Annotated in this window: 53 protein-coding genes; 36 read left to right on the top strand and 17 right to left on the bottom strand. The window is 33.3% G+C overall.

Annotation, left to right across the window (positions count from 1 at the left end; all coding sequences use genetic code 11):
- Positions 1-926: hypothetical protein (locus AC1RRU_RS04210; RefSeq protein ID WP_493196451.1), on the bottom strand; the 926-nt coding region annotated here is incomplete at its 3' end.
- 28 nt (positions 927-954) lie between these two features.
- Between AC1RRU_RS04210 and AC1RRU_RS04215 the strand changes: the two genes are divergently transcribed.
- The 8 genes from AC1RRU_RS04215 (at position 955) to gtfB (ending at position 11,578) form a co-directional block, all read left to right on the top strand.
- Positions 955-1,290 carry an LPXTG cell wall anchor domain-containing protein gene (locus AC1RRU_RS04215; RefSeq protein WP_080366123.1) on the top strand — a complete coding sequence of 112 codons (336 nt, stop codon included), beginning with the start codon at positions 955-957 and terminating at the stop codon, positions 1,288-1,290.
- 188 nt (positions 1,291-1,478) lie between these two features.
- A complete protein-coding gene (gene secY2 / locus AC1RRU_RS04220; protein WP_011274655.1) occupies positions 1,479-2,678 on the top strand; it encodes an accessory Sec system protein translocase subunit SecY2 in 1,200 nt (399 codons plus the stop codon).
- 9 nt (positions 2,679-2,687) lie between these two features.
- Positions 2,688-4,262, top strand: a complete 1,575-nt coding sequence (gene asp1, locus AC1RRU_RS04225; protein ID WP_011274656.1) for an accessory Sec system protein Asp1 — start codon at positions 2,688-2,690, stop codon at positions 4,260-4,262.
- Positions 4,252-5,814, top strand: coding sequence for an accessory Sec system protein Asp2 (gene asp2, locus AC1RRU_RS04230; protein WP_493196452.1), 1,563 nt, complete (start codon positions 4,252-4,254; stop codon positions 5,812-5,814). The genes asp1 and asp2 overlap by 11 nt, the downstream gene beginning before the upstream one ends.
- Entirely contained in the window at positions 5,798-6,340 is a 543-nt protein-coding gene (asp3, locus tag AC1RRU_RS04235; RefSeq protein WP_070601157.1) for an accessory Sec system protein Asp3, read from the top strand. The genes asp2 and asp3 overlap by 17 nt, the downstream gene beginning before the upstream one ends.
- Positions 6,333-8,723: an accessory Sec system translocase SecA2 gene (secA2, locus tag AC1RRU_RS04240; RefSeq protein WP_011274659.1), complete on the top strand. Its 2,391-nt coding sequence runs from the start codon at positions 6,333-6,335 to the stop codon at positions 8,721-8,723. Before asp3 ends, secA2 begins: the two co-directional genes overlap by 8 nt.
- A gap of 16 nt (positions 8,724-8,739) precedes the next feature.
- Positions 8,740-10,248: an accessory Sec system glycosyltransferase GtfA gene (gtfA, locus tag AC1RRU_RS04245; RefSeq protein WP_011274660.1), complete on the top strand. Its 1,509-nt coding sequence runs from the start codon at positions 8,740-8,742 to the stop codon at positions 10,246-10,248.
- Positions 10,241-11,578 (top strand): accessory Sec system glycosylation chaperone GtfB, encoded by a 1,338-nt coding sequence (gtfB, locus tag AC1RRU_RS04250; protein WP_046464699.1) that lies wholly within the window; start codon positions 10,241-10,243, stop codon positions 11,576-11,578. The genes gtfA and gtfB overlap by 8 nt, the downstream gene beginning before the upstream one ends.
- A gap of 329 nt (positions 11,579-11,907) precedes the next feature.
- On the opposite strand, the gene AC1RRU_RS04255 is transcribed toward gtfB, so the two are convergent.
- The 4 genes from AC1RRU_RS04255 to AC1RRU_RS04270 are packed head-to-tail and all read right to left on the bottom strand — an operon-like array spanning position 11,908 to position 13,775.
- Entirely contained in the window at positions 11,908-12,906 is a 999-nt protein-coding gene (locus AC1RRU_RS04255; protein ID WP_011274663.1) for a sensor histidine kinase, read from the bottom strand.
- 3 nt (positions 12,907-12,909) lie between these two features.
- Positions 12,910-13,296 (bottom strand): response regulator transcription factor, encoded by a 387-nt coding sequence (locus AC1RRU_RS04260; protein ID WP_011274664.1) that lies wholly within the window; start codon positions 13,294-13,296, stop codon positions 12,910-12,912.
- On the bottom strand, positions 13,293-13,562 hold the full coding sequence (locus AC1RRU_RS04265) for a response regulator (RefSeq protein WP_011274665.1): 270 nt from the start codon (positions 13,560-13,562) through the stop codon (positions 13,293-13,295). The genes AC1RRU_RS04260 and AC1RRU_RS04265 overlap by 4 nt, the downstream gene beginning before the upstream one ends.
- 21 nt (positions 13,563-13,583) lie before the next feature.
- Positions 13,584-13,775, bottom strand: a complete 192-nt coding sequence (locus AC1RRU_RS04270; RefSeq protein WP_011274666.1) for a hypothetical protein — start codon at positions 13,773-13,775, stop codon at positions 13,584-13,586.
- Between the two features lie 217 nt (positions 13,776-13,992).
- On the opposite strand from AC1RRU_RS04270, the gene AC1RRU_RS04275 reads away from it, so the two are divergent.
- From AC1RRU_RS04275 to AC1RRU_RS04295, 5 genes are all read left to right on the top strand, one after another.
- Positions 13,993-14,121, top strand: a complete 129-nt coding sequence (locus AC1RRU_RS04275; RefSeq protein ID WP_011274667.1) for a hypothetical protein — start codon at positions 13,993-13,995, stop codon at positions 14,119-14,121.
- Positions 14,122-14,142: 21 nt separating this feature from the next.
- Positions 14,143-14,934 carry a DUF4352 domain-containing protein gene (locus tag AC1RRU_RS04280; protein WP_011274668.1) on the top strand — a complete coding sequence of 264 codons (792 nt, stop codon included), beginning with the start codon at positions 14,143-14,145 and terminating at the stop codon, positions 14,932-14,934.
- Between the two features lie 67 nt (positions 14,935-15,001).
- Positions 15,002-15,358 carry a membrane protein gene (locus tag AC1RRU_RS04285; protein ID WP_011274669.1) on the top strand — a complete coding sequence of 119 codons (357 nt, stop codon included), beginning with the start codon at positions 15,002-15,004 and terminating at the stop codon, positions 15,356-15,358.
- Positions 15,359-15,432: 74 nt separating this feature from the next.
- Complete coding sequence (locus AC1RRU_RS04290) at positions 15,433-15,909, top strand: peptide-methionine (S)-S-oxide reductase (protein WP_011274670.1); 477 nt, start codon at positions 15,433-15,435, stop codon at positions 15,907-15,909.
- Positions 15,910-16,045: 136 nt separating this feature from the next.
- Complete coding sequence (locus AC1RRU_RS04295; RefSeq protein ID WP_011274671.1) at positions 16,046-16,885, top strand: SDR family oxidoreductase; 840 nt, start codon at positions 16,046-16,048, stop codon at positions 16,883-16,885.
- A 70-nt stretch (positions 16,886-16,955) separates the two neighbouring features.
- Here the strand turns inward: AC1RRU_RS04295 and AC1RRU_RS04300 are convergent, their stop codons facing one another.
- Both AC1RRU_RS04300 and AC1RRU_RS04305 read right to left on the bottom strand, forming a co-directional pair.
- Positions 16,956-17,315 carry a DoxX family protein gene (locus AC1RRU_RS04300; RefSeq protein ID WP_011274672.1) on the bottom strand — a complete coding sequence of 120 codons (360 nt, stop codon included), beginning with the start codon at positions 17,313-17,315 and terminating at the stop codon, positions 16,956-16,958.
- Positions 17,316-17,333: 18 nt separating this feature from the next.
- Entirely contained in the window at positions 17,334-18,386 is a 1,053-nt protein-coding gene (locus AC1RRU_RS04305; RefSeq protein ID WP_029376612.1) for an LLM class flavin-dependent oxidoreductase, read from the bottom strand.
- Positions 18,387-18,620: 234 nt separating this feature from the next.
- Here AC1RRU_RS04305 and AC1RRU_RS04310 point away from each other — a divergent pair, with 234 nt between their 5' ends.
- Complete coding sequence (locus AC1RRU_RS04310; protein ID WP_029376613.1) at positions 18,621-19,799, top strand: MFS transporter; 1,179 nt, start codon at positions 18,621-18,623, stop codon at positions 19,797-19,799.
- Between the two features lie 56 nt (positions 19,800-19,855).
- On the top strand, positions 19,856-20,029 hold the full coding sequence (locus AC1RRU_RS04315) for a hypothetical protein (RefSeq protein ID WP_011274675.1): 174 nt from the start codon (positions 19,856-19,858) through the stop codon (positions 20,027-20,029).
- Positions 20,030-20,069: 40 nt separating this feature from the next.
- On the opposite strand, the gene AC1RRU_RS04320 is transcribed toward AC1RRU_RS04315, so the two are convergent.
- From AC1RRU_RS04320 to AC1RRU_RS04335, 4 genes are all read right to left on the bottom strand, one after another.
- Positions 20,070-20,639: a TetR/AcrR family transcriptional regulator gene (locus AC1RRU_RS04320; RefSeq protein ID WP_053023273.1), complete on the bottom strand. Its 570-nt coding sequence runs from the start codon at positions 20,637-20,639 to the stop codon at positions 20,070-20,072.
- 343 nt (positions 20,640-20,982) lie between these two features.
- Positions 20,983-21,927: a glycine betaine ABC transporter substrate-binding protein gene (locus AC1RRU_RS04325; protein ID WP_011274677.1), complete on the bottom strand. Its 945-nt coding sequence runs from the start codon at positions 21,925-21,927 to the stop codon at positions 20,983-20,985.
- Positions 21,928-21,950: 23 nt separating this feature from the next.
- Positions 21,951-24,620 (bottom strand): MMPL family transporter, encoded by a 2,670-nt coding sequence (locus AC1RRU_RS04330; protein ID WP_016930619.1) that lies wholly within the window; start codon positions 24,618-24,620, stop codon positions 21,951-21,953.
- 799 nt (positions 24,621-25,419) lie between these two features.
- Entirely contained in the window at positions 25,420-26,292 is an 873-nt protein-coding gene (locus AC1RRU_RS04335; RefSeq protein WP_016930620.1) for a LysR family transcriptional regulator, read from the bottom strand.
- A gap of 151 nt (positions 26,293-26,443) precedes the next feature.
- Here AC1RRU_RS04335 and AC1RRU_RS04340 point away from each other — a divergent pair, with 151 nt between their 5' ends.
- From AC1RRU_RS04340 to AC1RRU_RS04355, 4 genes are all read left to right on the top strand, one after another.
- On the top strand, positions 26,444-27,055 hold the full coding sequence (locus AC1RRU_RS04340; RefSeq protein WP_016930621.1) for a metallophosphoesterase: 612 nt from the start codon (positions 26,444-26,446) through the stop codon (positions 27,053-27,055).
- A gap of 116 nt (positions 27,056-27,171) precedes the next feature.
- Positions 27,172-29,265 carry a hypothetical protein gene (locus AC1RRU_RS04345; protein ID WP_016930622.1) on the top strand — a complete coding sequence of 698 codons (2,094 nt, stop codon included), beginning with the start codon at positions 27,172-27,174 and terminating at the stop codon, positions 29,263-29,265.
- Positions 29,266-29,629: 364 nt separating this feature from the next.
- Positions 29,630-31,204, top strand: a complete 1,575-nt coding sequence (locus AC1RRU_RS04350) for a YfcC family protein (RefSeq protein WP_011274683.1) — start codon at positions 29,630-29,632, stop codon at positions 31,202-31,204.
- Positions 31,205-31,429: 225 nt separating this feature from the next.
- Positions 31,430-32,968, top strand: a complete 1,539-nt coding sequence (locus AC1RRU_RS04355) for a PTS transporter subunit EIIC (RefSeq protein ID WP_011274684.1) — start codon at positions 31,430-31,432, stop codon at positions 32,966-32,968.
- Positions 32,969-33,088: 120 nt separating this feature from the next.
- Here AC1RRU_RS04355 and AC1RRU_RS04360 read toward each other — a convergent pair whose 3' ends face one another.
- Positions 33,089-35,251, bottom strand: coding sequence for an amidase domain-containing protein (locus tag AC1RRU_RS04360; protein WP_070663209.1), 2,163 nt, complete (start codon positions 35,249-35,251; stop codon positions 33,089-33,091).
- Between the two features lie 209 nt (positions 35,252-35,460).
- Here AC1RRU_RS04360 and AC1RRU_RS04365 point away from each other — a divergent pair, with 209 nt between their 5' ends.
- Positions 35,461-38,277: a YhgE/Pip domain-containing protein gene (locus AC1RRU_RS04365; protein ID WP_011274686.1), complete on the top strand. Its 2,817-nt coding sequence runs from the start codon at positions 35,461-35,463 to the stop codon at positions 38,275-38,277.
- 93 nt (positions 38,278-38,370) lie between these two features.
- Here AC1RRU_RS04365 and AC1RRU_RS04370 read toward each other — a convergent pair whose 3' ends face one another.
- The gene (locus AC1RRU_RS04370; RefSeq protein WP_016930625.1) at positions 38,371-38,892 is read right to left on the bottom strand and encodes a hypothetical protein; all 522 of its coding nucleotides are present in this window, start codon (positions 38,890-38,892) and stop codon (positions 38,371-38,373) included.
- Positions 38,893-39,093: 201 nt separating this feature from the next.
- Here AC1RRU_RS04370 and isaB (AC1RRU_RS04375) point away from each other — a divergent pair, with 201 nt between their 5' ends.
- Positions 39,094-39,624 carry an immunodominant staphylococcal antigen IsaB family protein gene (gene isaB, locus AC1RRU_RS04375; RefSeq protein ID WP_011274688.1) on the top strand — a complete coding sequence of 177 codons (531 nt, stop codon included), beginning with the start codon at positions 39,094-39,096 and terminating at the stop codon, positions 39,622-39,624.
- Between the two features lie 110 nt (positions 39,625-39,734).
- On the opposite strand, the gene AC1RRU_RS04380 is transcribed toward isaB (AC1RRU_RS04375), so the two are convergent.
- Positions 39,735-40,148 (bottom strand): YolD-like family protein, encoded by a 414-nt coding sequence (locus AC1RRU_RS04380; RefSeq protein ID WP_011274690.1) that lies wholly within the window; start codon positions 40,146-40,148, stop codon positions 39,735-39,737.
- Positions 40,149-40,533: 385 nt separating this feature from the next.
- On the opposite strand from AC1RRU_RS04380, the gene isaB (AC1RRU_RS04385) reads away from it, so the two are divergent.
- The 7 genes from isaB (AC1RRU_RS04385) (at position 40,534) to AC1RRU_RS04415 (ending at position 47,914) form a co-directional block, all read left to right on the top strand.
- The gene (gene isaB / locus AC1RRU_RS04385) at positions 40,534-41,109 is read left to right on the top strand and encodes an immunodominant staphylococcal antigen IsaB family protein (RefSeq protein WP_041615066.1); all 576 of its coding nucleotides are present in this window, start codon (positions 40,534-40,536) and stop codon (positions 41,107-41,109) included.
- 186 nt (positions 41,110-41,295) lie between these two features.
- Positions 41,296-41,760 carry an arginine repressor gene (locus AC1RRU_RS04390; protein WP_016930627.1) on the top strand — a complete coding sequence of 155 codons (465 nt, stop codon included), beginning with the start codon at positions 41,296-41,298 and terminating at the stop codon, positions 41,758-41,760.
- 356 nt (positions 41,761-42,116) lie between these two features.
- Entirely contained in the window at positions 42,117-43,352 is a 1,236-nt protein-coding gene (gene arcA / locus AC1RRU_RS04395; protein WP_011274693.1) for an arginine deiminase, read from the top strand.
- Between the two features lie 168 nt (positions 43,353-43,520).
- Positions 43,521-44,951 (top strand): arginine-ornithine antiporter, encoded by a 1,431-nt coding sequence (gene arcD / locus AC1RRU_RS04400; protein ID WP_033079669.1) that lies wholly within the window; start codon positions 43,521-43,523, stop codon positions 44,949-44,951.
- Between the two features lie 34 nt (positions 44,952-44,985).
- Entirely contained in the window at positions 44,986-45,669 is a 684-nt protein-coding gene (locus tag AC1RRU_RS04405; RefSeq protein WP_033079670.1) for a Crp/Fnr family transcriptional regulator, read from the top strand.
- A gap of 194 nt (positions 45,670-45,863) precedes the next feature.
- The gene (locus AC1RRU_RS04410) at positions 45,864-46,625 is read left to right on the top strand and encodes an alpha/beta hydrolase (RefSeq protein WP_037571041.1); all 762 of its coding nucleotides are present in this window, start codon (positions 45,864-45,866) and stop codon (positions 46,623-46,625) included.
- 293 nt (positions 46,626-46,918) lie between these two features.
- Positions 46,919-47,914 carry a LacI family DNA-binding transcriptional regulator gene (locus AC1RRU_RS04415; RefSeq protein ID WP_048667909.1) on the top strand — a complete coding sequence of 332 codons (996 nt, stop codon included), beginning with the start codon at positions 46,919-46,921 and terminating at the stop codon, positions 47,912-47,914.
- Positions 47,915-47,964: 50 nt separating this feature from the next.
- On the opposite strand, the gene AC1RRU_RS04420 is transcribed toward AC1RRU_RS04415, so the two are convergent.
- Complete coding sequence (locus AC1RRU_RS04420; RefSeq protein ID WP_048667910.1) at positions 47,965-48,330, bottom strand: DUF4870 domain-containing protein; 366 nt, start codon at positions 48,328-48,330, stop codon at positions 47,965-47,967.
- A gap of 159 nt (positions 48,331-48,489) precedes the next feature.
- Between AC1RRU_RS04420 and AC1RRU_RS04425 the strand changes: the two genes are divergently transcribed.
- The 7 genes from AC1RRU_RS04425 to AC1RRU_RS04455 all read left to right on the top strand — a co-directional run bounded on the left by AC1RRU_RS04425 (position 48,490) and on the right by AC1RRU_RS04455 (position 54,104).
- On the top strand, positions 48,490-49,449 hold the full coding sequence (locus AC1RRU_RS04425; protein WP_048667911.1) for a helix-turn-helix transcriptional regulator: 960 nt from the start codon (positions 48,490-48,492) through the stop codon (positions 49,447-49,449).
- A 62-nt stretch (positions 49,450-49,511) separates the two neighbouring features.
- Complete coding sequence (locus tag AC1RRU_RS04430) at positions 49,512-49,658, top strand: hypothetical protein (RefSeq protein WP_154266286.1); 147 nt, start codon at positions 49,512-49,514, stop codon at positions 49,656-49,658.
- A 197-nt stretch (positions 49,659-49,855) separates the two neighbouring features.
- The gene (locus AC1RRU_RS04435) at positions 49,856-50,131 is read left to right on the top strand and encodes a hypothetical protein (protein ID WP_493196455.1); all 276 of its coding nucleotides are present in this window, start codon (positions 49,856-49,858) and stop codon (positions 50,129-50,131) included.
- Positions 50,124-50,843 carry an ImmA/IrrE family metallo-endopeptidase gene (locus AC1RRU_RS04440; RefSeq protein ID WP_048667913.1) on the top strand — a complete coding sequence of 240 codons (720 nt, stop codon included), beginning with the start codon at positions 50,124-50,126 and terminating at the stop codon, positions 50,841-50,843. The genes AC1RRU_RS04435 and AC1RRU_RS04440 overlap by 8 nt, the downstream gene beginning before the upstream one ends.
- Complete coding sequence (locus tag AC1RRU_RS04445; protein ID WP_048667914.1) at positions 50,836-51,435, top strand: hypothetical protein; 600 nt, start codon at positions 50,836-50,838, stop codon at positions 51,433-51,435. Before AC1RRU_RS04440 ends, AC1RRU_RS04445 begins: the two co-directional genes overlap by 8 nt.
- An 82-nt stretch (positions 51,436-51,517) precedes the next feature.
- Positions 51,518-52,312, top strand: a complete 795-nt coding sequence (locus tag AC1RRU_RS04450; RefSeq protein ID WP_053028339.1) for a hypothetical protein — start codon at positions 51,518-51,520, stop codon at positions 52,310-52,312.
- A 1-nt stretch (position 52,313) separates the two neighbouring features.
- Positions 52,314-54,104: a hypothetical protein gene (locus AC1RRU_RS04455; protein ID WP_048667915.1), complete on the top strand. Its 1,791-nt coding sequence runs from the start codon at positions 52,314-52,316 to the stop codon at positions 54,102-54,104.
- A gap of 98 nt (positions 54,105-54,202) precedes the next feature.
- Here the strand turns inward: AC1RRU_RS04455 and AC1RRU_RS04460 are convergent, their stop codons facing one another.
- On the bottom strand, positions 54,203-54,535 hold the full coding sequence (locus AC1RRU_RS04460) for an SdpI family protein (RefSeq protein WP_048667916.1): 333 nt from the start codon (positions 54,533-54,535) through the stop codon (positions 54,203-54,205).
- 198 nt (positions 54,536-54,733) lie between these two features.
- Between AC1RRU_RS04460 and AC1RRU_RS04465 the strand changes: the two genes are divergently transcribed.
- Entirely contained in the window at positions 54,734-55,876 is a 1,143-nt protein-coding gene (locus tag AC1RRU_RS04465; protein ID WP_053026264.1) for a CapA family protein, read from the top strand.
- Positions 55,877-55,938: 62 nt separating this feature from the next.
- Here the strand turns inward: AC1RRU_RS04465 and AC1RRU_RS04470 are convergent, their stop codons facing one another.
- A complete protein-coding gene (locus AC1RRU_RS04470; protein WP_070663215.1) occupies positions 55,939-57,579 on the bottom strand; it encodes an alpha-keto acid decarboxylase family protein in 1,641 nt (546 codons plus the stop codon).
- Positions 57,580-57,671: the final 92 nt, after the last annotated feature.

A 57,671-nucleotide genomic window follows, 5' to 3' on the forward strand; every position in this document is an offset into this window, starting at 1 on the left:
AGTGCGTCAACATCAACAAGTGAGAGTGACTCAACAAGTACAAGTACGTCATTAAGTGGATCAACATCAACAAGTGTGAGTGATTCAATAAGTGGAAGCACATCATTAAGTGGATCAACATCAACAAGTGTGAGTGACTCAACAAGCACAAGTACATCAGATAGTGCATCAACGTCAACAAGCGTGAGTGATTCAACAAGTGCAAGCACATCATTGAGTGCGTCAACATCAACAAGTGTGAGTGACTCAACAAGTGCAAGCACATCATTGAGTGCGTCAACATCAACAAGTGTGAGTGACTCAACAAGTGCAAGCACATCATTGAGTGCATCAACATCAACAAGTGTGAGTGACTCAACAAGTGTGAGCACATCATTAAGTGGATCAACATCAACAAGTGTGAGTGACTCAACAAGTGCAAGCACGTCATTAAGTGGATCAACATCAACAAGCGTGAGTGATTCAACAAGTGTAAGCACATCATTGAGTGCGTCAACATCAACAAGTGAGAGTGACTCAACAAGTACAAGCACATCATTAAGTGGATCAACGTCAACAAGTGTGAGTGATTCAACAAGTGCAAGCACATCATCAAGTGAATCAACGTCAACAAGTGTGAGTGATTCAACAAGTGCAAGCGTATCGACATCAATCAGTACATCAATATCAATGAGCGAATCAAGTTCAACAAGCGCAAGCACATCAGATAGTACATCTACGTCAGCAAGTACGTCAGAAAGTAGAAGTGCTTCACATTCAATGAGTGGAACAGATTCAAATAATACTTCAAGCTCAGACAGCAAATCACATTCAATCAGTAATTCTGATTCTAATACGACGTCAGATAGTGCATCAGCATCAACAAGTATTAGTGATTCAAGTAGCACAAGCACATCAGATAGTAATGCTTCACATTCATTCAGCACATCACATTCTGTAAGTGAATCAAATTCTATGAGTACTTCTCACTCACAATTTGATTCAATATCAACTTCAGAAAGTATGAGTGGAACAGATTCAACAAGCTTGAGCACGTCACTAAGTCACTCAGCATCAACTTCAAACAGTACGTCAATGACTACTTCTGAATCTCAAAGTAATAATGATTCACAAATGCATAGCAATTCACTTCATCATGATGCTAAAGATGAATTGCCTGATACTGGAGATAGTGACTCTAATTCAACAGGACTTGTATCAGCTGTTGCAGCAATGTTAGCGGGATTAGGATTATTTGGTAAATCTCGTAAAAATAAAAAAGATAAAAAGAATAAAGGATCAGAACAATAAACTACTTCATGTGGGAGATAGATTTATAAAATAATCACTTTTCTATAAATTGGTTGTCTATCCTTAAAAAAAGAGGCTAAAGTATAATTATTGGTTGGAATAATGTATGTATAAACCAAACTAATTAATATCTTTAGCCTCTTTGATATAATGTAAAAAACTTTATTTTTAAAATTTTAGGTGAAATTATGATTAAGAAACATGAATATAAGATTTTATACAAGAGGATTTTATTTACCTGTTTCATTTTAATTGTTTACATTTTTGGAAGTAATATTTCAATAGTGGGTTCGGAAGGTATTTATGATAACAAAGATACATTTTTCAAATTAGCAGTTTCAAATGTAGGTGGGGATCTTCATACATTAAATGTATTCTCATTAGGTCTTGGACCTTGGTTAACATCACTAGTTATCATTATGTTATTAAATTATCGTAATTTGGATCAAGCAACGAAACAAACACGTTCTGAAAAGCATTATAAGGAAAGAATTATAACAATAGTGTTTGCAATATTTCAAAGTTATTTTGTAATCAGTACGTATATTCATAATAACTTTATTAAAGATTCAAACATCATTTTACTCATGCTAATTCTTGTTGCGGGGACAATGTTATTGGTTTGGTTAGCAGATCAAAATATTACATACGGTATTTGTGGTCCAATGCCAATTGTATTAACAAGTTTAATCAAATCATTATTTAATAACCAACACTTTTTTAAGTTAAGTGTAAGTGTCTTATTACTTATATTAGTAATTGTGACATTAGTCATAGCATTACTCATTCTATTATTTATTGAGTTATCGGAATATCGACTCAATTACAAAGACATCATGAATAACTCTACGAATAAGACACCAACATATTTAGCATGGAAATTAAATCCGGCTGGAAGTATTTCAATTATGATTAGTTTATCAGTATACGTACTGTTAAATAATATGATTAATTTAATAGCTACATTGCTCGGGTCAAACGCAAATTTCGAATTTTTAAGTTTTGCTAATCCGATAGGTATTATGTTTTATATTGTGTTACAAATCGTACTGAGTTACTTGCTGTCACGATTTTTGATTAATACTAAGAAAAAGGCGGATGAATTTCTAAAGAATGGGAATTATTTTGATCCTATACGTCCGGGTCGTGAGACAGAGCGGTATTTAAATAGTAAGGCTAGAAGAGTATGTTGGACTGGTGCCATATTGGTAGCATTGATTCTGGCAGTGCCATTATATTCAACATTGTTGGTGCCCAATCTATCAACAGAAATTTACTTTTCAATGCAACTGATTATCTTAGTGTACATCAGTATTAATATTGGTGAGACGATTCGCACGTACTTATACTTTGATCGTTACAAGCAAATCTTGAATAAATATTGGTAGGAGATAGTTATGAAACAGTTTATACCTGCATGGTACGATTCGAACAATTGGTGGGATAGCGCTGTTGTGCCCTTTTATATAAAAAGAAAAACGACAGAATTTGATGACATGGTAAGTTTAATGTTGATGCATCATAAAAACAATGAACCATTCAATACAATCATCTTGAATTATAATCCCCTGTTGCGATTATTTTTACATCGTCATGAGCTTTATGAAATGAATTATTGGTCTCTTTTTGATGAGATACAAGGTGCAACGCATGGCACACCTGTAGCAATTGATTATAGAGAATTATCTTGGCCAGAAGACACTGAATTTATTTATACGCCATTTCAAGTCTTGGCCATTAAAAGTGATAATCAATTTTCTAAGATGATTTTTAGTCAAGAAGGCTATTTAATTTGCATTGAGGATTATGAACACAAAACACTAAGCCGTAAATTGATATTTGATGATAGAGGGTTTGTGTCATCGATTGAAATTTATCATGATGGACAATCACCAATGAAACGATATTACTTAGCGGTTAAAGGTCAGATCATTATGACTCAAGATTTTATGACTGAAAAAATTACTATCCAACCAGAATTCTATGACCTTTTTCAGAAGAAGTCATATGGCAATATGGATGAACTTATTTTTGAAAAAATTCAACAATACAATACTTCAACATTAGCGGATGACGATAAAGTGATTATAGCTGCAGATAAAAGACACAATTATGTATTAACAGATACATTCAAACCTGAGAATATGTGTTTCTCATTATTCAGCCAGAGAAATGCATACATCGATGCGACGTTATTAGAAACTATTGGAAAAGCGAATCAATGTATAGTTGATACACAAGCAAATGCGACTAAATTAAATCAATTCATAACTCAGAATCCTGAGTACCAGCCATTCAAAATTATGCGCGTAACGCCGTTTGATGCACAAATGTTACCTAATATAAGTAGTCAATTGTATGAAACGAATATTGGCGTTTGGATAGATTCACTTAGTGAAGAAGACTTAAAAACGGTTATCGATCAATTGAGTCAATACGTCTCTCAACATGAACAAACCATAATCCATCTGTTAACGCGATTAAATGAGAACGATATACAGCAATGGTTAAGAGATGAAATAGATCAATTAAATGCATTGTTAAATGTTGAGGAAGAAGAATTCTCTCCAGAAGTTCAAGATATTTTACAAACGGAACTTGAAGAAGATGAAATAGAAAAGGTTAAGTTAATTTATGTGCCTTTCGAAGAAGATTTAATGAAGGAATTGTCGCAATTAAGAGTGATTGTAGATTTAAACCAAGAGCCTGATTTATATTTACAAATTTCAAGTATTAGTGCAGGCGTTCCACAAATCAATAGGCGAGAGACAGATTATGTAGATGATAAGTTAAATGGTTTAATTATCGATAATATCCAACAATTAAGGGTAGCGCTAAATTATTTTATAAACAATCTGAAGAATTGGAATTATTCGTTTGCGCATTCTATTAAATTGAGTGATGAATTCAGTTCAGAAAAGATAATCCAAAGATTAAATAGTGTGATTGAAGGTGAAATTCATGGCACGTAAATTCAGAATCTTACAAGTAGGTGGGAAAGATTTAGAACCATTATTTGATAGTAAAAAAGGTGTTGAATGGGATTATTTAGATGATGCATTATTTACGTTTGATAGTGGTTATATTGAAGCGGTAAAAAGCATTATAAAAGCATTTGGTAACTTTGATTTAGTATTTGTACAAAGTGCTTACTCACCTGAATTAATGGATTTATTACGAGTCGTCGCTACACCTCACAATACGGTCATCGATGCACAAATGTGGTCTCCGAATTATGATGCTGAACCATTAATCCAACACAAATTTGTAAAGAAACTTAATTATCAAACTGAGGAAGATCTACACCATCAATTGTTAGCTGTGACATTTCCTGGGCAATATGGCGATAGAGTATCACCAATTAAGACAACTGTTAACCCACATTTTCAAGGAACGTATAAATATGAGGGGAACAAGTCACTCGTGTTAGAAGGTGATTTCGGTACATCATTCAAACCTATTGTTACGTGGATACAAAGTTTAGTAAGTGATGAAGATAAGGTTAACGAGCTTTGGCCGGAGTATTCACTTGAAGGAGATGTCGAAATCGAGTACACATTTAGATTATCTCCGTTTGGATCAACGGAATATCCAGATACAACATTACGTTTTGAGCATAAAGATTTAAATCAACCTATTCAATTACCATTAAGGACGACTCAAATGAATGTCAGCGTATCTCTTAAAGCAAAAGGAAAGGGTAAATTACGTATTGGTGCCATTCATAAACGTTGGTCACGACTAGAAATGGGACAATTTATTATGGGTGGACAGCGTTTTACTGATGAGAAACGAGATGAGTTTAGACATTATTTCAATCCAGGTGATATGAAGCCTCCGCTCAATGTGTATTTTAGTGGTTATCGTCCTGCTGAAGGATTTGAAGGCTATTTCATGATGAATAAGATGAATGCGCCGTTTATCTTAATTGGTGACCCTCGTCTTGAAGGTGGTTCATTTTATCTTGGATCCGAAACTTTTGAACAAGGGATTATCAATGTGATTCAAAATGCCTTAGACTTTTTAGGTTTCAAGCATGATGAACTTATACTATCAGGGTTATCTATGGGATCATTTGGTGCCTTGTACTATGCAGCTCAATTAGAACCAGCTGCGGTTGTAGTAGGGAAACCGTTATTAAATATTGGGACTATAGCAGATAATATGAAATTGTTACGTCCAAATGAATTTGGCACTGCAAATGATGTGTTGTTGGCGAATACAGGTGGTATTTCCACTTCAGATGTTCAACATTTAGATTCACGTTTTTGGGAAAAATTAAAAAACAGTAATCTAACAAATACAATATTTGCAATTGCATATATGTACAATGATGATTATGATGCTACGGCATTTCAAAATTTATCACCAGTATTGAGTCAACAAGGTTCACATGTTATGAGTCGTGGTGTACCGGGTCGACATAATGATGATTCACCTACAATAACAAGTTGGTTTGTCAACTTTTATAACATTATATTAAAAGATCAATTCGGGAGAGATAGCGATGTCAGCATTAAATAGTTATACATTAACGTGCCGTCATATAAATACTACAACCTTTATGTATGGTACGAAATTACGCATTGAGGATGATGGAACATACTTTAACAATCCATTGATGCCATCAGGGACTGTTATACATGATTGGCGTATGTTAACAACTTTTAGTGAACATAAATACGCGCCATCGCTCCCTATTTTGAAAAAGAAACAACAATATAAAGTGATTTTAAATTACAATGTCGAGCCTCTAGGGAGTGTGTATATAAAGATTACATTTTATCGTAAAAATGACACGGAACATTCCAATTTAATCATTCAAAATAGTGATGCAGAATTCGAATTTCCTGAAGAGGCTTATGCTTATAAAATTGAATTAATAAATGCTGGCTTGTCGGAACTTTTTTTCAAAAATATTATTATTCAAGAGTTAGATACAGATGAATCTGAAACACACTCTATCGTTGAAAGTAAAGTTAATTTAGATGTATTAAATCGAGTCATATTTGGCGAAAGTGTTTATGTGCGAGGTGATCAAAATGGCTAATCAAGTTAGTAATGTGATTAACTCGATGCGTTTGAAAAGATTACAGAAGCAGTTAGTGGCAGTAAATCGATTAAGTGATCAAATGCGAAACTGTTCAGATGAAGCATTACAAGCTAAAACAGCTGACTTTAAACAACGTTTAGAGAAACGGGAAACAACGCTGGATAAACTGTTGCCGGAAGCTTATGCAACGATTCGTGAAGCATCGAAACGTGTACTAGGTATGTATCCGAAAGATGTTCAAGTGATGGGCGCCATCGTGATGCATCAAGGTAATATAGCAGAAATGCAAACCGGTGAAGGTAAGACGTTAACAGCGACAATGCCCCTTTATTTAAACGCACTTACAGGAAAAAGCGCATTTCTAATTACTACGAATGATTATCTGGCGAATCGTGATTTTCAAGAAATGCGACCTTTATATGAATGGTTAGGCTTAACAGCGTCACTTGGCTTTGTGGATATTCCAGATTATGAATATGCCGAAAATGAGAAGCAAATGTTATATAACCATGACATCATTTATACAACAAATGGTCGCTTAGGATTTGATTATTTATTTGATAATTTAGCAGACCATATTAATGCTAAATATTTACCTGAATTGAACTTTGCGATTATTGATGAAGTTGATTCAATTATATTGGATGCTGCGCAAACACCACTGGTTATTTCTGGTGCTCCACGTGTGCAATCCAATTTATTCCATATTATTAAGATGTTTGTTGAAACGTTAGTTGAAGATGAACACTTTAAATTAAATGTGAATAAAAAAGAAGTATGGCTTACGGATGAAGGTATTGATGTAGCCAATCATTATTTTAAAGTGAATAATATCTACCTACCACAATATTTTGATTTGGTACGTGTCATTAACTTATCATTACGCGCGAAGTATCTGTTCAAAGACAATTTAGATTATTTTATTTATAATGGCGAAGTTGTACTTATAGACCGAATTACAGGGCGAATGTTGCCGGGTACCAAACTACAATCTGGTTTGCATCAAGCGATTGAAGCTAAAGAAGGTGTTGAACTATCACAAGATTTAAGTGTAATGGCGACAATTACCTTCCAAAATTTATTCAAATTATTTAATGGTTTTTCAGGGATGACCGGAACCGGTAAGTTGGGAGAAAAGGAATTCTTTGATTTGTATTCTAAGTTAGTAGTTGAAATTCCAACTAATCATCCGATTATTCGTAATGATAAAGAAGATCGAGTATATGCGAAATCAGATGAAAAGAATAAAGCGATACTTGAGAAAGTAAAAGAAATTCATGCCACTAAACAACCAGTACTCTTAATAACAAGAACTGCAGAAGCGGCTGAATATTTTTCAACCCAATTATTTAAAGACAATATCCCTAATAACTTATTAATTGCACAGAATGTTGCTAAAGAAGCACAAATGATTGCTGAGGCAGGACAACTGGGTGCTGTTACAGTTTCAACTAGTATGGCTGGTCGTGGTACAGACATTAAGCTTGGCTCTGGAGTCTATGAGCTCGGAGGACTTGCAGTCATAATCAATGAACATATGGAGAATAGCAGGGTTGACCGACAATTGCGTGGACGCTCTGGTCGTCAAGGTGACCCAGGTGTTTCACAGATTTATGTATCATTAGATGATTATATTGTTAAACGTTGGAGTAACTCTAAACTAGCTGAAAATAAAAAACTAAAAGACGTTGATCCAGACAAACTACAAGATAGTCCATTTTTCAGAAGAAGAGTAAGAGGAATTGTCTCTAAAGCACAGCGTGTATCTGAAGAAACCTCAATGATGGCGCGTGAAATGGCTAATGAATTCGAAAAAAGTATCGGCATTCAACGTGATCGTGTGTATGAAGAGCGCAATCGTATTCTTGAAACGTCAGACTTCAGTGCATTTGACTTTGATTCACTAGCGCGTGATGTCTTTGACTATGATTTGAGAACAAAGCATATTCATAATAAAGATGACATCATCAATTATATTTATGAGCAGTTGAGCTTTAGTTTCAAAGATGACGCTATTAGCCAACAGATTCAAACACGTGAACAAACCATTGATTATCTAGTGCAACAATTTAACAAACAATTAAAAGAGAATATGAAAATTGCAAATAACGATTATTTTAAATTACGATTTTTTCAAAAAGCAATATTGAAAGCCATAGATGTAGAATGGATAAATCAAGTTGATCAACTTCAACAACTTAAAGCGAGTGTTAATAATCGACAAAATGGTCAACGAAATGCAATATTCGAATATCATAAAGTAGCTTTAGAAACATATGAAATGATGCTGATAAATATTAAACGGGCAACGATTCGTAATTTATGTTTAAGTATTCTAACGTTTGATAAAGATCAAGATTTAGTAGTACATTTTCCTTAAAATGAGGTGTTCATAGATGACAGTATATAATATTAATTTTGGCATTGGGTGGGCGAGCAGTGGTGTAGAATATGCTCAAGCTTATCGTTCCAAATTATTAAGAGAGATAAATCAACCAGCTAAATTTATCTTTCTAGACTTTATTTCCGCAGAGAACATTCAAACGTTAACTGACAATATCGGGTTTAAAGATGATGAAGTGATATGGCTGTATCAATATTTCAGTGATATACCTATCGCACCAACGACGTATACGGTTGATGACTTGAAAAAGGATTTAGGTAATCCTGTCACTGCCCAAGTGGTTACTGGTAAAACTATGCGCTTATACATCGGGAATGATAAATCCTATGTGAGCTGTTATTTGAAGAATGAAGATGACATTATTGTCGATCGTGCAGAATTTGTCGTCAATGGTATGTTAGTTCGGAAAGATTACTATAGCTATGTACGAACTTTCTCGGAATATTATGCACCATATGAAAATCGTGCCAAATTATATAAGCGACAGTTTTACAATGAGGATGGCTCTATTGCTTATAAAGAATATATAGACGGAGAATCGAGTGTCTATGTATTTGAGGATGCTCGATTATACAGTAAACAGGAATTTGTAGCTTATTTTATGAAAAAGTTGCATCTGACTGAACAAGATATCGTTATTATTGATAGATCGACTGAAGTTGGTCAAAGTATATTAGAACATAAAGGATCAAGTAAAGTCGGTATTGTTGTACATGCGGAACATTATAGCGAAAATGCTACAAATGATACCTACATTTTGTGGAATAACTATTACGAATATGTATTTGCACAAGCACCATATATCGATTTTTATATCACTGCGACGGATTTACAAAATCAAGTTTTATCCGAGCAATTCCAAAAATATACATCACATCAACCTCGTGTCAGAACTATCCCAGTAGGTAGTCTACATCAATTAAGTTATCCAATTGGGGAAAGAAAGCGATATTCTATGCTTACGGCTTCTAGGTTAGCTAGTGAAAAACATGTAGATTGGATTGCGAAAGCTGTAATTAAAGCTAAAAAGAAAGTGCCAAAATTAACATTTGATATATATGGTCATGGTAACGAAAGATCGAAAATTGAAGAAATCATTAAAGAAAATGAAGCACAAGATTATATTCAACTTAAAGGTCATAAGAAGTTAGATGAAATCTATGTGAACTATGATTTATTTGTATCGGCTTCAACAAGTGAAGGGTTCGGTTTGACCTTAATGGAAGCGGTAGGTTCTGGATTAGGCATGATAGGATTCGATGTGAATTACGGTAATCCAACATTTATTAGTCACGGTGAGAATGGATATCTCATACCAATTGATAAAGATAACCAAGATGTCGAAGTCATTACAAATCTTATGGCTGAAAAAATTGTTCAGTATTTTAATGATGGGCCTAAGCATTCGCATGAGAAATCTTATAAAATTGCAGAATCATTTAAAACTGAGCATATTACGCAAAAGTGGCAAAATCTAATTGATGAGGTGCTATATGATTAATTTATTTGAAATATTTGATGAAGCATCACAAAAACTTCAACAATCACTTCAATTTGCAGGATTTAAACATGAGACCATTGTGATGGATGATGACGGTTTTTTACCCGATAACGTCATGACACCGTATCAATTTTTTGCAAATTATAAACGAAATGATGACGATAAACCAGCATTTTTTAATGAGGTTCAAGTGCCACCATTATGGGAAATTAAAGGTAATTATAATCATGCAGAAATTATAGATAATGGTAATGTAAGAGGGCGAATATTTTATCGCGAGTATTTTAAAAATCGAATTGTGAGTTTTGTGGAGTGGTTTGATACAAAGGACCGTTTGCGTTCGGTCGATTTTTATAACAAAGATGGATTTAAATTTGCGGAAACGGTATATGATTTAAATAAAAAGCCCATCTTGAAGACTTACGTAGATCGTCAAGGGAAAGAAGTGTTATATGAAAACTTTGTCACAAAAGATATTATATTAGATTGGCAAGGTCAATCGCATTTCTTTGCGTCAAAACAAGACTTCATTAGCTTCTATTTAGACCAAATAGATGTTGATACTTCAACTGTCTTCATCAATTCATTGGCAACACCATTTTTCGTGTTATATCAATCGAATCATATGTTGAATGCAGTGTTATTCTGGCAAGAACAAAGTCATAGTAATGTCCCGGGAAATATGAAGTTATTGTTAGATAAAGAGACGCTGAATTCAAAGGTAATTATCCCAGATAGTGCAGAATTTGAGGCTATTACATCCAATGTTGAGGCGCAGTATCGTCCTTTCATCAGTCAATTGGGCTACTTGTATGATTATCAGAAGCCTAATAATTATAACAAGCAAGTACTTAATTTAACGAATTCTGATGATCTTCCAAATTTAGAAGAAATTATACGACAGTGTGAAGATTATGAATTTCATATTGGTGCTATTACCGAAATGTCAGCTAAATTAATGAGCTTGGGTAAATATGATAACGTTAAACTTTATCCAACAATCACCCAAGCGAAGATTGATCAATTATTCCAAACATGTGATGTTTATTTAGATATCAATAAAGGTGGAGAAATCGTTAATGCTATTGAACGTGCAATGCTCCATAATCAATTAATTTTGGCTTATGATGAAACTGCGCATCGTCGTTCATTTATTGCTAAAAAGAATATTGCAAAGCAAGACGAACCTCAACAATTAATTGATATATTAAATGAAATTGCTAATGAACCAAGTGTATTTAAAGAGCGAGTCATTGCACAACAAGAACAGAATAATCGTATTGAAGAAACTACGTTCAAAAATGTCATTACGAATGCGTTAAATCATTAAATGAGGATAATAAAGCTTTTGAGATGAATGAAGACTTACAAAAAGTCTACTTTTACTCAAAAGCTTTTTGTTTTGTAAAGGTGTTCTTAGATAGATGGTTACTCAAATAAGTTGATACGCGTTCCTGGTATGTCATAGCACTTAGGTTCATCATTCCACTTTAGTTGAGATGCTCCCCCCTAGGCGTCTTCGCAATTATGTTTCGTATTCTATCTTAGAACTACACACTAAAGAATGTGAACGTTTATGTTTTTTTATGTGGTTTTAATTTAAAACAATTTTCAAGAAAGTATATCTAGTTTTAACAAATAAATGATTTATATAAATAGTTACTCTCTGTTGTTTTCAATAGTGATTATAGTACCGTTAGAATCAGATTTAATATTTAATTTTAAAGAGAATCTTTCGCAAATATCTTTAATAATAGTTAACCCTTTAGATTTAGTAGACATATCATTAAAGCCAATGCCATTATCCTGAATAGTAATATAATTCTCATTTAGATAAATGGTAATGCGCGATGAATTAGAATGTTTATAAACATTAGAAATAATGTTATCGAATAAGCGCTCATACCATAATTGGTCACCAAGCCAATAAATACGGTTACCTTCAACATTTAGAATGGTTAGTATGTTCTTTGAATCTAATAGATAGTGCCATTTATCAATTGTTGTGTTTATACATGCTTGTATATCAACTTGGTGGTTAAACGTATAAAATTTAGAAATATCATCTTTGTTAGGTAATGCCTTAATTAAATTAGAAATATAGTTTATCTTTTCATAAGATAATTCTATATCATTATCATTAATTTGGTATTGAAATCCGAGTTGGTATAACTCTAAATTTAATGCAGTTAGAGGCGTATTAATATCATGAGCAAGTTGATTAATGTAATTTTGTTCTTGCTTTTTGTTTTCGATAATTTCTAACTCTCTATATCTTAGTCTGTCTATTAAGATATTTATAGATTGGCCAACTTCATCAATTTCGTCATTTATATGAGTAGGTATGTCTAATTTATTAGGTAATTTATCACTATTAGCAATGTCTAATAATTTATCATTAAGTAAACGTAAACGATTCACGATTTTATATACATAGCGTGAGGCAATAATAACTAAAGTAATTAGAATTAAGAAGAAAAAGATGTAAAAAATTATTGTAAGGCCACTGGATTTAAAATTTAAACCGATTGGATAACCCAAGACTTTTTCAATAAATAGAATACATAGTAGTATCATGCTATTGATAGCTAAAAAAACTAGAGGTATCGATAATAAACCCAATCCCATGAACATATAGTATTTTTTTAAAAGTCTCATAAATTAGCCCCCATTTAATCTATAACCAATACCATAAATAGTCTCAATAATTGTTCCAGAATCTAATAACTTAGTTCTTAATTTTTTTACATAAGCGTTCAAAGTATTTTCAGAAGCGGATTCAAATTGCCAAACGTAATCAATAATTTGATTCTTTGTTAAAATCAAATCTCTATTTTCATACATATAGAAAAATAATCGACGTTCCGTTTTAGTTAAAGATAATTGGTTTCCATCATTAGATTTGATTATCTTGTCTTTAGCATTAACTTTAAACTCATAAAATTGAGCCTCTTTATCAGCATAATGGATAGTTAAAAGATTATTAATTCTAGAAATAAGTTCTCTCGGATTGAAAGGTTTGGTAAGGTAATCATCGCCATTATTCAAACCTTTAACTTTAGAATCGATATCAACTCTTGCTGATAAATAATAGGTATAGTAGAAATGCTTCTTATTTCATCAGTGATAGACAAACCATCATTATTGGGTAACATAATATCCATAATAATGATATGAACGTCATTCAATACGTTAAAAACGCTATCTCCAGTTCTATCTAATGTCACCTGTGCACCTTTTTGTTGTAATATTTGTTTTAAATTTTTAGCGATGGTTTCATCGTCTTCTACTAATAAAATATGAAACCCCTCCATATATTTCACCTCCATGTTTTATTAATTAATTAATATAAATGTTGGTATATAGAATAGCACGTATAAACCAAAGAATAATACGGGAATTTTAAATGTAGGAGAATAATCTTTATCTCTTAACCATGAAAGTATTTCGTATATTCCTGTTAAAAAAGCTATTGCTAAACTCCCCATTGAAATGAGTAATAATACAGATGATATGATACCAGTCATTCATATGCACTCCTTTATTTGATTTTGTAATTCCAGTTTAAAAACTAATTCTGAAAAAGTTATGAATAATTCGTATTATCTTCTTAAATTCATATAAAAGAGTACGAAAGGTTGGGATATCAATTAATTATTTATGTCACTGAAAAAGTTAAATCAAATATAAAAAATATATGTAAATAGTATCTTTTCAATTTACAAAAAAGATGAGGAGGCTAATATGAAAAGATTATTTTTTATAAGTATTATATTTTTAGTATTTTTAAGAGGATGTTCCCTCAGTGACAACAAAGATAAAGCAGAAAGTGAAGAAGCCAATAACAAGGCTAAAGCTACAGACAAAATGTAAAAATTTAAAATAGGTCAAGTCGTGGATGCTCACGGTGTAGATATTAAAGTAGTTAAAGCAGAATTCGTAGATAACTATGATGAGTATAGTGCACCTGTAAATGGCAAAGCCTTGAGAGTATACATAAATTTTAGAAATAATAACGATGATCAAGTTTTAATGGATAATACTGATTTCAGTATGAAAGTAAATAACGAGAATTATGAAGAATGGTATGGTAGTGAAGATATGCATGAAGGATTTAGCCACCAATTAAATCAGCATAACACTGCATCAGGCTACATTACTTATGATGTACCGGATAGTGATCATTATACTTTAGAATTAGATACCATACCTAATTTCAACAAAGTTAGGGCACAATGGATTATTAATAAATCAGAAATTAAGAATTCAAATGTCACTAAAGATACTTTGACTAGCTCAACTACAGATGTTGAGGACGAATCAGATACAACATCTTCTAGTAAAAAAAATGATGATTCTAATCAAGCGGACGTGGGCGTGACATACCCTGCTTATATGTATAATGCTTTAGTAGATGAATATAATTCACTCACTGATGGTGAAAAGATGAACCATGTATCTAAAGATGTGTTAGAAATTGAGTATGATCAATTAGAAGCTTGTGTAGAAGCATTGTATGAGAAAGAAAATGCTAAAGCGAAAAAGAATACGAAAAAGCAATGCAAGATTATGAAGACCAATTGGCTCAAGAAGAATATGAACAACAACAAGCAGAACAAGCTGAAAATGAAGCATCTGAATCTGATGACAATTCAAATGGTCCTGGTTCTGATGATCCTTCATTAGACAGTGGAACAGAAGATACAGAAGTTACTTCTTCTGAAGATGACGCAGCATAGAAAAGGAGGTAACAATGGAACATAATTATATGAATGAACCTAAGCCAACTAACAGAATTATTGAAATGATTCTTGGAATAACAGGAAGTATATTTGGAATTATTGGTGGATTGATTGCGCTAATTCTAACAAACTATGACAAAAGTTATGGTTCAGAACTTGTTGGATTAATGACTATTGTGGCAACCAGCTCTATTATTTTATCAGCAATAACTTTAACATTAAGCTGTTTAATTAATAAAAGACGTGTCTTAATTGGTATTATACTTATTGTTGCTGCAATAATTCATATATATTTATTAGGATTTTTTGGTTATTTATCAGGTATTTTAATCCTCGTTGCTGGGATTATCGCATTAGTTAGGAAATAATTTGATAGAATAGAAGGAAACTATGACAAAGTCCTTCTATTTTTTTAATTATAAATTGAAATGAGTTGTTAGAGATGGAAACTGTATACATTGCAGGTGGATGTTTATGGGGTGTTCAAGCGTTTATAAAAACATTGCCAGGTGTCTTATCGACTGAAGCGGGACGTGCAAATGGAATATCTGAAACACTTAGTGACAAATATGACGGCTATGCAGAATGTGTCAAAACGTCATTCGACCCTATGCAGACATCAATTACTGACTTAATGAATTATCTTTTTGAGATTATAGATCCATATAGTATTAACAAACAAGGCGTTGATGAAGGACCCAAATATCGTACAGGTATTTATAGTGATGAACAGAAGCATCTTGAAGAAGCACGCGACTTCATCTCAAAACGACCTGATAAAGAGCGAATTGCCGTAGAAGTGTTACCTTTAAATAATTACGTTGCAAGTGCTGAGGAACATCAAGACAGACTCGATAAACATCCAGAAGATATCTCATACTGTCATGTTACGCCTGACATGTTGAAAAAGTATCTTTGAAAATTTCCATTGATACAATAATCACTATTTTGTATAGTTATTTCAAATCATCCTCACATAAACGCATATCCAGACAAATTTGGGCAATACAGTACTATAGAAAGTAATTAAATTATAAAAGAAAGAAACGATAGTAATGACAGTTTTACTGACAGGCGCGACCGGACATCTTGGGTCACATATCACTGAACATGCAATTAAAGAACAGGTGCCTGATTTTAATATTGGGATACGTAATCCAGATAAAATGCCATCACACTGGAAAGATAAAGTAGGCGTTAGAGAATTAGATTATTTTAATGAGGAAAGTATGGTTCGTGCTTTCAAAGGTATTGATACGGTTATATTTATTCCGAGTATTATTCATCCGTCATTTAAACGACTCCCAGAAGTGGAGAATTTAGTCAGTGCAGCTCATAAAGTACATGTCTCACACATTATGTTTATTGGATACTATGCAGATCAACATAATAATCCTTTCCATATGAGTCCATACTTTGGCTACGCTGAACGTTTACTTGCATCTAGTGGTCTTAAATATACTTATGTCAGAATGGCGATGTATATGGATCCATTGAAACCTTATTTACCAGAACTTGCAGATATGCAGAAACTCATTTATCCAGCGGGTGAGGGTCGTATTAATTATATTTCTAGAGATGATATTGCTAGAGGTATCGTAGCATTATTACAACAACCAGATAAATTTGGACACAGATACTTACTATCTGGCTATAGTTATTCTATGACAGAATTAGCAGCAATCTTGTCTGAAGCAGCAGGTTCTAAGATTGAATATAGTCCTGTTTCTTTGGAAAAGTTCTCAGAAATGTATGATGAACCTAAAGGGTTTGGTGCATTGCTTGCATCAATGTACGAAGCAGGTGCAAGAGGGTTACTTGATCAACATTCAAATGATTTTGAACAATTAGTGCATGATAAACCACAAACTTTCCCAGAATTTTTAAAAAAATGAACAATAAAAAATAGGACGTGTGATGATAGTCATCGCACGTCCTACTCTTATATTATAAAGTTTAACGATATTATTTGTTATCGCAATCGAAAGTATCAGCAAAGCTTAATGCAGCTAAACCTAATAAGTCTAAAGCGTGTTGAGCGCCTTCTTTACCATGTCCAGCTTCAAAGTGTTTGTAAGCAGCAACGCTTAATACACCGAAAGTAGCAATTGAACCTAAACGAGATAAGTTTTTGTTTAAGAAACTAGCAGCATAAAAAGCAGCGGCAGCAACTTCTACAGTACCAGCTAATTTAACTGAGCTTTCTGGTAAACCGAATACATTTTGGAATGTATCGATCATACCTTGATCACCTTTTAATTTAGGTTTTGAAGCAGTGTATAATTCTTTAGCAAGTTTTAAGTTTGCAGCATAACGTAAAATCATAATTTAAAAATCTCCTTTTTATTTGTTTTCAAAGTATTTGTCAACAATAGGTTTAACGCGCTCGCCAAATAGACGGATTGATTTCATTACATACTCATGAGGCATTGAGCCTACAGGTGTATGAATCATAAAGCGGTTAAGACCTAACGTTTCAACAGTTTCAATAATTTTTTGGGCAACCGTCTCAGGACTACCCAGATAGATTGCGCCTTGACTTCCTACTTCTCTTTCAAACATATTCTCGTCAAAGCTAGGCCATCCACGTTCACGACCTAAAATATCATGGTGTGCTTTTAAAGAAGGGAAGAATTCTTTCTTAGCGTCCTCGTCTGTTTCAGCGATGTACCCCCATGAGTGTACCGATACGGATAATTCGTCTGGATTATGACCGTAAGATTCTGCGACAGATTTATAAATCTCAATATTGCGTGTAAATCGTCTAGGATTACCACCAATAATCGCATACGTTATTGGTAACCCAAAGGCACCTGCTCTTAATGATGATTCAGGTGTACCACCAGTTGCAATGGAAATAGGTAACTTACCATGTTCGACACGTGGATAAATACCTGTTGAGTCGAAACTTGGACGTAATTTACCATCCCAACTTACAACTTCATGTTCGTTGATTTTTAGTAATAATTGCAGCTTTTCATTAAATAAGTCTTCGTAGTCATTTAAATTATAACCGAATAATGGGAAAGATTCGATGAATGACGCTCGTCCAATCATAATTTCAGCACGTCCATTAGATACTGCGTCTAATGTCGCATATCGTTGATACACACGTACTGGGTCATCTGATGATAACACAGTTACTGCAGATGACAATTTAATATGCTCAGTACGTGATGCTGCAGCAGCAAGTACGGTCACTGGATCTGATACAGCATAATCAGGACGATGATGTTCACCTAATCCATATATATCTAATCCTAATTGATCAGCTAGTTCAATTTCTTCTACAATATCGCGAATTCTCTGAGCATTTGAAACAGCAGCTTGTGTACCATCAGGCATAACCATATCACCATTATCTGCAAATGAAGTCAATCCTAATTCTATTTTCAACACGTCACCTCCATTGGTATAAATTTTATACTAGAATTGTAGTCCTTATTTTAGGATTAGTCAATAGAAATGTTTCGAATTAGAGATTTTTTATTTTAAAAAGCGAATATGTGATTTTTAAATGAAAGAACTTTAAAAGTATTTTGTCAATTTCAAGTAGTCTTTTGAAAAATAAGTGAAAGTGTCATAATAGAAATGTTGTAGAAAATAGAAAGAAGGGAGAAGCAAATGTCTATCCAAAAAACAATGAATTACAACAAAATAACAACCATATTCTTTATTGCAGGAATTATAGTAATGAGCAGTTTATATACGGCAATTCCATTAACTGCAGAGTTTGCTAAAGACTTCAAAATTCCACAATCAATTGCAACTTTAAATGGTGTTGCATTTTCCGTTACATATTCAGTAAGTTGTTTGTTTTATGGGACTATTTCAGAAAAATATGGGAGAATTCGCACCATATTATTTGGGATATGTGGGCTTGTAATGATTTGTATGGTTATGGGTTTTGTACATTCTTTCGCGATACTGGTCGTTTTAAGAGCGATACAAGGTATATTTGCTGCTGCCTTTTCACCAGTATCTATCACATACGTGACAGAAACTTATTCACCGGTCAAACGTATGACTGCGATTAGTTTCATTAGTACGAGTTTCATGTTATCAGGGATTATTGGTCAAAATTTAAGTGAGATCATAGTAGGTTTTTCAAATTGGCATATGGTTTATTTCACTTTAACGGTGCTATATATCATCTTAGCTTTCGTAATTCATAGACAAATTCCTGAAAGTCCAGTGAAGAATCCCGACATTCAATTACTTAAATTCTTTAATAATTTTAGTGATTTTAAAACGAATAAAGCCGTGCTCTTGTGCTATGGGGTGTCGCTCACATTGTTAACTATGTTTATTAGTATGTATACAGTGTTTAATCATTACGTCACTTCCGATACCATTGGTGGGGATGAAACAACTGCGATTAATGCTAAACTGTTTGGTATTATTGGTATGTTGTTGTCTCTAATTGCAGGACGAATCAGTGATCTCATAGGTGTTAAAAATCTTATTTTAAGTGCATTAGTTGTGAGTACAGTAGCACTTATCTTAATGTCTGTAACAACAAACATCGTGTTATTAATTATTTGGAGTGTGCTATTTGTAAGTGGTATCGCCTTCGCAATTCCATCAACAATTTCTAAAGTAGGCTTAACTGTTCGAGGTAACCAAGGGTTCTTCTTATCAGTAAACACATTTGTTTTATTCTTAGGTACTGCGATTGCACCTATTCTAAGCATTGTCCTAAATACGATTTCAAGTTTCACAGTACAATTTAACATTATAGCTGTGATTGGTATTATCGCTATTATGATTGCACTATGCATGCCACGTAGAAAATATGAATTGAGGTAACCAATTTCTAATTAAATTTAGTGAATTAGGTTATAACATAATAAAAGGTGATATCAGTGGATAAATCATTAATGATTTCAAATGCATTAAATCTTATTTTGATGATAGTACTCATTATATTTAATATGGTTAATATAGGTGTTTGGCCAATGGTCATTCTGGCACTATTAATCGTAGCTAATAGTATTTTTATGGTTTATAAAACAGTAGACGCTAAAAAACGCAAATGACAAAAAAGCAATCTCACTCTTAATTTATGTGAGATTGCTTTTATTTATCATAACAATATAATGACGTTTCAAGCACATTATTTAATGTTTCAAACACTTCTTCAACGGTATAGTTATAGTCATTTTCTACCCAACGTCGTAGTACTTCTATTACGCCACTACTGTAAAAATCAGCTACAATTTCAGGATGCTTACTTTCTCTAATCTTTTGCGCTAATGGGTCACGCTTACGAGTTGAGTTATTTAACATCATTTCGCGACTCACATTTGTTAAACTTCTAAACACATCCGCCTGTCGAGACGAAACTAATAAATGTTTGAAAATCTTTTTATTATTACCAATGTAATAAATAAAGTCTTCAAATGATTCAGGGGTTGTAATGTCTGCTGATGTGTCACCTTTAGCTATAATGTGTTGTGTAATAAAGTCAGGTAAAGTGTAGAGTAATTCATATTTATCTTGGAAGTATCTGTAGAACGTACTGCGGTTGATTTCTGCAATATCACATATTTTTTGAACCGTGATTTCATCAAAATGATAGTCATGTAAAAGTATAAACACTGTTTCATGAATATGTTTAATCATACGTTTTTGATTTGCTGACGGCATTATCTGATTCTCCTATATATTTAATCTAGTCAGATAGCCTGACGTAATAAGAGTAATTTATCACAATAAAATTGATTTTTCCAAACATAACAACTGATACTACGTTTAAATTTAGTTACAAAAAAAGAGTAATTAAGTTATCTGAAACGTTTAATACTATAAGAACGATATAAAAAAGTGGGAGCGAAACTGAGTTTAGTTTCACTCCCACGTAATAATAGCTACGGTTGAGAAGAGTTAAGCGCCTTTTCAACTCGGTTTGCTACTGTAAATTTGCATTATGAGTTTTAAATATGCTACACCAAACGAGCATATTCTTTATTTGTCTTTCCTAACTATGCAATTAGTTAGTCTCAATACCTTCTAACCATTCATCTACTTTATTATCATTATCATCAACATAGTCTTTAGCTACTTGTTCTGGATTTTTGTTATCAACAAAGATTTTTTTAGCTAATTTGTCTTCGTCAGATTTACTCCAATCATCTGCCATACGTGTTGCAATTGTATATGCAGCTGGATGTGCTTCTTTAAAGTCTTTGTTAAATACTAAGTCAATGTGTTGATTATTATTACCATAAATGTTGTCTGGATCTTTCAACATTTTAACGTCTAATTCTTTAGAGAACCAGCTAGGTTCCATTGCTGTGAAGACGATAGGTTCTTGTTGTTTAAAAGCAGATTGAATTTTCTTGAATTGGTCTTGGTCAGAACTTTCTTTCAAGCTATATTTATCCAAGTTGTCACTATCAAGTTCATCTTTAGTTTCTTGCATAACACCATTACGTGCGTCTGTTCCTTGAATTGTCCAATCTACAGATTTTCCGAAGTCACTATTTTTTAAGTCACTAATTGAGTCGACATCTTGCACGTACTTAGGTACGGCTAAACCTACTTTTGCGTTATCAATTAAATGTTTATCATCATAAATTGTTAATTTACTTTTGAACTTATCGTAGTAACTTTTATCAGTAGTAGGGAAGATACCTGATGCATGGAATGAATCAGAGTTCTCTGATACAGCAGCGTATAATGGGCCACTTGCTGTTACTGGTGTAGTTGTTACATCATAACCTGCTTTTTTCAATACTTCTGCTATAACTAGTGAACGTGGTGTTGAATTATCACTCGCGATATAAGGTATTTCGATTTCTTTATTACCAAGTGATGTTTGACTATCGTCTGATGAACCACTACCGCTACCACTATTACCACAAGCACTTAGCACTATGGCTAAGGCAAGTGTGGCTAGTAGTCCTAAGAATTTCGAACTACGTCGTTTTAACATAACGTGTTTCCTCCTTTTTAATATTAGTCTCTAAGTTCGTCATCATGACGATGTTGAGATGATCGGTTATATCTATCGTAAACACCTTTGTTGTTTTCACGAGCGTATAACATTAATGCTTTGAATAATACATCTTGATCAATATTGCTATCAGTTAATTCTTTGTATAAGTTTGTTGTTTTATCGAAATTTGAATCATGATAATCATGGTTATCATTGTGTTGAACATGATTGCTATGACGATAATCATTGTTTCTATCGTAATTGTCTTGATAGTGTCGATCATTATAATTACGTTCATCATAATGAGTATGGTCGCCATTTTGAGTATAAAGTGATTCATAGTCTATATCATCACGTTGATTATCATAATGATGTTGGCGATGATGATTATCTAAATGCACAGAACGGTTATAATCTTCGTCATTATAATTGCGATTGTGGTTACGTTTGTCATTTTGATAAACATAGTTATCTTTGTCTTGTCTAGCGTATTCATTATTTTTATCGTTGACATGACCTTTTTCAGAATATGTGTCGTGATGATTATCTTCTTCTAAAGCTTTACCTTCAACGTCAACGTTTGGCAATACTGCACCTAACCATTTAGGAAGGTACCATGAAGCTTTACCAAAGAGTTTCGTCAATGCTGGAATTAATGTCATACGTACGACGAATGCGTCGAATAACACACCGAAACCTAATGCGATACCCATTGACTTAATTGCACTGTCATCTTGGAAGACGAATGCGATGAATACACTGAACATAATAAGTGCAGCAGCTACGATAACAGGTCCACTTTCTTTGATACCTACACGGATTGAATGATCATTGTCGCCAGTCTTACTGTATTCTTCATGTACACGTGTCATTAAGAAGAGCTCGTAGTCGATGGCAAGTCCGAATAACAATCCAATTGTGATTACTGGAAGGAATGCAAGTAATGGTCCTGTGTTTTCAATACCAAATAAGCTACCCATAAAGCCATGTTGAATGACTAATGTTGTGAAACCTAATGTAGCCATTAATGAAAGGATAAATCCTAGTACTGCTTTTAATGGAACTAAGATTGAACGGAACACAATCATTAATAAGAAGAATGCTAATACAACGATAACGCCTGCAAATACTGGAATAGCGTTGTTTAGTTTTTCTGACATATCGATGTTAATAACACTTTGTCCTGAAATTTCAGTGTCATAGTCATATTTTTCTTGCGCTTGGCTATGATAATCACGTAAATCATATACTAGATTTTCTGTTGACTGTGAGTTCGGTCCTTTTTCAGGAATGATTGTGAATAATGCGTAATTGTTGTTGTCAGTTAGTTGTGCTTTTGAAACTGTATCAACATTATCAATGTCTTCTAAATCGCTACGCATATTATTTAAGTCACGTTCGATAGTACTTTTACTTCCACCATCTTTTGTATTAACTAACATGACAATTTGTCCGTTATAACCTTCGCCAAAATTATCTGAGATTAATTTATATGCTTTGTATTCTGATGAGTCAGTTGGTTTTAAACTATCATCTGGAATACCTAAACGCATGCCACTGACTGGTATAGCAGCTAAAATTAAAATAATTAAACTTACAATAACAGCGATAACTGGCTTACCAACAATAAATTTTGCCCAAGGATGATCTTTAGGGTCCTTACTTTTAGATGGTTTATCTTTAATCTTAATACTTTTATGGAAGATACTGATTAGGGCAGGTAATAGTGTTAATGCTGCTAATACTGCAAATAACACACTAATCGCTGAAGCGAATCCCATAACCGCTAAGAAGTCGATTCCTACAAGTGATAAACCACAAACAGCAATCATAACTGTAAGACCAGCGAATATTACAGCACTACCTGCTGTACCCACTGCTGTTGCGATAGCTTCTACAGTATCGACACCTTTTTTCTTAAGTTCCTTAAATCTAAATAGAATAAAGAGTGAGTAGTCAATACCAACAGCTAAACCTATCATTACAGCTAGTGTAAGAGTGAAGTTTGGAATATCAAAGATATATGTTAATAATGCGATGATACCAACACTTGAACCTAAACCGATGATTGCACTAATAATTGGCATACCAGCTGCGATAAGTGAACCAAAGGTAATAAGTAAGATTACGAATGCTACGACGATACCGACAATTTCTGATGTACCACCAGGTTCAGCATTCATAGCGCCACCTTGAGTTTTTTCAATTTGCACATTGTGGTTGTCAGTTACATCTTTTAATTCTTTGTCGATGATATGTTTAGAAGAATCTTTTAATCCAGTTTGTGGAACTACATAACTTACGTTAGCGATAGCAGTATCGCCTTCATCATTAACTTGACCACTGTCATATGGATTAGAGATATTTTGGATATAATCATCATTTTGTCTGATATTGTCTAAAGCATCTTCAATATCTTTCTTCGTATCTTTATTATTGAGTCCATCATTCTTATTAGAATGGAAGACTATTTTCATCGAGGCTTTCTCGCTGTCCTGATGAAATTCTTTACTGATTTTATCGTTTGTGTCTAATGACTTAAGGCCATTCATAGTTATGTCACTGTCAAACTTCGGTGAGTTTATCATTAATGGCGTGATAATGACACCTAGTATAACAAGCCATCCTATAACACTTAGCCATTTGTTCTTAGCTATAAATTTTCCTAGTTTGTATAATAGCTTTGCCAAGACATTTCCCCCTATTTCATTAATTTATATCGCTTAAAGTATGGGTAGTGTGTTGATGATTTGTGAGCAATTACATTAAATCGATACCTCAAATTAAGCATATTTAAAATGTTACATTTGATAATGTAACAAGTTCTACCCACGTTCGGTACCATTAAAAGTTTTACGTCGTTGGAAAATGCAACACTTTGGAAAAATTGTTGGTGAAAATAGCGTGTATTAAGAGGATATATAAGAAAACAGGTAACCTCGTGATGATGGTATACCTGAAAATAATTTGGTATGTAGACTTGCGATGTAGTTAGTTCATTAAATAAAACAGGAGAAGTAATGCGCCTATTAAGACAAAAATTACGCCAGGAATATAAATTTTTTCTCTGAGGTCAATGTTACGTTGGTATGCAACAAATCTACTAATACCGATTAAAATTAGACCAAAAAGTAATAAAATGATGGAAAGAACGAGCATTAACCGTACCTCCTAATCAAAAAAGTACAAATAGTAAATTGATTAATATGTATATCTTTCTTTCAAATCTATTATATTATGTAAGCGTATTTTTTTATAGCGATTTATTAATATATTGTAAAATTGTTATAACTTTTTGGAATGTTTATTAACAAAATTTATACATTCTTAATATTTTATAAAGGTAATAATAAACTGACTTTTCAAACTATACGTATTTGAATTATTTTGAGAAAAGAAACAGAAAGCAACTGTAGAAGGGCGGATAGTATTAAAGAGCAATCATGTTAATAAATATTTAATCAACGTGATTGCTCAAATTTGCAGGAACTATTTAGTGTTATATATTAATGTGATGAAATCTTGGATAATAGAAGTGAGATGTCTATCATTACGGTATATGAGTGAGATGTAACTTGTGGTTGGGGCATTAGGCAAAGTCTTACTAATAATGCTTGAATGATGACTTATAGCATTTTCACTGACTAAACTTAAGTAATTTGAATCTTTTATTGTTGTAAGGATACTGCTAATACTATTGGTTTCCATGTGAACGTCTAAGTTGATAAAGTTCTTGTTACGCCATTCGTCTATACTGTCTCGAGTTGCTCCGCTATTATGAATGATAAAACGGTAACTACTAATATCTTCTAAAGTAAGATGATCTTTTTGAGCAAGTGGGTGACGTTTGTCCATAGCAAGCACTAATGGATTCTCATGAAGACGTTTAACTTGTAGTTCCCCCTCGTTAAACCCTTTCTCAGCTATGACAGCAATATCAATCTTACGGTTTTTAACTTTCTCGATAATAAGTGGCGCAGTATCTACTGTTAAGTTAATATTTATATTTGGATGTTCATGCATATAGTTTTTAAATGTTGATGGTAAAATGCTATAGATCGGAGCGTGACTCGCACCAATTCTTAAAGTTCCTCGTTTAGATTGTTTGAAATCTTCCATCATATCTGTTGTTTCTTCTATTAAATTAAGCATTTTATTCGCATTCCGATAGAGTAATTCACCGGCTTCAGTGAGGTTGAAATGTTTACCTTTTTTGAAATACAGAGGTAATCCACATTCTTTGCTTAAGTTTTTTAAATGAAAAGTTACCGTTGGTTGTGTGATACCAAGTTTTTCAGCGACGGCGTTTTCGTTTTGTGCTTCAACGAAATGTTTAAAGATGAGTAATTGCTTTGTATTCATAAATTGATTTCCCCAAAATATATATTTTGTTTATACTATTTTCTATAATAAATAAAGAATTTTGAGGACACGTTAATAATTTGTTTAAAGTTAGTTAAACAGTGGTTTTATATTAATATGCAATAAGTCGTAGGTTAGGAGAGAAGGAAGTATGAAAGAAAGGATACTTGTGGTTTCTGATATTCACGGTCATCGGAAGGCACTCGTCACTCTTTTAAAGGCAGTTAATTTTAATGTGAGAAAAGATCAACTCGTTTTAATGGGAGATTATGTTAATAATGGACCCGATTCATTTGGGACTTTGAAGTTAGTGAAACGCTTAAAACGTCGAGGTGCACTTGCCTTGGCTGGCAATCATGAGATGCGTTGGTTAGAAAGTAAAGATAAAAAAATCAAACGCTGGCACAAATTTTTAAGAGAATTGTCGACAATCGAGGTCATAGATAATTACATATTTGCGCATGCTGGTATAGATACGTCTAAGCCTTTAAATAAACAGATTAAGGAATATACTACTGGTCATTATAACCATAATTTAAATAGAAACATCCCTAAAAATAAATATTTGATACATGGTCATATTCCTAATTATCGCTATGGGTTAAAAAATGATGAATTATATAAAAAGAAAAATATACTAGATATTGATACAGGTGCTGGTCATAATAAATTCTTATCTCTTATAGATTTAACTAATGCGTACCAATACTCTGTTAAGGTTACAGATACTAAAAAAATCAACACTAAACGTATAAAATTATAAAAATCTAAGACTGGTCAATGTTTGGAACCTTTAATTAATTTTCAAAAAATAGAAGTATAAGTTTTAAATTAAATGTTATATAATGAAGTGGAATATTAATAAAAAGGGTGACATGCATGAAGAAGCTTAGACAACATTCTAAATTTAATTCGTATTTAAAAGTGTCATGTTCAGTGTTGTTAATGAGTGGAACATTAGTGGGTTATGGATTTACCAAAGATGGATTTGCACAATCAAATGACCGCATTGACAACGTTTCAAGTGAAATGACATCTGTTCAAAATAAACTTGATAAAGCGATAGATAAAGCGAAAGCAAAAATTGACCGTTTGAAGTACCTACAAGCCACTGATATTAAGAGTTATAAAGAAGATATTGAAGATGCACGTAATCAGTCTGAAATTGATCAAATTTTAAGGGATGCACAGGAAGAAGACCGTATATCAAATGAGGAAAGTACTAAAGAAACTGGTGAAAAAGCAAGCACTTCAAATGAATCTTCACTCTCAACTGCTAAGCAATCATCAACGAATGAAGAAAATAAGCTAGATGAATTAGATAAAGTAATAGCCGATTTAGATTCTTTATCTGAAAAGGTTGATACCCATCAACAAAATGGCGATATGAAGTCGGAACAAGATTCCACAAATAATAATGAAAATAGCCAAATAAGTAGTGGACAATCAGCATCTTCTCAAAACAATAAGAATCAAATAAATGATAAAAATGATGATACCTCAATATTGGATGAAATGGATAATGTTAAAAATGACATAGAATCAACTAAAGAAAGTGCACATTCATCTGTAGAAGATATTCGAGATCAAACTGAATCATCCATTCAAGAGGACAATTCAACAAAATCGCATTCAAAAGATAATACTAATACTGCATCAGATAAAAGTATTCTAAATGGTATCAAACAGATAGATAAAGATGATGTAAGCCATAAGTCAAACAAGATTGATTCAAAAGAGGGTCATGTTGATGCATTAACTGACGAATTATCTGCTAATCAAAAAATTGACCAAGCCATTACAAAAGTTGAAAATCAACAAGATAACACATCGAAACGTTATAGTGACCATAAACTTGAGCAATTGAGACAGTTAGAACAACAAGTAAAGCAAAACAACAATTTGACTAATGAGCAAAAGCAAAATGTTGAAAAAGATATTAGAAATGTTCGACAAAATGTTAAAGCGAACCGAGATGAAATAAGCGGCCATTTAGAACAATCTTCAAATAAGCAAGCAACAGTCGAACAAATCTTAGGAAGTGTCTTTAGTAAAAACGAAGCTCAAAAGATAGCCAAGCAGATTAAAACTAACGGTCAGTCAGATAAGCAAATAACAGATCAAATGATGAAACATATCGACAACCTCAAAACGACAACAAGTGATGATATTTTGGCATCCATGTTTGATCAAGCGCCTGATAAAGAGGCTTTAATCAAAACATTGCTTTCAACACGTTTAGGAAATAATGAGGCATCACAAATAGCTAAACAGCTTGCTAAAGAGAACTTATCTAGCTCAGAATTAGTAAATCAAGTGAAGCAAAAAATTAACGCAAATCAAAAAATAACAGCTGATGATATTCTTAAAGACATACTTGATAAATCGTCAGACCCTAAACAAACCATCGAAACGTTATTAGCTACAAAGTTAAATCAAACACAAGCGAAGGCGTTGGCAGATCTTATTGCTAGAGCTCAAACGGATAAAGCTGATGCGTTAGATTTAGTGAAAAACGCATTAAACGGTACTGCTAGTGATTTATTACAGTTGCAAAATAAACTCGACACTGCAAAAAATAATTTGAGTTATATCTTAGATCCTATTACAAATAGACCTTCGCTATTTGATCGCATTAATGGTAGTGCATCAAGTTCTAACTCTCTTAATCAAGGGTCTCATTTACTAGATGGACTAACTGGTAGTAGTTTATTAGATGGTCTTAATTCAGGAGGAAGTCTGTTAGACAATATTGAAGATATTCCTAATCCTGTACAAGGATTATCATTAGGACAATTAGGCGATGATGATGGATTTTTAAGTGGTTTATTTGATGATGAAGGGAATCTATCTTTACCAAATACTGGGGAAGTAGTTAAAAAGTCTTGGTTACCAGTAACAGTGTTATTAGTGATTGCTGGGGGCACATTAATAGGGTTAGGTCGTCGTAAACAACAAAAAACAAAACAATAAATACAAACTTAAAGCGTGGATAACTGAGTAATCATTACTTACTTATGTTATCTACGCTTATTTTTTGGAAAAGAGGCTCAACATCGGTTAAGAAAGCGCTTGCACATTTTTTTGAAAATAGCAAGTGAATTTTGAGAAATTATTGGTAAAGTTATGTGAAATAATTATGGAATACTTAAAAATATTTACACTTTATTTAATATTCATATTGATTGTAAAGTGCATTAGACATACACTAATAGTGGAAAAAGAAATTGAGAAATTTTTCACAAAGTTGCTTAATTAACAAATTTTCACAAAATATACGTTTTAAATGTGTATAGCATTTTCATAGATAAAAAAATACTTGAAGGGGTTGAAAAGCATGACACACACTAACGAAGTTACTAATAGCACTAGCAAAGGACGGAAAAAACGATTCTCGCTTAAGATGCCTGGCGCATTTACAATTTTATTTATTTTAACTGTAATCGCTGTTATGGCAACGTGGATGATACCGGCTGGTGCATACTCTAAGTTATCTTATGATGGCGGTGCTCATGAATTTAAAATTGTCGATGCTCATAATAAATCAAAAACAGTCCCTGGAACACAAGAACAATTAGATAAATTAGGTGTAAAAATTGATGTAGACCAATTTAAATCAGGTGCCATCAATAAACCTATCTCAATTCCTGGAACATACGAACGATTAGAACAAAAACCTGCTGGACCAGATCAAATTACATCAAGCATGGTTAACGGTACAATTGAAGCAGTCGATGTAATGGTATTTATTTTAGTATTAGGTGGACTCATTGGTGTTGTACAAAAGAGTGGTTCATTTGAATCAGGACTTTTAGCACTTACTAAAAAAACTAAAGGTCATGAATTTTTACTTGTATTCATGGTATCAGTATTAATGGTACTAGGTGGTACGCTTTGTGGTATTGAAGAAGAAGCGGTAGCATTTTATCCAATACTCGTACCTATCTTTATCGCCATGGGATATGACTCAATTATCTGTGTTGGGGCAATCTTCCTAGCAAGTTCTGTAGGTAGTACATTCTCAACAGTTAACCCATTCTCAGTTGTTATCGCATCAAATGCAGCAGGTACAACATTCGTAGATGGTTTATATTGGAGAATTGTTGGCTTAATTGTGGCAACAATATTCACAGTAGGTTATTTATACTGGTACGCTAAAAAAATTAAAAAAGATCCTAAAGCATCTTACACATATGAAGATAAAACTAAATTTGAAAATCAATGGTCAGTTATTAACGATGATGGCGGAGAAAAACCATTTACACTACGCAAAAAAATCATTTTAATTTTATTCATCTTACCATTCCCAATCATGGTGTGGGGCGTTATGACACAAGGTTGGTGGTTCCCAATCATGGCCTCAATGTTCCTAGCATTTACAATTGTAATCATGTTAATGGTAGCATTAGGTAAAGATGGACTTGGCGAGAAAGTGGTCGTCGATGCATTTGTAGAAGGTGCATCAAGTTTGGTAGGGGTATCACTAATCATTGGTTTGGCACGTGGTATCAATATGATTATGAATGATGGATTAATCTCAGATACAATCTTGAACTTCAGTTCATCACTTGTACAAGGTGTAAGTGGACCGATCTTCATTGTAATATTGTTGATTATCTTCTTCTTCCTAGGTTTCATTATTCCATCATCTTCTGGTTTAGCAGTGCTTGCAATGCCAATCTTTGCACCACTTGCTGATACAGTAGGTATTCCTAGATTTGTTATCGTAACAGCATATCAATTTGGTCAATATGCAATGTTATTCTTAGCACCAACAGGATTGATAATGGCAACATTACAAATGCTAGACATGAAGTACTCTCACTGGTTGAAATTCGTATGGCCAGTCGTTGCCTTCGTATTCATCTTCGGTGGTGGCATGCTTGTCACTCAAGTATTAATTTATTCATAATAGAAGAATTAAATATTAGAACTGTCAACGGTGTCTACGACGCTGTTGGCAGTTTTTTAATAGGTATGGTCTTTAAATTCGAAAAATTTATGTATATTATTTTGAAAATGTTTTTCATTTTAGGTAATGATATTGATTAAAATTTTCTTTAGTATTATATTTCTATTTAAGAAAGCGTTGTCAGTACGAATATAGAGTGATTTTATTTCAAAGGAGGTAATAAAAATGAATAAATTATTTGAGAAAGCACAACAATTTGGGAAATCATTCATGTTACCAATTGCCATTTTACCAGCAGTAGGTCTATTACTTGGGATTGGTGGAGCATTGAGTAATCCTAATACTGTAAAAGCATATCCATTTTTAGATATTACATTACTACAAAACATATTTACGCTAATGTCTTCTGCTGGAAACATTGTTTTTCAAAATTTACCAGTAATATTTGCTATTGGTGTAGCTATAGGATTAGCACGTAGTGACAAAGGAACAGCAGGATTAGCAGCACTAATTGGCTTTTTGATAATGAATGCAACTATGAATGGAATGCTACAAATTACAGATGATTTAGCAAAAACAACAGAATTAGCTCAAAAAGGACAAAGTATGGTATTAGGCATCCAAACAATTGAGACGGGTGTGTTTGGTGGTATCGTAACAGGTATTTTAACAGCATATTTACATAATAAGTTTAATAAAATTGAATTACCTGCCTATTTGGGCTTCTTCAGTGGTTCTCGTTTTGTACCTATTATTACTGCAGTTAGCTCAATATTTCTAGGCGTAATTATGTTTTTTGTTTGGCCAACAGTACAGAGTTGGATTTTTAATGCCGGAGGATTAGTTGAAAAGACTGGAGCTATTGGAACATTCTTCTTTGGATTTATATTACGTCTATTAGGTCCTTTTGGATTGCATCATATTTTTTACTTACCATTTTGGCAAACAGGACTTGGGGGCTCATTAGAAGTAAATGGACATATGGTACGAGGTACTCAAAATATCTTTTTAGCCCAATTAGGTGATCCGAGTGTAACACATTACTTCTCTGGTATATCTAGATATATGTCTGGTCGATTTATTACGATGATGTTTGGGTTGTGCGGTGCAGCATTAGCTATTTACCATACAGCTAAGCCAGAGCATAAAAAAGTAGTTGGAGGATTAATGTTATCAGCTGCATTGACATCATTCCTAACAGGTATAACTGAACCATTAGAATTTTCATTTTTATTTGTTGCACCTGTTTTATATTTAATTCATGCTTTCTTAGATGGATTAGCATTTATGATGGCGGATATATTTAATATTACAGTAGGACAAACATTTAGTGGTGGATTCATTGACTATATATTATTCGGTGTACTACAAGGTAATTCTAAAACGAATTACTTATGGGTTTTACCAATTGGAATCGTTTGGTTCTGCTTATATTACATTATTTTTAGATTCTTAATTATTAAATTTAATTTCAAAACACCTGGACGTGAAGATAAAGAACAAATTGAAAGTGTTGAAGCTACGGAACGTGCTGATACTATTATCAAAGGTTTAGGTGGTGCTACTAATATTGAGGAAGTAGACTGTTGTGCTACTAGACTTAGAGTAACTTTAAAAGATGGATCATTATTAAGTAAAGATACTTTAATGACAACAGATGCTAAAGGTGTCATTATTCGAGGTAATGGTGCCCAAATTGTCTACGGACCACATGTTACAACAATTAAAAATGAAGTCGAAGAAGTTTTAGAGCAAAAATCATAAAAGATAAATCGGATAAACGCTTAATCTAATAAAAATAGGCAATTTCTATTGTAATAAAATAGAAATTGCCTTTTTGATCTATTATTTAAATTACTTTAATTAATCTAGCTCACATCAGCTTTATTTAGGTTCAATATAGTGTAAGTCTTCAGCTGTGCTTGCATCGATTGTACGATATGATACGATGCCTAAACCTTTTACATTAGATTCTGAGATGACGATAGAGCCATCTTTATTTACCTTTTCAACAAAGGCAACATGACCATATATATCATGCGCACCAGCTTGTCCTGCTTCAAAGACTACTGCGCTATGTGTAGACGGTGTTTGACTGACATCATAGTTATCACTTTCTGCACGATTATCCCAGTTATGGGCATCTCCCCAGTCGCTACCTACTTTCTTACCAAATTGTTGAACACGTTCGTATACATACCATGTACATTGACCTTGAGGATAAGGTGATGACGAATCTGTGATTTCAAATGATTTAAACTCACTACCTGAAGCATCTTCTCCACTAGATGTTTGTTTAGCATAGCGATCTAAATCTGGCATTTTTTTCTTATCAAAATCAGTTAAGTGATAGTGCTTGATTAAGCTATTTAATTTAGTGGCATAGTTAGGGTCTGTAGCATACGTACGGCTTAAATGTCGTGTCGCATCACGATAATCTATAGCTTCATGCTTCCAAGTAGGTTTATAAATTGTTGGATTACCGTCGATACCATTTTTAATTAAATCAGCATAATCTTCCAATGATGCTTTAGTACTTGGATATTTACGGAACCCAGCATTAATACTAAACATACTGTTGTCACTACCAGCTTCTAGCGTATTAAAGTTTACAGATTGTCCTTTATAACTACCTTTAATACCAAATAAATTATAATTAGGTGCTTGTGCTAAGGTACTGTTTCCTGAACTAGATTCAAGAATAGCTTGAGCAATCATTACTGAGGCATAAAGATCTTTATCTTGACCAATCTTATGTGCATCTTTAGCGATAGACTTAATAAAGTCACGCGTACCTTTATTTTCAACAACTGTTATATCGCCATCCGTTACGTCACTACCATTAAGTTGAGGTAATGTTTGGAACAGACTAGTTGAACGCGTATTATTTTGCTTAAAGTCATCTTCAAATGACTGTGCAGGTGTAGTTTTATGTTCAAGCTCCTTCTTAGTTGGCAACTGAGGGTTACTTGCTTTATTAGTGCTCTCTTTTGATTTTTCATCTTTAGATGTGTCTGATGCGTTATCCTTTTTAGATGATTCGAAATCTTGATGCGTCTTTTTAGCATCTTCACTGTATTTATCGAGCACAGTGTCTAAGGCAGATTCAGACAGACTATTACTATTAGAAGATGATGTTTTACTAGAATCATTGTTTGAGTCGGTGCTTGTGTCGTCATTATTTGATTGATGATCAGTGTCATCTGTATTATTACTTCCTTGGTTATCTTTATCATCATCTGTTTCATCTGAGACTAAATCATCAATGGCATCTAACGCTTTACTAACACTTGCATCGTCCTTATCTTGATTGGCAGTTGATTGTTGATTTGTATCTGTCTCATCTTGTTGTGAAGTCTTATCTGATTGGTTAGCTTGCTCACTACTTTGCTTTATGTCATTTTTGTCGCGATCCGTTATGTCAGAAGATGAAGCGCTATGTTCTGTTTGATCTTGGTCTTGTGCATCACTATCTTGCTCATTTGTAGAATGCGTGTCATCATCTGTTTCATTAGTGCTTGCGGGTTGCTCATAATCTGAAATATCACTATCGAAATTAAATAATGATGCAATTAAATGAGTTAGGCTAAATCCGTTTTGATATAAATCAGGATTTAAAAAGTTAGAAGCAGGTAAACCACTAGAATGAGTTGCGTCAAAGATTGGAGAAAGGGGTGTACGGTAAGTGTTATTTGTATCTTTATCACGCTTTTGATGACTGCGAGATACGCTTGTGTTGTCATCATCTTTCTCCTCTGATGACGTATTTGATGACTTAGACTTTTCTCGTTTTATCTTGTTCTTCGAATCTTCCTTAGTAGGTGCTTCAGAAGATGTGTTATCGGACTGAGTATCGTCTGGTTGAGATGCTTCATTAGTATTATTGTCATTTACATCTTCATTATGATTAGTCTGTTCTTCTTGTGTGCTAGATGATTTCATCTTATCATCTTCGTTTGTGTCTTCAGCATGTGCAATGCTAGTCGTAAATGTTGGCAATACTAGCGTTGTTGTTAAAAAGTAAATCATGAATTTATGCTTCGACATTACGCTCTTTTCCTCCTATCAAATTAACTATGGTGGTATGCGAATATATCAGAATTTGATATAATATTTATTATGATTTTTAGTTGATAAGTATCAACTAATTATTACTTTGCTCAATAAAAGTATTATACTAACTCTATAAAGAAAAAAACAATACTTAATATCATTTTGAGATAAAATCTTAATATTTCATTTTTAGGAGTGTGAAAATGAAAAACGCACTAAAATTATTTATAACGGACTTGAAGCGAGTTGCTAAGACGCCAGCAGTTTGGGTTATACTAACAGGACTTGCGATATTACCGTCTTTCTATGCTTGGTTCAACTTATGGGCTATGTGGGATCCTTATAGCCATACAGGTCATATCAAGGTTGCCGTTGTGAACGAGGACAAGGGTGACAAAGTTCGTGGCAAGAAAATTAATGTTGGTAATACATTAGAAGACAATCTTAAGAAAAACGATAAATTTGATTGGCAATTTGTTAGCCGGGAAAAGGCAGACCATGAAATTAAAATGGGTAAATATTATGCTGGCATATACATACCTAAAGAATTCTCGCATCAAATTACTGGCACATTAAGAAAGAAACCACAAAAAGCCGATATCGAATATAAAGTTAATCAAAAAATCAATGCCGTCGCACCGAAAATGACTGATACAGGGTCAACGGTCATCGTTGACGAAGCAAATAAACAGTTCAACGAAACCGTCACGAAAGCGTTACTACAAGAAGCGAACAAAGTGGGTATTCAACTTGAAGATGAAGTACCTACAATTAATAAAATAAAAAATGCAGTTTATGCGGCACATGACTCATTACCACAAATCAATAAAATTGCGGATCGTATTGAATATTTGAATGATCATCAGGATGATCTTGATAAATATGCAAATCAATTCCGTGCATTAGGTAATTACAAAGGCGATATTTTAGACGCCCAACAAAAGCTTAATGATGTGAATGCAGCCATTCCGTCACTTAACGAAAAGGCAAAACTCATCTTAGCACTTAATGAATATATGCCGAACATTGAGAAACTATTAGATGTAGCTTCTAATGATATACCGGCACAATTTCCTAAGATTAATAGAGGCGTGGATATTGCTAGTGAGGGGCTTGATTTAGCGAATACGCGTTTAAATGATGCACAAGGTTATCTTACATCTGCTCAGCAACGCGTAGGTGATTATCAAGAAGCGGCAGGGCGTGCTCAAGAAGTAAATAACCAAGCCAATAGTGCATTGCGTCAACAAAGTACGTCGGGACTTCCTCAATATCAAATTCAGAAGTTGAGCACAGATAGTAGCCAGGACACTGTGAATGATAATCAAATTGTCTCAAACAATGACGTGAAGTCTATGAATAGTGCGCTTGCAGAAGCATTATTAACACTTTCAAGTAATTCTGATAATCAAGCGAAAGCAACACAGTCAGACATTAAAGCCTTGAAAGATATATCTTATGGTGTTATTGGTTCTAATCGACCGACTGAATTTAATGACATGTTACGTAATTTAAAAACACGTCTTGAAAATAGCTCGAAAAGTAATCAACAATTGATAGACGTATTAAAAGAATTAGAAAAAAGAGAACATGTCGATTTATCGTCGCAAATTAAACAAGTTGAGAGTGCCAATAATCGTATCAGCGATTCATTACGTTCAACGAATCAACTCATTGATGCACTAAAAAATGGTAGTTCAGGTAAAGCAGAAGCAGTTAACGTATTGCGTTCGTTACCAGATTTAAATAAAGCGTTAGGTAACTATCGTGATTTCATTAAAAACGACTTAAACAATCGTTTGTTAGTTGTATCTAATCAAATTACACAAGAATTAAGCAAAGGTCAGAATACGTTATCAGACGTTCAATCTAAATTAAATACGATTAATCGTGTTATCATTGCTGGTCAGGATATAGTTACAGATGGACAGAATCGTATAGCTAACATTCAAAGTGAATTACCTGCTTTAGAACAAACCTATATTAATGCTATGCAAACTGCTCAGAAATATTTCCCTACAGTGAAAAAAGACGTAGCGAATGCAGCTGACTTTGTTCGTAATGATTTGCCAGATTTAGAGCAACAACTTGCGAATGCTACAGCAACAGTAAATACGAACTTACCGACATTGTTCAATAAGTATGACAATGCCGTTGATTTATTAAATCAAAATCAACCACGTGCGAAAGAAGCGTTAGCAAACGTAGCTAATTTCTCTGAAAACCGTTTGCCAGATATTGAAAAAGATTTAAACAAAGCGAATAAAATATTTAAAAAATTAGATGAAGATGATGCGGTAGATAAAGTGATTGATGCGTTGAAGAATGACTTGAAGAAACAAGCCGACGTGGTTGCGAATCCTATTCATAAGAAACAAGTAGATGTCTTCCCAGTTAAAGATTATGGTTCAGGTATGACACCATTCTATACGTCATTATCTATATGGGTAGGGGCATTATTACTAGTAAGTTTATTGTCTGTAGATAATAAACATGAAGCCTTGGAAGATGAGTTAACGAAACGTCAAATTTATTTAGGTAAAGGTGCTTTCTTTATAATGATGGGTATCATTCAAGCATTGATTGTAACGATTGGTGACTTGGTTATTTTGAAAGCGCAGGTTGAATCACCGACATTGTTTATCTTAGTCGCACTGTGTGGTGCTATTGTCTTTAATACGATTGTGTATACATGCGTGTCATTACTTGGAAACCCAGGTAAAGCTATTGCAATCATTTTACTAGTATTACAAATTGCTGGTGGTGGAGGAACATTCCCAGTTGTAACTGCACCTAAGTTCTTCCAAACGATTTCACCATATTTACCATTCACGTATGTGATAGATTCCTTACGTGAAACGGTAGGTGGCATTGTACCAGAAATTTTAATTACGAAAATGATTATCTTAATACTATTTGGACTAGGATTCTTTATTTTAGGCATCTTAGTCAAACCAGTCTTAGATCCAATTATGCGTAAAATTTCTAAACGCGTGGCTGAAAGTAAAGTAACTGAGTAGTTACGGAAACGATATTTGTACTATAAAAAGCATTCTAACCTTATAAATGGGCTAGAATGCTTTTTATGTGCTATATATTTATTGTTGCTATGTTTAATTTTTATCTTTAGAATCACTTGAATTACCAGAACTACTTGAACTTTGTGTTGAACTATTGTTAGTTGTCGTTTTATTCTGTGTGCTAGGTTGTGATGTTGATGGCTGTTGCGTAGAAGGTTGTTGTGTACTTGGTTGTTGTGTTGTTTGAGTTTCTTTAGTATTTTTTTCTGAAGTAGCACTTTCTGAACTCTTTTGTCTTGAACTGCTTTCTTTTGTTTTAGATTCTTGTGTTCGAGTTGTCGAGTTATTTTGTTGTGTAGAATAACTTTGTTGCGTGTTTACAGTGTTGTTTGACTTTGGTTCTGATTGTGCATTTTCTCCATTATTAGATGTAGTAGATTGCTCATCAGTTTGTTCTTCTTTCGTTTTATCTTTCTTCTCTTTTTTATCATGCTTCTCAGTTTTATGATCATCACTTGAATTTGATTGTTTAGTACCAGTTGCTGCAAAGAATATTGAAAAACCTAAAGCAACAACAAGTAATAAAATGACGATACCTGCCAATACTTTTTTCAAGGTGTATCCTCCGTCCTTAATTCATTTCTTTATCTTATTATAATAAAACTTCATAAAATAGATAGTATTTACACAATTTTATAATATTAAATTTTGTTTACTAAAATTTTTGATAAATAGGTCTTAAGTACAGTGAATGTTTGTATGTATTGTGCGATAATATAAATGAAGTGTAATTCTAATATAGAAAGAAGGACTAACATGAATAAAGTAGTTAAAACTATTGCCTCAACAACATTAGCATTTGGAACACTTTTAGGAGTGAGTAGCGCTGTATTACCAGTACAAGATACTGCTCATGCAGCAACGCAAACTAAAGGGTATTACTACTCTTATAATGGTTACGTTGATAAAGACGCTAAATTCTTAACAGACAAGAACTTTATTAACGCAATCAAACACGACAACATTAAATTTAATGGTATCAAACTTGCTAAAACAAATAGCACAACTGTAAAAGAAAAGTATAATCAGAAATTTACTGGCGTAACAAGCAATGGCAAAAAAGCGAATAAATTACAATTTATAGTTAAAGGCGATTTAACGTACAGTCAACTTAAAAAAGCTTATGGTAAAGATTTGAAAAAAGTAAAAGGCAACAATAATGTTAAAGGTAGCGGTATTTACGTTTATAAACCAAATAAAGATGGTTTAGCAACATCATTTGTTCTTAATAACAATAAAGTTGTAGAAGTAGATATTAGTTACGTAGGCTTTACAACAAGTAAATAATATTTAGAAGAGCGCATAAATGGGACTTCCTCATCTATGCGCTTTAATTTATCTCTAGTTAAAATAAAACTCATGTTTCAGTGATATGAGTCACTAATTACGCAACACACTTACTCTACATTACAAATAACCTCAAAATCGAGTTTCATCGTTTGTGAACCGTTCTCGTTACTAATTGTGATACAGCGATTTAGCGAGTCGATACGACGTATATACGCTGCAATTGATTGGATATAGCCATTTCTCCAATAACTAATCATTGCCAGTTGGTGCTGTGTGAATTTATATGTGAGCTGTCGATTGATATTTTCGAATTGATCATCTGACAATGAAGGCATGGCAATTTTATTCTGTTCCTCAATAAAATCATTCAATTGTTGATATTGTTCTGGCATTGTTGCAAAGGGAGCCCACTTCACCATGCCACGTCCTTGAGGAATGTTAGCGTCTAGATATTGTCTTGGTATTTTACGATAATCTGTTTCATATTTATACTCATCTGGCGCATTAGGATTTGGAATCATGTTAACCACCTCAAATTCATTATAGAACATATGTTCGCATTTTGGAAGTGGTTTTCTACAATATAAAGTAATTTTATATTTATTTTGGAAAAGTAAAAAAACTATATAAAAGAGCCATAAGTTTAACAAAGGGGAAGTAAACTTATGGCTATAGTTATTACATAATATAACTTTTTGTGAAGGAGTTAATGGGGATGTTACTCCTATATTTAGTATAACATAATTTATATAAAAAAATTATTTAACGATTTGTGAAATTTAATTTTGTGTAATTATAAACAACATTACATCAAATATTAAACACTTCTAATTAGTTAACCAAAATTGTATAACAATCAAGAATGGCGTATGATATGTTTAGTTATAAAGAAAGAAGGCTTCTAATTTGAGAAAAATTACAAAAACATTAGTCGCAACGACATTAGCACTAAGCACATTATTTGGTGTAGGTGTTACAAGTGCATTGACGGACACATCTATTGCACATGCTGAATCTAAAGCTACAACAAACACAACTCATTCTAAAGCGAATGCGACATCTGCATATTACAATTATAAAGGATATGCAGGTCAAGACGTATCTTTTGTATTAGATAAACATTTTAAAAATGCGGTAAAAGCTGAAAATGTTACATTCAATGGTATTAAATTGAAAGCAACAACATCATCTAAAAATGTGAAAAAATATGATCAATATTTTAGAAACGTTTCGAAAGATGGTAAAACAGCATCATTACTTGATTTAAACGTAACGGGTAAAATGACATTGGATCAATTAAATAAAACTTACGGTAAAGATTTACAAAAGGTAAATAACCAAAAGCATAATACAACAGGTATCTATTTCTACCAACCAAATTCAAAAGGAATGACGGTATGGTTTGATGTAGATAACGGTAAAGTTGATCGCGTGGTAATAGGTTATAGCACTGTAAAACAAGCTATGAAAGAATCAAAATAGCATAACTTGAAAGACACCTCAATAGTTGGATGATAAATCTTACTTTTGGGGCGTTTTTATGTAAATAATTAAATTTATAACAGATTTTATGAAATACCCCACACAAAGAAAGACAAAAAAATGATACGTTAAAAGTAAAACATAAATATAGCAGTAGGCTGTATAGGGATAGAGGGAGTTTATAATATGAAAAAGAATAAACGTCTAGATCTCATCGCAACGGTAGTTAAGAATAACCGATTTAACAAAAAGGAAGAGATTGCAGATTACATCGATACGCATTTCGGGGTGCGCTATAGCGTAACTACGATTTCAAGAGATTTGAAAGAATTAAAGATTTTTAAAGTTCCAGCTGTAAGTAATCAATCCTATTATAAGAAGTTAGATAATACGCAACAAATGGATGCTAAAACGAAACTGCTACATTATTATGACAGTGAAATTAAAAATATCATAATAAAAGATAGCTACATACTTATCAAAACATCTCCAGGATTTGCGCAATGCATTAATTATTTCATTGATCGAATGAATATTAATGAAATATTAGGGACAGTAGGTGGCAATGACACATTGATGGTACTAACTAATTCTGAAGAAATGGCTAAATATGTGCATTATAAATTATTTAATCATAAATATTCAAATTAATGTATAAAATATAATGTGGATTTACTTTTTTATATTATCTATAATAGAGTGTAACACACCTAAATTATAATGTTCATAACCTAAGTAGTTATATAATTGTAGATACAAATCACGGGTGTTTATAAATACAGAATAATGCATAAAAAACTTTTCTTAAAAATATTATCATACGAAAATAAATGGAATATACATAAAAAGCACCAAATGCCCAATGATTTTGTATATTCAATCACAAATATGCATTGAATAACCAGAAAGCATGAACTAGCACACGTTCATATTGTGAAAACAATCACATAAACTTTTTTGAAAGCGCTTTATACTCTAATTGTAGATAAATAAAGGAGGAAATGAATATGACACAAGGACCTATTCAAGTAAACAGTGAAATCGGTAGATTAAAAACAGTATTACTCAAACGACCTGGTAAAGAATTAGAAAATTTAGTACCAGATCACTTAAGTGGCTTGCTATTCGACGATATTCCTTATTTAAAAGTGGCGCAAGAAGAACACGACAAATTTGCACAAACACTTCGTGATGAAGGTGTGGAAGTTGTTTATTTAGAAAAACTAGCAGCTGAAGCAATTGCAGATAAAGATGTGCGAGAACAGTTCATTGACGACATTCTTGCAGAATCTCAAAAAACAGTATTAGGACATGAAGCTGAAATTAAAACGTTTTTTGCGAAGTTATCAGATCAAGAATTAATCGATAAAATTATGGCTGGTGTGAGAAAAGAAGAAATTGAACTAAAAACAACACATCTCGTTGAATACATGGATGATAGATATCCATTCTATTTAGACCCAATGCCTAACCTTTACTTTACACGTGATCCTCAAGCATCAGTAGGTAGAGGTATGACAATTAACAGAATGTATTGGAGAGCACGTCGCAGAGAATCACTATTTATGACATACATTTTAAAATATCATCCAAGATTTAAAGATGCAGATGTACCAGTATGGTTAGACCGAAACTCACCATTTAATATCGAAGGTGGAGATGAATTAATTCTATCTAAAGAAGCTTTAGCCATTGGTATATCTGAACGTACATCAGCACAAGCAATTGAACGCTTAGCACGTAATATATTTAAAGATGAATCTACGACATTCAAGAAAGTAATTGCGATTGAAATTCCAAATAGTCGTACGTTCATGCATTTAGATACAGTATTCACAATGATTGACTACGATAAATTCACAGTGCATTCAGCTATTTTCAAAGAAGAAAATAACATGAATTTATTTACGATTGAATACGATGAAGCAAAAGATGATATCAAAATTACACATTCTAATAAACTACGTGAAACGCTAGCAGACGTACTTGGCGTTGAAAAAATCGAGTTTATCCCAACTGGTAATGGTGACGTGATAGACGGCGCACGTGAACAATGGAATGACGGTTCAAATACGCTATGTATACGCCCAGGTGTGGTCGTTACTTATGACCGAAACTACGTATCAAACCAATTACTTCGTGATAAAGGCATTAAAGTGCTTGAAATTACTGGTAGTGAACTTGTTCGTGGACGTGGGGGCCCAAGATGTATGAGCCAACCATTATTTAGAGAAGATATTTAAAGTATTTCGAGCAAACGTAAGGACTTTTTTGAAAAATACATCGCAGGGAAAGTGATGTAGAAATATAACACAAGGAGAAGGGTTTGAAGCAGGGTTACCAGACAATTGAATAATGATGCTTCAAGCCCTTAATTTAAAAGTAATCCTCCTTAGAAGGGGAAATGAATTATGAATGAATCAGACACAAACAAACTTGGTAAAACGTCACTTATTGGCTTAGTCATTGGTTCTATGATTGGTGGCGGTGCGTTCAATATCATTTCTGATATGGGTGGTCAAGCCGGTGGTTTAGCAATTATGATTGGATGGATTATCACCGCAATCGGAATGATTTCACTCGCATTTGTCTTCCAAAATCTCACTAATGTAAGACCGGACTTAGAAGGTGGAATTTACAGTTATGCACAGGCTGGATTTGGCGACTTTATTGGTTTCTCAAGTGCTTGGGGCTACTGGTTTGCTGCGTTTCTAGGTAACGTAGCCTATGCAACATTATTGATGTCAGCAATAGGTAACTTCTTCCCAATCTTCAAAGGTGGTAATACGCTACCAAGTATTATCGTCGCTTCTTTCTTATTATGGGGTGTGCACTTCTTAATACTTAGAGGTGTTGAAACCGCAGCTTTTATCAATAGTATTGTAACTGTTGCAAAGTTAATTCCTATATTCTTAGTCATCATTTGTATGATTGTAGTATTTAATTTCGATACATTCAAAGCAGGGTTCTACGGAATGACAAGCGGTGGTACAGGTATATTTAGTTGGGGCGATACAATGTCTCAAGTTAAGAGTACAATGCTTGTAACCGTATGGGTATTCACTGGTATTGAAGGTGCAGTGGTATTCTCAGGTCGTGCTAAATCGAAAAAAGACGTAGGTACTGCTACAGTAATTGGACTTGTTTCAGTACTTGTTATTTACTTCTTAATGACTGTATTGGCACAAGGCGTCATTCAACAAAATCAAATTGCTGATCTTGCAAGCCCATCAATGGCACAAGTGTTAGAACATATCGTTGGTCATTGGGGTTCAGTACTCGTTAACATTGGATTAATTATTTCTGTTTTAGGTGCATGGCTTGGTTGGACATTACTAGCTGGTGAGCTACCATTTATAGTGGCTAAAGATGGCTTGTTCCCGAAATGGTTTGCTAAAGAAAATAAAAATAAAGCACCAATCAATGCATTATTAATTACAAACATTCTAGTACAAATATTCTTAATTAGCATGTTATTTACAGACAGTGCATATCAATTTGCGTTTTCACTTGCATCAAGCGCGATTTTAATTCCGTATATGTTTAGTGCCTTTTATCAATTGAAATACACAATTGAGCATAAAGGACACGCTACAGTGAAACAATGGGCAATCGGTATTATTGCATCAATCTATGCGATATGGCTTGTGTACGCTGCAGGTATTGATTACTTGTTATTAACCATGTTGCTCTACATCCCTGGTCTATTTGTTTATCGTTTCGTACAACGTAATAACCATAAACCATTAACGAAAGGTGACTATATCTTGTTTGCAGTCATTATCATACTTGCAATAATAGGTATCATTCGCTTAGCGATGGGAAGCGTTTCAGTATTCTAATAAAAAGTTTTAAAAGATTTAGGAGTGTATCTCAATGGCCGGAAAGACATATATCAACAACAGAGACAATGATTTAAGTGAAGGGCTCAAACAATTAGCGTCTTACTTAAATATTCCAACGGGTGTCATTCAAGCATTCAAGAGTGAGTGTTTCGTGCGACGTTACAATAAAGGACAAATCATATATTATTCATCTGATCAGCCCACCTATGTGTATTTGTTACTAGACGGTATTGTTTTGCGTGAAACAATTAATGAAGATGGGGACGCTTATCGTAAGCTTAATAAAGAGCAACTATTATTTCCGTTAAATCATCTCTTTCGAAAAATTGAATTAAACGAGATGTGCACAGCTATAACACCATGTAATGTAATAGGCATACCTAAAGATATGTTGGAATATCTTTGTAAAAATCATGACGACATATTTGTTACACTGTTCGAAAAGTTAAATAACGAACTTGAACTGCTAATGGAATACAATATGGCATTAACCACAAAGTTGGCGAGAGAACGTATTGAGAAAGTACTATATTATTTATGTCATGCAATAGGATACGATCATGATGAATTCTACGAAATTAAACATATCATGACCATTCAATTACTGAGTGATTTAGCAGGTATTTCACGTGAAACAACTGGCCATATTGTACATGAATTAAAAGAAGAGAAAAAATTAATAAAAAATGGCAAAAACTGGATGGTTATAAAGTAATAAATAAGACACAAAGCCCCCTTTATATACAAAAAGCGTTTATATTAAACTACCAAACCGATATAAACACAATAATTGCTACTTAAGACGTTGGTGACATTACTAACGTCTTTTTGTATGTTTGGGTAACACCTTTTTCAGAAAAAGTGTAAAATAGATATAATCATTTATTATTAGAAGGGGCGACAATCAACATGGCACTCATGACAATCAATTACTTATCACCATCTTTAGGTATGCAACAATCATTTGTAGCAATTATTCCAGAAGACGCCAGTTTCTTCGACGAAACACAATCACCTAAATCTTATAAATCACTTATGCTATTGCATGGATTATCAAGTGATGCAACGTCGTATACACGCTTTACCAGTGTTGAGCGATATGCAGATGAACATCAATTAGCCATTATTATGCCGAATGCAGATCATAGTGGCTATGCAAATATGACGTACGGTCATAGTTATTATGACCATATATTGGAAGTGTATCACTACGCACATAAGCTACTTCCATTATCACCAAAACGTGAAGATAATTTTATTGCAGGTCATTCGATGGGTGGTTACGGCACGATGAAATTTGCATTAACACAAGGAAGACTCTTCTCTAAAGCATCGCCATTGTCTTCTGTCTTTCAAGCGCAAGGGTTAATGGAACTTGATTATCCTGATTTCGCACCAAAAGCAATTACTGGGGAAGATACAACTATCAAGGGTACTGAACTCGATACATATCATTTAGTTGATGAAGCGGTCGAAAAAGGATTGACCATACCTAAGTTGTTGATTCAATGTGGTACAGAAGATTTCTTATATGAAGATAATCAACAATTTATGACATATTTGGATGATAAAGGAATTGACTATCAATATGAAGAAGGTCCAGGTCAACATGATTATGCGTTCTGGGATAAGGCCATCAAACGCACAATTGAATGGTTAGTAGAAGAATAGGAATGAAAAAGAATTTGGAATCAAAATGATGAATAATAGGGAGTGGGACAGAATTCTTTTTAAATTCGTCGTCCCACCCCCGCAAGGATGACTAGAACTGAAAAAAGCTTGATTTAAGCGCATTTTCAGTTCAGTCAGCTACTGCGAATTTGCAAAATAGCATCATCATATTATTTATGTCCCAGGCTCTTTTTGACATATTTAAAATGTTGAATATCTAACTTGAGTGATTGACAAAAATGTAGCGACAACCTATCATAAATAATGAAAACGTTTTCATTAAAGGTGGTACTATGGCAACAATTAAAGATGTAGCTCAGAGAGCAGGGTTATCTATATCGACGGTTTCAAGATATTTAAATCATCATCCTTATATTTCTGAGAATAAGAAAATTAAAATCCAACAAGCGATGGAAGAACTTGATTATGTGCCAAATTCAGTCGCTATGCAATTGCGTTCTAACAAGTCTTATACGATTGGTATCATTGTACCTAGAATTACGAATCCATATTTCGCGTATTTGATTGATGCAATTGATAAAGAAATTAAAGGTACACCATATCATACGTTAATCATGCAAACATATAATGATAAAGAAGAGGAATTAAGATTATTAAATATGTTTAAGCAAAGACACATTGCTGGTGTGATTATGGGCGCACTTGAAAATGACATAGAAGTTTTAGAGACGTATACGAAATATGGACCTATTATTTTATCGGCAGATCAATCAATGCAGTCTGATAAAGTAAAGATTATACATACCAACCAACGTCAAACGACGTATGATGCCATTCAATACTTAATTAATAAAGGATATCGAAACATAGCTTATTGCACGGACAATAATTACTATGATCATTGCTTCAATAAACCTAGAAATGTTGGATTTAGAGTAGCGATGGAAGATAATGGCTTGGATATTAGAAACGAATGGATTTTCAATCATGTTCATACGATTGAGGACGGTGAACGGATTGGGAAAGCATTATTGGGGCAAGAACAGTTACCAGATGCTATTTTTACAGGTAGTGATGAAGTGGCATTAGGGTTAATGCACTTTATGACTGCCCATCAAATCAATATTCCTAACCAAATCGCCATTATGGGGTATGATAATCAACCCATTTCTAGTTTGCTGAAGATTCCTTTATCGACAGTCAATCAACCAGTCAATGACATTGGTAAGCAATTGATTAACTATTTATTGGCATTACTTGAAGATACAGAGTTTGAAAGCAACGATGATGTATTAAAATTAAATATCGTAGAACGACAAAGCACATAAAAAAAGCCTTCCATTTCGAAGTTTAAACGAAGTGGAAGGCTTGTTTCTATCTATTTAATAAATTCAATAGTGAACGGAACGACGTAATCTTCACCTTTATTGGTTGAAACGATTGCTAATATCGTATAAGTAATGTTGGCAATGATTAAAGCCATTAAAGCTAAATAGCCAATTAAAATTAAAGTTAATAAGAAACTAGCAATACCATAGATACCGTAGCTAATAGCGAAATTTAGACAATTTTTTCCCTGCTTATTGATGTATTCTGATTCTTCTTTTTTGACTAACCAAATCACTAAAGGTGCTACAAAGCTTGTGAAAAAGGTTAAGACCCACATAATCATTGCCAGTGATTTATCTTCTTTTGAAACATGGTTAAACATTTGCGGATGTTTGGACTGGTTTTGCAAATTCATTCTTATTCCCAACTTTCTAAGTGTTTTGAACTGCTTGAGATTAGTATACCTACAAGGTACGTCATTTTTTGTCGTAGTAAAAAGATGTATCTTACATTTTTTATTTTATTGTTGTTTAATAAAGTAGAATCATTCATTTTCCAAAAATGGGAGGTAACTATGACTAAAACAACTGACACGCTAGAGCTGTATTTAAAGTTTATGTCTGGTGAACGCTTATCTAAGGCACAAATAGGCGACATCATAGGTAAAAAATCTGACAGAACCGTGCAGCGTTATATCGCGCATCTAAATGACTTCTTTGCTAACAGAACGGATATGGCGCATTTGAAGATAACGATGAATACGACAGACCGTAAATATGAAATGGTCCACAATAGTAGTGAAACCTTTGATAAAACACAGGTGCTAGCGATATTAAAAATTCTTATTTCAACAAGAGCACTATCTGAAGATGAATTACAAATGATTGTTAATAACCTTACGAAACATATGTCTGATGAGAATCAACATGTAATTGAAAAGGCCATTCAATCTGAATTAGTTCATTATGAACCCATGAATCATGGCGAGCCATTATTAAATAAAGTTTGGGATTTAAATCATATTATTCAACAAAATCGCGTGATTGAATTTAACTATTTTAATGCAATGAACAAAGGGCGTACACATGTCATCAAACCAATGTATATTACATTTTCTGAACTGTACTTTTATTTAGTAGGGGTTAATGATAAAGAACAGGTACTCATTTTTAGGATAGATCGAATTCAAGAATATAAAGTATTGAACACTAAATTTAACGTTCCGAATTCACCTTATATTAGAGAAGGCGCTTTGAAACAACGTATCTATTTTATGTATGGCGGCCATTGGAAGAAAGTACGCTTTGAATTTAATGACGGGATTATTGAGTCAGTGCTTGATCGGTTCCCAACTGCTCAATTATTGAAAAAAGATTACACCAATAACCGATTTGTAGTAGAAATTGAAGTCATCGGCGATGGTATTTTAATGTGGCTACTATCTCAAGGTTCACGTATCAAAGTGCTATCGCCAAATAGTTTGAAAGAGAAACATATAGCTGAAATTGAAAAGATACTTGGGAACTATAGGTAGACAATTTTTGTCTATGCTATGCGGTAAAATGTTATCAAATTAGTCATAGAGGTGTTGTAATAATGATTAAACTAGATAACGAAGCGAAGAAGTTAGCTAAAAAAGCACTGCTAAAACCTAAATTTCTAAGAACACAAGTAGAACAAGTTATCGTAACAATGTATAAAAGAGAATTATGTAGTAAAGTCAACAAAAACAAATATTTCTAATTGTTATTTTTTAGTAAATTGTATAGATACCTTATTTTTACTATAAAAAGTATAGCAAAATATTAATTTAATAATTATAATAAAAATGTATCATTCAAATACAAAAGGTAGGAATACATATGATACCCAAATAAACGCAAGTCGAAATAAGTAAGCGCATACAAAAAGAAATAGAACTCAGTGGTTTAGAACCAGTTATGTATGCTGAACACCATGACTATGACACTAAGCAGCTACATAAGCTTTTAAACCCATCTTTAATATGGGTAGCGCAAGATTATCAACTCGCAGCTACAATATTAAAGACGACACCTGAAATACTTCTAGAACATTTACCTCAAGAAGACTTAGATAGCATTTCATTTCGTGCATTGGAAAATACAGAAGAAATTAACCACAGAGTCAAACAACTCGATGACATCTTCCAATTGCTGACATATCAATTAAAGATTGGAAGTGAGTCACGTGACTGAATCATATCGTGAAACAATAGAACGTATTATTCCAGTTGCAGAACAATTCATTTCAGATCACCAACTCCAATATCCGATTGCGAATTCAACGCAAGTGTTATCTGAAATGGGCTACTACATTGTAAAAGCACAAGCACCTAATAATTTATCCGGTTTTTACATGAAGAAAGATCGATTTCCTTTCATCTTTGTGAATACGAATCATAGCAAAGGACGTCAACAATTTTCATTGTGGCACGAAGTATACCACCATTACATGAATCATAAAAATGGGATTAGTGATTTTAATCATAAGTCATTGGAAGAGAGAGAAGCGGAAATATTTGCAGGAATTGTTTTATTACCTAATGCAGAAATTCAAAAATGGATGGCAGCATATGATGATATTATGCGTCCCGATGTGATTGCGCGTATGAGTGTACATTATCAGATTAGTTTTGGTGCAGCTATGGTAAGAGCAATGCAACTGAATCCTATTCCACGTGATACGTATCAACAGTTAAATGCACTCTCTCGTTTAGATCATAAGGCTCAATTGTATGCAATTTACACAGGTAATGATTTGCCAACAGATATCTTAGAACCCACTAATAATACTCAAATCTCGTCGAACATCATGACGGTGCTAGAACATAACTATAACAAAGGGCTCGTTTCTGGAGCAAAGATCAATGAAATTATCGACAAAATAGAGGTGCTCAATTATGACTAATAAGGGTATGACGCCGCCAATTGTTGATACAGATATATGGGTATATCTTATATTATCAGGCTATTATGAACGTATTATTGCATATTACGGTTATTTGCAATTTTCCGATGTTGTAGAAAAAGAAATACTAAAATGGCAAAGTAATACGCAAGAATTTTCAAATGTAGCGCGTGTATTTAAAAATTTAAAAGACCAGCATGATGTCAGAGTTATACATTTTGACGAATTTGATGCATTGTCACAAGCAAGCATCAATCACACACTTAGTGAATACGGATTAAAAACCGTAGATATTTTAGAAAAAAACAAAGGTGAATTTACAAGTTTACTATACGCCTTACATAAAGACATACATCGATTTAAAACAAACGATCGAAAGTTCAAAGAAGAAGTTGAAGACACATTAGATGAAACATTTACCTTCGTCAATTGGATAGACATCTTAGATAATTACAGCACCAACTTCAAAGAGAAACTTGAAATTCAAAAACAAGTTGATACCAAACAACTAAAAATGAAAAAACAAAACCATAAACATACTAAACAAGACCCCCGATGGGACAAATTAAAACAGTATATTAAGGAGAAATAACAATGTTAAATAAAAAAATAGAGTAGAAGCAGTTAATAGTTTAGAAAAAGCAATTCAAAACTTTGAAATAGAAAAAGCGTATATGGTTACACAATCAGAAAAACTATATAAAGAAAGATTAGTTCTAAAAGATAATATAAAGAAAGTTTGGCAATTTTTAAATAGTATGAGAAATAAACCTGAAGAAGTGAAAATACAGGTAGAAAAATTAAAAATAGAATTTAAAAAATTCGAGAATTTCGTTAGTGAAATTAATGAAGAAGTAGATATGTCTTTCAAAAAAACAGCTGGTGGAGCTGGTAGTGGAGTGGTTGCAGGAGCTGGTGTTGCAGCTTTTGGTCCTTCTGCAGCTATGGCTATTGCAACAACATTTGGTACAGCTTCTACGGGTACTGCAATTTCAACATTAAGTGGCGCTGCAGCAACTAATGCAGCACTAGCATGGTTAGGGGGAGGCGCTCTAGCAGCTGGTGGAGGTGGCACTGCAGCTGGTTCAGCATTGTTAGCTTTATCTGGTCCAATAGGGTGGACAATTGGTGGAGTAAGTATTGCAACGGCTGGTTTCCTTAGAAACTCTAAAAATAAAAAAGTAGCTAATGAAGCTAGAGCTAAAGAAGTTGAAGTCCAAGCGCAAATTAAAATGCTAAAAGGTGCGAGTGAAGAAATAATTGAAACAACTAAATTGACTGAAACTACTAACACAGTAATTGATCCGTATTATGATAACATTCTAAATCGTACAGCAAAATACAAGTCTGATTATAAAGAGATTAAATTAGCAGGGGACAATGATTTGATTAAAGACTTAGGGAGTTTAATTAATCAAACTAAAGGAGCTACTGAGTTATTAAATAGAGCTATAGGTAAGGTGTCTTAATATGGAAGAAGCAAAAAACTTAGATCTTTTTTTAGATTTAAACTATTTAACAGAGTCTAGCCTATTTAAAATTAAAGATGTTAATGAATCTACAAATAAATTATTAGAGGAATATAAAGAAATAGCCATTAATCAAGTCATTCAAAATTTTGGATTAGATAAAATATTAAATATTTACAAAGATGGCGGTAACGTAACTACTCTACACAATTTTAAGAATGCAGTTTTTAGTGATGACGAATCTAAAGAAAAATATAATATAATGCAAGCACATAAAAAGAAATTGGATCGTAGTTATTATGATAGAAACGTATTCAAAAAAAATAAAGATGGCGCTTTAGAACTCGTTTCAATGAATGTGAAAAATATAAGGGAATTCTCAGCTAAATTAACAAATGAAGAAATAAGTCAAATTGGTGATACAATTAAAATTAAACCAAATGATAATTCACAAAAAAGTAAGAATAAAATTAATGTTAAAGTTAGTGATGCAGCTAAAAATCAGATATATTCAATTACAAATGATAATAAAAAAAGTCGCGGTAAGTTAAAAGATGGTTATAATCGAGAACATATACTTAGTGTCGAAAAAACAAACAAGTCTAATTACCAAGTTGAACATATAAATTCTATAAAATCTTTAAGTCAAAATCATGCCTTCAATTTATTTTTTACTCATGATGAACAATCTATTTTTGTTAATAGCAATGATAATATTACGTTTATAACGAGTGATTCTAATCAATCTAAAGGGCAATTAGGACCATCCGAATGGGGAAATAAAATTAATAAAGATGGAAGAAGTAATATAGAAAGATTTAATAAAAGGGAAGAAGACATAAAATTTCAAGAAAATCGATCTAATGAGAGACTTAGAACGGAAACAAAAGAAAAAGCTAGAAGATATTATACTCAAAAGACAATGAAAGCCAGTTTTAGTTCAGGTGCTAAAATGGGCATGAAAGAAATGCTAGGAATGCTACTTTATGATTTACAAAATGAATTTTTTAAAGAGATGAAGTATTACTTTAATAATTTTAAAAATTTTCATAAAAATAAAGTTAAATGGCAAGAATTAACATTGTGCTTCAGTAGAATAAAAGATAAAGTATTTAATAGAGCAAAATCTTATTTTGTAGGATTTAGTACAGGATTTATTAGTGGTTTTCTAGGCAATATATTAACAGTTATTATAAATACATTCAAAACAACTTATAAACGATTAGCGAGATTAATCGGAGAGACATTTAATGGGGTAGTTAAATCAGTTAAGTTATTACTAACGGCTGAAAATGATGAAACAAAGTATAAAGAAGCAGTCAAAGTTTTTACTGCTACTGTAATTGGAGCTTTAGGTGGAATTATGACAGAAAGTTTAATTACCTACTTAAGAACTACACCTTTTTCAATTTTTGCAGAGTTAATTGGTGCAACTGTAGGTGGTATTTTAACGGGAATGACTGTTGCCTCAGCAATGTATATGATTGATGATTTTAAAGGGTTTATTGAGTCATTGAAGGGCATATTTAGTAAAGATAAATATTCTCAAGAAGAATTGAAAGCTAAGTTTGATGAATTACTATCAAAAATAGATGAAGAATATACTATTATTCTAAAAAGAATTAGAAGAGAATATTTGAAGTTAAATGAGCTGACGATGAATGCATTTAATATGGAATTAAGCGCCACTGAAAGATTCGCAAATACTATAGATTATGCTTCAGCGATGAATGTTCAAGAAGAGAAAATTGTAAGAAATTCGAAAGAAATTGATGATTTCTTTTTAAATTAGATTAGATAATCAACGCAAAAGACTGCTCAACCAGCAGTCTTTTTGATTTCCAAAAAATAAATGGATTTCGCTAATGTTACTACGTCATTAATCTATCATCAAAGCTCTCTCTCGACTTTCCAATATGTGATGAATAAATACCATACCATTACTAACAACTCTATGCCTAAACCGGCCATAATGATTAAATCAGTACTTCTCATAATACCTACGATTTCAATCATTATTCCGATAATTCCGAACAACAATATCACCCATAAGTATTTTAGAGAATAGATGCCATATTGTTTTTGGGCTTTAATCCAATTACGATCATTAGCCATTGATTTCTTTGTTCGATAACCGTACCAACGATTGCACTCGGTAGGTGGATGGCATTTAAAGATGTAACCAACGCACCCCATAATGATAATTAGTGGTAATAATATCATGTTATAACTCCCTTAATAATTTATCGACTATACAACTAAACGATATATTAAAAATTTTTCTTATTCAAATTGCATTAAAGTTAGTAATTGTCTAAAATAAAAATTAAAGAGTTCGTTAATAAATGTTATGCAACTCAACAAAATTATGTTTTGAATATAAAAGACGCTAATAATCTTCATTGAAAGAAGGCGTACTTAGTGGTTAAGTATTATGTTAGTTGTATAGTACTATTTTTTACTTTTGCAATTCTCTGTGGCATGGCACTGGCTGAAGATGTTACTGATGAAGCATCAGTGGTTGCAGTAGGAGATAATTTAATACACCCTGTTGTTTATAATGATGCACTGCAACAAGATGGGTCATTCAATTTTAAGCCTATGTATTCACATATTAAGAACGACATACAATCACCAGACCTTGCATTTATTAATCAAGAATCTCCATTAGGTGGGGATAATCGACCATTTTCAGGATTTAAGAACTTCAATACTCCGAGTCAGATTGCTCAAGATGTTGTAGAAACCGGATTTGATATGGTAAATGGTGCCAATAATCATTCCTTGGATCAAGGTGATGAAGGTGTCTTAAATCATCTTAAGGCATGGAATAAGTTTGATAAACATGTTTTATTTACAGGTATTTTTAATTCGAAAAGGGATTCTCAAACGATACCGGTCATGACTGTCAATGGAATCAAGGTGAGTTTACTAAGTTATACATATGGTACAAATGAAATGACATCACAATATCCTTACACAATTAAAACGTTTGATGAAAAAACGATTCAACGAGATGTAAGACAAGCAAAAAAGCAAAGTGATGTCGTGATAGTGTCGGCACACTGGGGAAATGAAAATCACCATACACCAAATAAGACACAGAAGAAATACGCTCAATTATTTGCGGATGAGGGTGTAGATGTTGTCATTGGTACACACCCACATGTCATTCAACCGGTTAAATGGGTGAAGAGTAAGCGTGATAATCATCAAACACTTGTCGCATATTCATTAGGTAACTTTCTGAATGGACAAGATACTGGAGATGAACATAATCAATTATTAGGAAGACTAAATTTTGATATAGTTAAAGCGCCTAAAGGTGCACATATTGAAAATGTGAAGTGGACGAGTATGGTCAATCATTATCAACAGTGGGATCCTACCAATAAAGACACGAGACATGATTTTGAAGTGTATAATTTAGATGATTATAATGAGGATTTAGCGCAGGATCATGGATTAAGAAACGATAAGAAAAGTCAATGGGATATAAAACATCTTCAAGATATCACGAAAGATGTTATTGATTTTGAATACTTGGATGAAAAGAGTATATGATGCAAAAAAGCCTGTGACATGGTAGAACATGCGACAGGCTTATTTTAATAATTGTAGATGACCTATTTATTCTGTGCTGCAAAGGCTTTTGAAATGTCGCGAAGTTTAGCTGGTGCGTCATCCCACTTCATTGTGACTTCAGTGAAGTGTAATTGCTCTGGAGCAGCGTTAATGGCGTCAAATACGTTCTGTAAGTCATTAGAAGTCTTCACGTCATGCACAACAACATTATCGCCACCGAACACTTTAGGTAGAGCTTTATAATCCCACATACGGATATCATTGTACGTTTCTTCCATGCCGTGGATTAAACGTTCTACTGTATAACCATCGTTATTAATCACGAAGATAATCGGTTTGATATCTTGGCGAATCATCGTAGATAACTCTTGAACTGTAAGTTGTAATGAGCCATCCCCGATTAATAAGATGTTACGGCGATTTGGATCAGCCATTTGCGTACCTAAAGTAGCTGGTAGTGTATAACCGATAGAACCCCATAATGGTTGTCCTATAAACGTCATGTCTTTCGGTAAAGCTAAATCATACGCACCGAAGAATGATGTACCTTGCTCAGCTAATAAGACATCATCATCTTTAATAAAGTGTTGCATCATGTCAAAGTAAGTTGATTGCGTTAAGATATCATCTGATAATGCGACTTCTTTTGATGCTCCTTTTTCAAAAGTAGGGAACGAGCCCTCATATCGATAATCAATCGTATTAAGTCCATCAATTAAGCTAGGTAGTGTTACATCTTCAGCAACCGTTTCATTCAATTTAAAGTTATGATGATTAAGCATAACCACATCATCAATATCAAATTCATAAGAGAAACCGGCTGTAGCTGAGTCAGTTAATTTAGCGCCAATATTTAAAATGGCATCACTGTTATCGACATAATCTTTAATTTGGTCTTCTGCAATTTTGCCATCGTAAATGCCTATATAATATGGATTCTCTTCGTTAAACGCCCCTTTACCTAATGATAATTGAGCGACTGGAATGTGTGTTTGATTAACAAATTGCTCGAGTGCTTTGTGTAAGTGGAAACTGTTGATTTCATGACCTGTGATAATGACTGGTTGTGAAGCGGAGCGTAGTTTGTCAGCGACCATATTAATATATCGATCAACATTTACGTCTGGAATTGGTGCGACATCATACTCTGAATCTACCTCGATTTCAGTCATTGCAACATCAATAGGAAGATGAATGTGCACTGGGCGACGTTCATGAATAGCAGCATTAATGACTCTAGGGATTTCAGTTGTTGCGTTCTCAGCAGTAATGTATGCTTGCGCTGTCGTAATGTGTTCGAACATCTTTTGATAGCTATCGAAACGACCTTCACCCAATGAATGGTGCACATACTTACCGGCTTGTTCTACTGCTTGCGTTGGCGCGCCTGTAATTGCAATCACTGGGACACGTTCAGCATACGAACCTGCGATACCGTTAACAGCACTTAATTCACCAACACCAAATGTAGTAACGAGCACGCCTAGTCCATTGATACGTGCATAGCCATCTGCAGCATAACTACCGTTAAGTTCATTAGTCGTTCCTACCCATTCAACGCCTTCATGACGTACGATGTCATCTAGAAATGCTAGGTTAAAGTCTCCTGGCACGCCAAAGATTTTGTCGACGCCTGCATGATGTACTGCATCCATTAAGTATTGTCCTACACGTTGTTTCATATTCATTCCACCTTTATTTATAAATTAGAATACACTTACAATATAATTATATTGGCTAATAAAGTCAATTTAGTTGACCTTTTTTCGACTGT

The organism is Staphylococcus sp. GW821-FHT11H10 (assembly GCF_058807855.1).

Excerpts from the sequence above, each read along its gene's own strand:
- AC1RRU_RS04215 (WP_080366123.1), top strand. The coding sequence starts at position 955 with ATGAGTACTTCTCACTCACAATTTGATTCAATATCAACTTCAGAAAGT.
- secY2 (WP_011274655.1), top strand. The coding sequence starts at position 1,479 with ATGATTAAGAAACATGAATATAAGATTTTATACAAGAGGATTTTATTT.
- asp1 (WP_011274656.1), top strand. The coding sequence starts at position 2,688 with ATGAAACAGTTTATACCTGCATGGTACGATTCGAACAATTGGTGGGAT.
- asp2 (WP_493196452.1), top strand. The coding sequence starts at position 4,252 with ATGGCACGTAAATTCAGAATCTTACAAGTAGGTGGGAAAGATTTAGAA.
- asp3 (WP_070601157.1), top strand. The coding sequence starts at position 5,798 with ATGTCAGCATTAAATAGTTATACATTAACGTGCCGTCATATAAATACT.
- secA2 (WP_011274659.1), top strand. The coding sequence starts at position 6,333 with ATGGCTAATCAAGTTAGTAATGTGATTAACTCGATGCGTTTGAAAAGA.
- gtfA (WP_011274660.1), top strand. The coding sequence starts at position 8,740 with ATGACAGTATATAATATTAATTTTGGCATTGGGTGGGCGAGCAGTGGT.
- gtfB (WP_046464699.1), top strand. The coding sequence starts at position 10,241 with ATGATTAATTTATTTGAAATATTTGATGAAGCATCACAAAAACTTCAA.
- AC1RRU_RS04255 (WP_011274663.1), bottom strand. The coding sequence starts at position 12,906 with ATGAGACTTTTAAAAAAATACTATATGTTCATGGGATTGGGTTTATTA.
- AC1RRU_RS04265 (WP_011274665.1), bottom strand. The coding sequence starts at position 13,562 with ATGGAGGGGTTTCATATTTTATTAGTAGAAGACGATGAAACCATCGCT.
- AC1RRU_RS04270 (WP_011274666.1), bottom strand. The coding sequence starts at position 13,775 with ATGACTGGTATCATATCATCTGTATTATTACTCATTTCAATGGGGAGT.
- AC1RRU_RS04275 (WP_011274667.1), top strand. The coding sequence starts at position 13,993 with ATGAAAAGATTATTTTTTATAAGTATTATATTTTTAGTATTTTTAAGA.
- AC1RRU_RS04285 (WP_011274669.1), top strand. The coding sequence starts at position 15,002 with ATGGAACATAATTATATGAATGAACCTAAGCCAACTAACAGAATTATT.
- AC1RRU_RS04290 (WP_011274670.1), top strand. The coding sequence starts at position 15,433 with ATGGAAACTGTATACATTGCAGGTGGATGTTTATGGGGTGTTCAAGCG.
- AC1RRU_RS04295 (WP_011274671.1), top strand. The coding sequence starts at position 16,046 with ATGACAGTTTTACTGACAGGCGCGACCGGACATCTTGGGTCACATATC.
- AC1RRU_RS04300 (WP_011274672.1), bottom strand. The coding sequence starts at position 17,315 with ATGATTTTACGTTATGCTGCAAACTTAAAACTTGCTAAAGAATTATAC.
- AC1RRU_RS04320 (WP_053023273.1), bottom strand. The coding sequence starts at position 20,639 with ATGCCGTCAGCAAATCAAAAACGTATGATTAAACATATTCATGAAACA.
- AC1RRU_RS04325 (WP_011274677.1), bottom strand. The coding sequence starts at position 21,927 with ATGTTAAAACGACGTAGTTCGAAATTCTTAGGACTACTAGCCACACTT.
- AC1RRU_RS04335 (WP_016930620.1), bottom strand. The coding sequence starts at position 26,292 with ATGAATACAAAGCAATTACTCATCTTTAAACATTTCGTTGAAGCACAA.
- AC1RRU_RS04340 (WP_016930621.1), top strand. The coding sequence starts at position 26,444 with ATGAAAGAAAGGATACTTGTGGTTTCTGATATTCACGGTCATCGGAAG.
- AC1RRU_RS04345 (WP_016930622.1), top strand. The coding sequence starts at position 27,172 with ATGAAGAAGCTTAGACAACATTCTAAATTTAATTCGTATTTAAAAGTG.
- AC1RRU_RS04350 (WP_011274683.1), top strand. The coding sequence starts at position 29,630 with ATGACACACACTAACGAAGTTACTAATAGCACTAGCAAAGGACGGAAA.
- AC1RRU_RS04355 (WP_011274684.1), top strand. The coding sequence starts at position 31,430 with ATGAATAAATTATTTGAGAAAGCACAACAATTTGGGAAATCATTCATG.
- AC1RRU_RS04360 (WP_070663209.1), bottom strand. The coding sequence starts at position 35,251 with ATGTCGAAGCATAAATTCATGATTTACTTTTTAACAACAACGCTAGTA.
- AC1RRU_RS04365 (WP_011274686.1), top strand. The coding sequence starts at position 35,461 with ATGAAAAACGCACTAAAATTATTTATAACGGACTTGAAGCGAGTTGCT.
- isaB (WP_011274688.1), top strand. The coding sequence starts at position 39,094 with ATGAATAAAGTAGTTAAAACTATTGCCTCAACAACATTAGCATTTGGA.
- AC1RRU_RS04380 (WP_011274690.1), bottom strand. The coding sequence starts at position 40,148 with ATGATTCCAAATCCTAATGCGCCAGATGAGTATAAATATGAAACAGAT.
- AC1RRU_RS04390 (WP_016930627.1), top strand. The coding sequence starts at position 41,296 with ATGAAAAAGAATAAACGTCTAGATCTCATCGCAACGGTAGTTAAGAAT.
- arcA (WP_011274693.1), top strand. The coding sequence starts at position 42,117 with ATGACACAAGGACCTATTCAAGTAAACAGTGAAATCGGTAGATTAAAA.
- arcD (WP_033079669.1), top strand. The coding sequence starts at position 43,521 with ATGAATGAATCAGACACAAACAAACTTGGTAAAACGTCACTTATTGGC.
- AC1RRU_RS04405 (WP_033079670.1), top strand. The coding sequence starts at position 44,986 with ATGGCCGGAAAGACATATATCAACAACAGAGACAATGATTTAAGTGAA.
- AC1RRU_RS04410 (WP_037571041.1), top strand. The coding sequence starts at position 45,864 with ATGGCACTCATGACAATCAATTACTTATCACCATCTTTAGGTATGCAA.
- AC1RRU_RS04415 (WP_048667909.1), top strand. The coding sequence starts at position 46,919 with ATGGCAACAATTAAAGATGTAGCTCAGAGAGCAGGGTTATCTATATCG.
- AC1RRU_RS04420 (WP_048667910.1), bottom strand. The coding sequence starts at position 48,330 with ATGAATTTGCAAAACCAGTCCAAACATCCGCAAATGTTTAACCATGTT.
- AC1RRU_RS04425 (WP_048667911.1), top strand. The coding sequence starts at position 48,490 with ATGACTAAAACAACTGACACGCTAGAGCTGTATTTAAAGTTTATGTCT.
- AC1RRU_RS04430 (WP_154266286.1), top strand. The coding sequence starts at position 49,512 with ATGATTAAACTAGATAACGAAGCGAAGAAGTTAGCTAAAAAAGCACTG.
- AC1RRU_RS04435 (WP_493196455.1), top strand. The coding sequence starts at position 49,856 with ATGTATGCTGAACACCATGACTATGACACTAAGCAGCTACATAAGCTT.
- AC1RRU_RS04445 (WP_048667914.1), top strand. The coding sequence starts at position 50,836 with ATGACTAATAAGGGTATGACGCCGCCAATTGTTGATACAGATATATGG.
- AC1RRU_RS04450 (WP_053028339.1), top strand. The coding sequence starts at position 51,518 with ATGGTTACACAATCAGAAAAACTATATAAAGAAAGATTAGTTCTAAAA.
- AC1RRU_RS04455 (WP_048667915.1), top strand. The coding sequence starts at position 52,314 with ATGGAAGAAGCAAAAAACTTAGATCTTTTTTTAGATTTAAACTATTTA.
- AC1RRU_RS04460 (WP_048667916.1), bottom strand. The coding sequence starts at position 54,535 with ATGATATTATTACCACTAATTATCATTATGGGGTGCGTTGGTTACATC.
- AC1RRU_RS04470 (WP_070663215.1), bottom strand. The coding sequence starts at position 57,579 with ATGAAACAACGTGTAGGACAATACTTAATGGATGCAGTACATCATGCA.